56 protein-coding genes (2 of these 56 cut by a window edge) are annotated in these 55159 nt (G+C 67.6%); 25 read left to right on the plus strand and 31 right to left on the minus strand.

Going from position 1 to position 55159, the window contains the following annotated elements; translation table 11 throughout:
- Positions 1-152, plus strand: the 3' end of a protein-coding gene (locus AC5IG3_RS06540) for a hypothetical protein (protein ID WP_491905473.1). 202 nt of this gene lie to the left of the window's left edge; 152 of the gene's 354 nt are visible here — the last part of the coding sequence; the start codon falls outside the window, past its left edge; the stop codon is at positions 150-152.
- Positions 153-172: 20 nt separating this feature from the next.
- Here the strand turns inward: AC5IG3_RS06540 and rnhA are convergent, their stop codons facing one another.
- Entirely contained in the window at positions 173-601 is a 429-nt protein-coding gene (rnhA, locus tag AC5IG3_RS06545) for a ribonuclease HI (protein WP_491905474.1), read from the minus strand.
- Positions 602-730: 129 nt separating this feature from the next.
- Entirely contained in the window at positions 731-1552 is an 822-nt protein-coding gene (locus tag AC5IG3_RS06550) for a class I SAM-dependent methyltransferase (protein WP_491905475.1), read from the minus strand.
- Here AC5IG3_RS06550 and gloB point away from each other — a divergent pair.
- Both gloB and AC5IG3_RS06560 read left to right on the plus strand, forming a co-directional pair.
- Positions 1551-2336, plus strand: coding sequence for a hydroxyacylglutathione hydrolase (gloB, locus tag AC5IG3_RS06555; RefSeq protein WP_491905476.1), 786 nt, complete (start codon positions 1551-1553; stop codon positions 2334-2336). The two genes, AC5IG3_RS06550 and gloB, sit on opposite strands and share 2 nt — an antisense overlap.
- On the plus strand, positions 2333-4048 hold the full coding sequence (locus tag AC5IG3_RS06560) for a transglycosylase SLT domain-containing protein (RefSeq protein WP_491905477.1): 1716 nt from the start codon (positions 2333-2335) through the stop codon (positions 4046-4048). The genes gloB and AC5IG3_RS06560 overlap by 4 nt, the downstream gene beginning before the upstream one ends.
- Before the next feature lie 81 nt (positions 4049-4129).
- On the opposite strand, the gene recR is transcribed toward AC5IG3_RS06560, so the two are convergent.
- The 3 genes from recR to dnaX are packed head-to-tail and all read right to left on the minus strand — an operon-like array spanning position 4130 to position 7011.
- Positions 4130-4717, minus strand: coding sequence for a recombination mediator RecR (gene recR / locus AC5IG3_RS06565; protein ID WP_491905478.1), 588 nt, complete (start codon positions 4715-4717; stop codon positions 4130-4132).
- Between the two features lie 8 nt (positions 4718-4725).
- The gene (locus tag AC5IG3_RS06570; RefSeq protein WP_491905479.1) at positions 4726-5052 is read right to left on the minus strand and encodes a YbaB/EbfC family nucleoid-associated protein; all 327 of its coding nucleotides are present in this window, start codon (positions 5050-5052) and stop codon (positions 4726-4728) included.
- 39 nt (positions 5053-5091) lie between these two features.
- On the minus strand, positions 5092-7011 hold the full coding sequence (gene dnaX / locus AC5IG3_RS06575) for a DNA polymerase III subunit gamma/tau (protein ID WP_491905480.1): 1920 nt from the start codon (positions 7009-7011) through the stop codon (positions 5092-5094).
- Positions 7012-7046: 35 nt separating this feature from the next.
- Here dnaX and AC5IG3_RS06580 point away from each other — a divergent pair, with 35 nt between their 5' ends.
- The 4 genes from AC5IG3_RS06580 (at position 7047) to AC5IG3_RS06595 (ending at position 11010) form a co-directional block, all read left to right on the plus strand.
- Positions 7047-8207 (plus strand): AIR synthase-related protein, encoded by a 1161-nt coding sequence (locus tag AC5IG3_RS06580; RefSeq protein ID WP_491905481.1) that lies wholly within the window; start codon positions 7047-7049, stop codon positions 8205-8207.
- 30 nt (positions 8208-8237) lie between these two features.
- Complete coding sequence (gene aat, locus AC5IG3_RS06585) at positions 8238-9032, plus strand: leucyl/phenylalanyl-tRNA--protein transferase (RefSeq protein ID WP_491905482.1); 795 nt, start codon at positions 8238-8240, stop codon at positions 9030-9032.
- A 13-nt stretch (positions 9033-9045) separates the two neighbouring features.
- Positions 9046-9786 (plus strand): arginyltransferase, encoded by a 741-nt coding sequence (locus AC5IG3_RS06590; protein ID WP_491905483.1) that lies wholly within the window; start codon positions 9046-9048, stop codon positions 9784-9786.
- A gap of 270 nt (positions 9787-10056) precedes the next feature.
- On the plus strand, positions 10057-11010 hold the full coding sequence (locus AC5IG3_RS06595; protein WP_491905484.1) for a porin: 954 nt from the start codon (positions 10057-10059) through the stop codon (positions 11008-11010).
- 103 nt (positions 11011-11113) lie between these two features.
- Here the strand turns inward: AC5IG3_RS06595 and AC5IG3_RS06600 are convergent, their stop codons facing one another.
- Both AC5IG3_RS06600 and AC5IG3_RS06605 read right to left on the minus strand, forming a co-directional pair.
- Positions 11114-11752 carry a 3-oxoacid CoA-transferase subunit B gene (locus AC5IG3_RS06600; RefSeq protein WP_491905485.1) on the minus strand — a complete coding sequence of 213 codons (639 nt, stop codon included), beginning with the start codon at positions 11750-11752 and terminating at the stop codon, positions 11114-11116.
- A 22-nt stretch (positions 11753-11774) separates the two neighbouring features.
- Complete coding sequence (locus AC5IG3_RS06605) at positions 11775-12467, minus strand: CoA transferase subunit A (protein WP_491905486.1); 693 nt, start codon at positions 12465-12467, stop codon at positions 11775-11777.
- 104 nt (positions 12468-12571) lie between these two features.
- Here AC5IG3_RS06605 and AC5IG3_RS06610 point away from each other — a divergent pair, with 104 nt between their 5' ends.
- The 5 genes from AC5IG3_RS06610 (at position 12572) to AC5IG3_RS06630 (ending at position 16862) form a co-directional block, all read left to right on the plus strand.
- The gene (locus tag AC5IG3_RS06610; RefSeq protein ID WP_491905487.1) at positions 12572-12952 is read left to right on the plus strand and encodes a methylglyoxal synthase; all 381 of its coding nucleotides are present in this window, start codon (positions 12572-12574) and stop codon (positions 12950-12952) included.
- Positions 12953-13044: 92 nt separating this feature from the next.
- Entirely contained in the window at positions 13045-13551 is a 507-nt protein-coding gene (locus AC5IG3_RS06615; protein WP_491905488.1) for a hypothetical protein, read from the plus strand.
- Positions 13548-14093 carry a LuxR C-terminal-related transcriptional regulator gene (locus AC5IG3_RS06620; RefSeq protein WP_491905659.1) on the plus strand — a complete coding sequence of 182 codons (546 nt, stop codon included), beginning with the start codon at positions 13548-13550 and terminating at the stop codon, positions 14091-14093. The genes AC5IG3_RS06615 and AC5IG3_RS06620 overlap by 4 nt, the downstream gene beginning before the upstream one ends.
- An 88-nt stretch (positions 14094-14181) precedes the next feature.
- Positions 14182-14649 carry a (2Fe-2S)-binding protein gene (locus tag AC5IG3_RS06625; RefSeq protein WP_491905489.1) on the plus strand — a complete coding sequence of 156 codons (468 nt, stop codon included), beginning with the start codon at positions 14182-14184 and terminating at the stop codon, positions 14647-14649.
- A gap of 2 nt (positions 14650-14651) precedes the next feature.
- A complete protein-coding gene (locus AC5IG3_RS06630) occupies positions 14652-16862 on the plus strand; it encodes a xanthine dehydrogenase family protein molybdopterin-binding subunit (RefSeq protein ID WP_491905490.1) in 2211 nt (736 codons plus the stop codon).
- A gap of 22 nt (positions 16863-16884) precedes the next feature.
- Here the strand turns inward: AC5IG3_RS06630 and AC5IG3_RS06635 are convergent, their stop codons facing one another.
- The 5 genes from AC5IG3_RS06635 to AC5IG3_RS06655 all read right to left on the minus strand — a co-directional run bounded on the left by AC5IG3_RS06635 (position 16885) and on the right by AC5IG3_RS06655 (position 21902).
- On the minus strand, positions 16885-17790 hold the full coding sequence (locus tag AC5IG3_RS06635) for a c-type cytochrome domain-containing protein (RefSeq protein ID WP_491905491.1): 906 nt from the start codon (positions 17788-17790) through the stop codon (positions 16885-16887).
- Between the two features lie 16 nt (positions 17791-17806).
- Positions 17807-18808, minus strand: coding sequence for a 2-hydroxyacid dehydrogenase (locus AC5IG3_RS06640; protein WP_491905492.1), 1002 nt, complete (start codon positions 18806-18808; stop codon positions 17807-17809).
- A gap of 64 nt (positions 18809-18872) precedes the next feature.
- Positions 18873-20213, minus strand: a complete 1341-nt coding sequence (locus tag AC5IG3_RS06645; protein ID WP_491905493.1) for a sodium:proton antiporter — start codon at positions 20211-20213, stop codon at positions 18873-18875.
- 10 nt (positions 20214-20223) lie between these two features.
- Positions 20224-20943, minus strand: a complete 720-nt coding sequence (locus tag AC5IG3_RS06650) for a nitroreductase (protein ID WP_491905494.1) — start codon at positions 20941-20943, stop codon at positions 20224-20226.
- A gap of 8 nt (positions 20944-20951) precedes the next feature.
- A complete protein-coding gene (locus AC5IG3_RS06655) occupies positions 20952-21902 on the minus strand; it encodes a histone deacetylase family protein (protein ID WP_491905495.1) in 951 nt (316 codons plus the stop codon).
- Between the two features lie 229 nt (positions 21903-22131).
- On the opposite strand from AC5IG3_RS06655, the gene AC5IG3_RS06660 reads away from it, so the two are divergent.
- The gene (locus AC5IG3_RS06660) at positions 22132-22695 is read left to right on the plus strand and encodes a phasin family protein (protein ID WP_491905496.1); all 564 of its coding nucleotides are present in this window, start codon (positions 22132-22134) and stop codon (positions 22693-22695) included.
- Between the two features lie 167 nt (positions 22696-22862).
- Positions 22863-23450 (plus strand): hypothetical protein, encoded by a 588-nt coding sequence (locus AC5IG3_RS06665; RefSeq protein WP_491905497.1) that lies wholly within the window; start codon positions 22863-22865, stop codon positions 23448-23450.
- A gap of 12 nt (positions 23451-23462) precedes the next feature.
- Here AC5IG3_RS06665 and AC5IG3_RS06670 read toward each other — a convergent pair whose 3' ends face one another.
- The 4 genes from AC5IG3_RS06670 to AC5IG3_RS06685 all read right to left on the minus strand — a co-directional run bounded on the left by AC5IG3_RS06670 (position 23463) and on the right by AC5IG3_RS06685 (position 28096).
- Complete coding sequence (locus AC5IG3_RS06670) at positions 23463-24071, minus strand: ABC transporter ATP-binding protein (protein ID WP_491905498.1); 609 nt, start codon at positions 24069-24071, stop codon at positions 23463-23465.
- Positions 24072-24082: 11 nt separating this feature from the next.
- Positions 24083-24796 (minus strand): YebC/PmpR family DNA-binding transcriptional regulator, encoded by a 714-nt coding sequence (locus AC5IG3_RS06675; protein WP_491905499.1) that lies wholly within the window; start codon positions 24794-24796, stop codon positions 24083-24085.
- A gap of 88 nt (positions 24797-24884) precedes the next feature.
- The gene (locus AC5IG3_RS06680) at positions 24885-27125 is read right to left on the minus strand and encodes an NADP-dependent isocitrate dehydrogenase (RefSeq protein WP_491905500.1); all 2241 of its coding nucleotides are present in this window, start codon (positions 27123-27125) and stop codon (positions 24885-24887) included.
- Between the two features lie 158 nt (positions 27126-27283).
- Positions 27284-28096 (minus strand): AraC family transcriptional regulator, encoded by an 813-nt coding sequence (locus tag AC5IG3_RS06685; protein WP_491905501.1) that lies wholly within the window; start codon positions 28094-28096, stop codon positions 27284-27286.
- Positions 28097-28213: 117 nt separating this feature from the next.
- Between AC5IG3_RS06685 and AC5IG3_RS06690 the strand changes: the two genes are divergently transcribed.
- Both AC5IG3_RS06690 and yghU read left to right on the plus strand, forming a co-directional pair.
- Positions 28214-29185 carry a DMT family transporter gene (locus AC5IG3_RS06690; protein WP_491905502.1) on the plus strand — a complete coding sequence of 324 codons (972 nt, stop codon included), beginning with the start codon at positions 28214-28216 and terminating at the stop codon, positions 29183-29185.
- A 44-nt stretch (positions 29186-29229) separates the two neighbouring features.
- Entirely contained in the window at positions 29230-30099 is an 870-nt protein-coding gene (yghU, locus tag AC5IG3_RS06695; protein WP_491905503.1) for a glutathione-dependent disulfide-bond oxidoreductase, read from the plus strand.
- Between the two features lie 13 nt (positions 30100-30112).
- Here yghU and AC5IG3_RS06700 read toward each other — a convergent pair whose 3' ends face one another.
- From AC5IG3_RS06700 to AC5IG3_RS06715, 4 genes are all read right to left on the minus strand, one after another.
- A complete protein-coding gene (locus AC5IG3_RS06700; RefSeq protein ID WP_491905504.1) occupies positions 30113-30928 on the minus strand; it encodes an ATP-binding cassette domain-containing protein in 816 nt (271 codons plus the stop codon).
- On the minus strand, positions 30925-32010 hold the full coding sequence (locus AC5IG3_RS06705) for an ABC transporter permease (RefSeq protein ID WP_491905505.1): 1086 nt from the start codon (positions 32008-32010) through the stop codon (positions 30925-30927). The genes AC5IG3_RS06700 and AC5IG3_RS06705 overlap by 4 nt, the downstream gene beginning before the upstream one ends.
- A 134-nt stretch (positions 32011-32144) precedes the next feature.
- Positions 32145-33122, minus strand: coding sequence for a sugar ABC transporter substrate-binding protein (locus AC5IG3_RS06710; protein WP_491905506.1), 978 nt, complete (start codon positions 33120-33122; stop codon positions 32145-32147).
- Positions 33123-33193: 71 nt separating this feature from the next.
- A complete protein-coding gene (locus tag AC5IG3_RS06715) occupies positions 33194-34243 on the minus strand; it encodes a sterol desaturase family protein (protein WP_491905507.1) in 1050 nt (349 codons plus the stop codon).
- 63 nt (positions 34244-34306) lie between these two features.
- Between AC5IG3_RS06715 and AC5IG3_RS06720 the strand changes: the two genes are divergently transcribed.
- The 4 genes from AC5IG3_RS06720 to iolG are packed head-to-tail and all read left to right on the plus strand — an operon-like array spanning position 34307 to position 37297.
- Positions 34307-34594 carry a hypothetical protein gene (locus tag AC5IG3_RS06720; RefSeq protein WP_491905508.1) on the plus strand — a complete coding sequence of 96 codons (288 nt, stop codon included), beginning with the start codon at positions 34307-34309 and terminating at the stop codon, positions 34592-34594.
- A 19-nt stretch (positions 34595-34613) separates the two neighbouring features.
- The gene (locus AC5IG3_RS06725; protein WP_491905509.1) at positions 34614-35405 is read left to right on the plus strand and encodes a TIM barrel protein; all 792 of its coding nucleotides are present in this window, start codon (positions 34614-34616) and stop codon (positions 35403-35405) included.
- A 17-nt stretch (positions 35406-35422) separates the two neighbouring features.
- Positions 35423-36232 carry a 3-methyl-2-oxobutanoate hydroxymethyltransferase gene (locus AC5IG3_RS06730; protein WP_491905510.1) on the plus strand — a complete coding sequence of 270 codons (810 nt, stop codon included), beginning with the start codon at positions 35423-35425 and terminating at the stop codon, positions 36230-36232.
- 51 nt (positions 36233-36283) lie between these two features.
- Positions 36284-37297, plus strand: coding sequence for an inositol 2-dehydrogenase (iolG, locus tag AC5IG3_RS06735; RefSeq protein ID WP_491905511.1), 1014 nt, complete (start codon positions 36284-36286; stop codon positions 37295-37297).
- A 56-nt stretch (positions 37298-37353) separates the two neighbouring features.
- Here the strand turns inward: iolG and AC5IG3_RS06740 are convergent, their stop codons facing one another.
- Positions 37354-38373 carry a LacI family DNA-binding transcriptional regulator gene (locus AC5IG3_RS06740; RefSeq protein WP_491905512.1) on the minus strand — a complete coding sequence of 340 codons (1020 nt, stop codon included), beginning with the start codon at positions 38371-38373 and terminating at the stop codon, positions 37354-37356.
- 116 nt (positions 38374-38489) lie between these two features.
- Between AC5IG3_RS06740 and AC5IG3_RS06745 the strand changes: the two genes are divergently transcribed.
- The 4 genes from AC5IG3_RS06745 to AC5IG3_RS06760 are packed head-to-tail and all read left to right on the plus strand — an operon-like array spanning position 38490 to position 41227.
- Entirely contained in the window at positions 38490-39356 is an 867-nt protein-coding gene (locus tag AC5IG3_RS06745; protein WP_491905513.1) for a MurR/RpiR family transcriptional regulator, read from the plus strand.
- An 18-nt stretch (positions 39357-39374) separates the two neighbouring features.
- Entirely contained in the window at positions 39375-39683 is a 309-nt protein-coding gene (locus AC5IG3_RS06750; protein ID WP_491905514.1) for a MocE family 2Fe-2S type ferredoxin, read from the plus strand.
- A 24-nt stretch (positions 39684-39707) separates the two neighbouring features.
- Positions 39708-40556: a formyltetrahydrofolate deformylase gene (purU, locus tag AC5IG3_RS06755; RefSeq protein WP_491905515.1), complete on the plus strand. Its 849-nt coding sequence runs from the start codon at positions 39708-39710 to the stop codon at positions 40554-40556.
- Positions 40557-40573: 17 nt separating this feature from the next.
- A complete protein-coding gene (locus AC5IG3_RS06760; RefSeq protein WP_491905516.1) occupies positions 40574-41227 on the plus strand; it encodes an SGNH/GDSL hydrolase family protein in 654 nt (217 codons plus the stop codon).
- Positions 41228-41281: 54 nt separating this feature from the next.
- Here the strand turns inward: AC5IG3_RS06760 and AC5IG3_RS06765 are convergent, their stop codons facing one another.
- The 6 genes from AC5IG3_RS06765 to AC5IG3_RS06790 all read right to left on the minus strand — a co-directional run bounded on the left by AC5IG3_RS06765 (position 41282) and on the right by AC5IG3_RS06790 (position 48579).
- A complete protein-coding gene (locus tag AC5IG3_RS06765; protein ID WP_491905517.1) occupies positions 41282-42145 on the minus strand; it encodes a fumarylacetoacetate hydrolase family protein in 864 nt (287 codons plus the stop codon).
- A gap of 47 nt (positions 42146-42192) precedes the next feature.
- Entirely contained in the window at positions 42193-42948 is a 756-nt protein-coding gene (locus AC5IG3_RS06770) for an SDR family oxidoreductase (RefSeq protein ID WP_491905518.1), read from the minus strand.
- 41 nt (positions 42949-42989) lie between these two features.
- The gene (locus tag AC5IG3_RS06775; protein ID WP_491905519.1) at positions 42990-44399 is read right to left on the minus strand and encodes an FAD-binding oxidoreductase; all 1410 of its coding nucleotides are present in this window, start codon (positions 44397-44399) and stop codon (positions 42990-42992) included.
- A 2-nt stretch (positions 44400-44401) separates the two neighbouring features.
- Complete coding sequence (locus AC5IG3_RS06780; RefSeq protein WP_491905520.1) at positions 44402-45622, minus strand: fumarylacetoacetate hydrolase family protein; 1221 nt, start codon at positions 45620-45622, stop codon at positions 44402-44404.
- Between the two features lie 67 nt (positions 45623-45689).
- On the minus strand, positions 45690-47471 hold the full coding sequence (locus AC5IG3_RS06785; protein ID WP_491905521.1) for an IlvD/Edd family dehydratase: 1782 nt from the start codon (positions 47469-47471) through the stop codon (positions 45690-45692).
- Between the two features lie 97 nt (positions 47472-47568).
- Positions 47569-48579: a TRAP transporter substrate-binding protein gene (locus AC5IG3_RS06790; protein WP_491905522.1), complete on the minus strand. Its 1011-nt coding sequence runs from the start codon at positions 48577-48579 to the stop codon at positions 47569-47571.
- A 187-nt stretch (positions 48580-48766) separates the two neighbouring features.
- Here AC5IG3_RS06790 and AC5IG3_RS06795 point away from each other — a divergent pair, with 187 nt between their 5' ends.
- Positions 48767-49699: a LysR substrate-binding domain-containing protein gene (locus AC5IG3_RS06795; protein WP_491905660.1), complete on the plus strand. Its 933-nt coding sequence runs from the start codon at positions 48767-48769 to the stop codon at positions 49697-49699.
- A gap of 6 nt (positions 49700-49705) precedes the next feature.
- On the opposite strand, the gene AC5IG3_RS06800 is transcribed toward AC5IG3_RS06795, so the two are convergent.
- The 4 genes from AC5IG3_RS06800 to AC5IG3_RS06815 all read right to left on the minus strand — a co-directional run.
- Entirely contained in the window at positions 49706-51289 is a 1584-nt protein-coding gene (locus AC5IG3_RS06800; RefSeq protein ID WP_491905523.1) for an aldehyde dehydrogenase (NADP(+)), read from the minus strand.
- A 161-nt stretch (positions 51290-51450) separates the two neighbouring features.
- Positions 51451-52713, minus strand: coding sequence for a putative Na+/H+ antiporter (locus AC5IG3_RS06805; protein WP_491905524.1), 1263 nt, complete (start codon positions 52711-52713; stop codon positions 51451-51453).
- A 142-nt stretch (positions 52714-52855) separates the two neighbouring features.
- Positions 52856-53809, minus strand: a complete 954-nt coding sequence (locus tag AC5IG3_RS06810) for a Bug family tripartite tricarboxylate transporter substrate binding protein (protein ID WP_491905661.1) — start codon at positions 53807-53809, stop codon at positions 52856-52858.
- 100 nt (positions 53810-53909) lie between these two features.
- A protein-coding gene (locus tag AC5IG3_RS06815) for a glycerate kinase type-2 family protein (RefSeq protein ID WP_491905662.1) crosses the window boundary here: on the minus strand, positions 53910-55159 show its 3' portion. It continues 1 nt past the right edge of the window; only the last 1250 of its 1251 coding nucleotides appear in the window; its start codon straddles the right edge of the window (only 2 of its three bases are visible, at positions 55158-55159); it ends in the stop codon at positions 53910-53912.

The following is a 55159-nucleotide window of genomic DNA, read 5'->3' on the forward strand; positions in this document are numbered from 1 at the left end:
AGTTCGGCGTGCAGGTCGACGTGATGTCGGGCAAGTACTCGGTCACGCCGACCGAACTGCTGGAGATCAAGGGCCGCGCCGCGCGCCTGTTCTCGGGCGCCGGCACGGGCGAACCTGACGTGCCGCTGGTCACGCCGCGCAAGAAGCGCTGAAGAAGCGCTGAAGCGTTTTTTCAGGGATTGGCGCTGGTCACGCCCCGGTTGGCCAGCTCATCAGCCTTCTCATTGCCCGGGTCACCGGCGTGGCCCTTGACCCAGCGCCACTCGACCTGATGCAGTTGCGTCAGCGCATCCATGCGCTGCCACAGCTCGACGTTCTTGACCGGCTTGTTGTCGGCCGTCTTCCAGCCGCGCTTCTTCCAGCCGTGAATCCAGCTGGTGATGCCGTTCTTGACGTAGGCGCTGTCGGTGTAGAGCGTGATCTGGCAGCTGCGCTTCAGGCTGGCGAGCGCCTCGATCACCGCCATCATCTCCATGCGGTTGTTGGTGGTGTTGGATGCACCGCCCCACAGCTCCTTGGCATGCTCGCCACTGCGCAGCCAGGCGCCCCAGCCGCCCGGGCCAGGGTTGCCTTTGCAGGCGCCGTCGGTGTAGATCACCACGGTCGGCTTGACAATGAGATCTGCGGCCTGGGGTGCGGTTTGCGCAGCTGGGTTGGGGGTTGTCGCAGTAATAGCGTCCGTCGTCATGGCATTCGTTCCATTCCAGTTTCTTGGTTCTTGAAGACGGGGTCAGGCGTGCGGCTCGCGCTGCGCGATCACCGCAGGCGCCGTGCTCATGCGGCGGCGCTGCTGGCGCGCCGCGCCCAGCAGGCGCATGCCGCGCACGCGCTTGACGGCCACCATCATGTAAGTGGCGCCGAACACCGGCCACCAGCGCGCGCCCGCCGCATCGAGCCAGGCGCTGCGGTCCAGCCAGCTTGGGGTCGCAAACGGAGGACGGTAGCAGCCGAAGTGGCCGTATTCGACCTCGAAACCCAGCAGCCGCAACCAGTCGCGCAGGCGGCGCGGGCCGATCAGTTCAGCCGGCATCGGCAGCGCCGCGTGGCCCCAGCTCAGGCGCTCGGCCCAGTCACCCGCCTGCTTGCCCGCGCCCCACAGGCTGGTGGGGTTGAAGCCCAGCACCACCACGCGGCCTTCGCTGACCAGCACGCGCTCGACCTCGCGCAGCGTGTGGTGCGGGTCAGCCGCCAGCTCCAGCGTGTGCGGCAGCACGGCCAGGTCGATGCTGTTGGCGGGAAACGGCAGGGCCTCGAAGTCGGCCAGCACGCTCAGTGGCAAGGGCGGCGAGACCGGCGGCGCATCCGGCCCGCATGGCGCAGGCGTGAGCCGGGCCAGACTCGCGTCGGGCACGCGGTCATGGAGCAACCAGCGATGCGACATGCGGCTCGCCCGCAGCGCCTGCACCGCCGGCCAGCCCAGCTGCAGGGCGTGATAGCCGAAAAGATCCGCCACCGCCGCATCCAGCTGCGCCTGTTCCCAGGCCAGCAGGTAGCGGCCAGCGGGGGTCTGCAGGCGCTGGTCGATCCCTATAATCCCGCCGCTCAAGCTCATGCAACTACTCGCCCTACCCGCCTTCGCCGACAACTACATCTGGATGTTCCACGATGGGCGCCGTGCGCTCGTGGTCGATCCGGGGGATGCGGCACCCGTGCTTGCCGCGCTGGAGCGCCAGGCGCTGCAGTTGGCCGGGATTCTAGTGACCCACCACCACGCCGATCACGTCGGTGGCGTGGCCGATCTGCTGGCGCGACATCCGGCGCCGGTGTGGGGGCCTGCCGGTGAAGTGCTGCCCGTCGACGCCTGGCCCGAATTCCACCCGGTGGCGCAAGGCGACGTGGTCGAGTTGCTGGGCCTGCGCCTGCAGGTGCTCGACATTCCCGGCCACACCGCAGGCCATATCGCCTATTACACCGACGACGCTGCAGCCGGCGAGCCGCTGCTGTTCTGCGGCGACACGCTGTTTGCTGGCGGCTGCGGCCGGCTGTTCGAAGGCACGCCCGCGCAGATGCTGGCCTCGCTCACGCAACTGGCGGCGCTGCCGGCGCCGACACGGGTCTGTTGCGCGCATGAATACACGCTGTCGAACCTGCGTTTTGCACGGGCAGTGGAGCCCGACAACCTCGACCTGCAGCAGTTCGAGGCCCGCTGCATTGCGCTGCGGGCCCAAGACCTGCCGACCCTGCCCAGCCGCATCGGCCAGGAAAAGCTCATCAATCCCTTCTTGCGCAGCTACGAGCGCGCTGTGATCGACGCCGCCGTAGCGCGCGGTGCCGATCGCGCCGACCCGGTCGCGGTCTTTGCGGCCCTCAGAACCTGGAAAAACAACTTCCGATGAAGACACCTTTCACCCCGCGCCGCTGGACCCTGTCGGTCCTGAGCGCCGCTGCAGCGCTGGTCCTGTCCGGCTGTGCCGCCGTTCCTGCCGGTCCTTATGCCGAGACCCAGGTCCCCGAGACACTCACCCCGCCGCCGGTCGTGGCCGAAGCGGTACGCATCCCCGAAGGACCGCTGGCGCCTGTGCCTGGCCTGGAGCCACAGCCGGCCGTCAGTGCACTGCCTCAGGTTGCAGTTGACGCCGACGACATCATGCAGATCAGCCACGGTGAGGCGCTGCCCCGCTCGGCCGTGCTGGCCACCGCGCTGCCTGCAGCCATCCAGATCGAGGACGGCAAGGACGCGGCCGATGCGCCCACCGACCCGCTCGACCCCAGCCCGGTCGTGCAGCTCGATGCCGCCAAGGCACGCGACGACCTGTGGGCGCGCCTGCGCGGCGGCTTCCGCCTCAACGACCTGCAAAGCGACCTGGTGCGAGACAACGAGCGCTGGTACAGCGCGCGGCCCGAATACGTGCAGCGCATGACGGAGCGTGGCTCACGCTACCTCTATCACATCCTGCAGGAAGTCGAGCGGCGCGGCATGCCGACCGAACTGGCGCTGCTGCCCTTCATCGAGAGTGCCTACAACCCGCAGGCCATGTCCACTGCCAAGGCCTCGGGCATGTGGCAGTTCATTCCGTCGACCGGGCTGGACTACGACCTCAAGCAGAACATTTTCCGCGACGACCGGCGCGACGTGCTGGCCTCGACCCAGGCCGCGCTCGACTACCTGCAGCGCCTCAACAAGATGTTCGGCGACTGGCACCTGGCGCTGGCCGCCTACAACTGGGGCGAAGGCAATGTGCAGCGCGCCATCAACCGCAACCTCAAGGCCGGGCGTGCGACCGACTATGAAAGCCTCGGCATGCCCGCCGAGACGCGCAGCTATGTGCCCAAGCTGCAGGCGGTCAAGAACATCGTCGCCCAGCCGCGCGCCTACGGCCTGAGCCTGCCGGCACTGCAGAACCACCCCTACTTCCTGAGCGTGGCGCTGCGCCGCGACATCGACACCGCCCTGGCCGCCCGCATGGCCGGCATGACGCTCGACGAGTTCAAGACCCTCAACCCGCAGCTCAACAAGCCGGTGATCCTGGCGGCCGGCACGCCGCAACTGCTGCTGCCGTACGACAACGCCGACCGCTTCAAGGCCAGCCTGGACGGCTATCGCGGCCCACTCGCCACCTGGACGGCCTGGGTCGTGCCGCGCACCATGCATCCGGCCGAAGCCGCCAAGCTCGCCGCCATGGACGAGGGCGCGCTGCGCGAGATCAACCGCATTCCGGCGCGCATGCTGGTCAAGGCCGGCTCGACCCTGCTGGTGCCCCGCAGCGAGCAGCGCACCACCGACGTATCCGAGCACGTGGCCGACAACGCCCAGATGGCCCTGGCCCCCGACGTGCCGCCACTGCGCAAGGTGGCCGTCAAGACCCGCAAGGGCGACACGCTGGCCAGCGTGGCCAAGCGCTACCGCGTCAGCGCCGCGCAGCTGGCGCAGTGGAACCGCATCACGACCAGCTCCAAGCTGAGCGCGGGCCAGTCTCTGGTGATGTATCAGGCGCCCAAGGCCAAGGCGGCCGTCGCGGCCAGGACTTCGGCAGCCAAGGCCAGCGGCAAGGCCCGCGCCGTCAAGCCAGCGGGCGAGCGCCGCGTCAAGCTGGCAAGCGCCCGCTAAAAACCGCTGCCAAGCTCTTGAAACGCAAACGGCGCTGTGGGTTCACAGCGCCGTTTTTCAATTCCGGAACATGCTCGGTGTTCAGCGCCGGTCGTACAGCGCATGGGCGATGGTGCCCAGGTCGACGTATTCCAGCTCGCTGCCCACCGGCACGCCGCGCGCCAGTCGCGTGACGCGCACGCCGCCGGGCTTGAGCGCCTCGCTGATGACGTGGGCGGTGAGTTCACCCTCGGCGGTGAAGTTGGTCGCGATGATCAGCTCCTGCACCCGCCCGTCTTTCACGCGCTCCAGCAGCGCCGGCAGGCCGATCTGCCCGGCACCCACCCCATCGAGCGGGTTGAGCTTGCCCATCAGCACGAAATACAGGCCGCGGTAGCTGCCGCTGCGCTCAAGCGCCGCCTGATCGGCGGGCGACTCGACCACGCACAGCAGGCGGGCGTCGCGCGCCGTGTCCAGGCAGGTGCGGCACACCGGCTGCTCGGTGTAGGTGTGGCAACGCTCGCAGGGCTTCAGGCGCTGCAAGGCACCATCAAACGCCAGCGCCAGGCGCTGCGCGCCTTCGCGGTCGTGCTGCAGCAGGTGATAGGCCATGCGCTGGGCCGACTTCACGCCCACGCCGGGCAGATGGCGCAGCGCCTCGATCAACTCGGTCAGCGCGTCGCCTGTCACGGTCGTCTTCAGAACGGGAACTTCATGCCCGGGGGCATGGGCATGCCGGCGGTGAGCTTGCCCATCTTTTCCTGGCTCAGCGCTTCGGCGCGACGCACGGCATCGTTGACGGCGGCAGCCACCAGGTCTTCGAGCATGTCCTTGTCGTCGGCCAGCAGGCTGGGGTCGATGGTGATGCGCTTGACGTCGTGCTTGCAGGTCATCACGACCTTGACCAGACCGGCGCCGGACTGGCCTTCGACCTCGATCAGCGCCAGCTCGTCCTGCGCCTTCTTCATGTTGTCCTGCATCGCCTGGGCTTGTTTCATCAAGCCGGCGAGTTGTCCTTTGAGCATGGTTTTTCCTTGAAGTGAATGGGATGAATGTGATTGAGTTCAGCGCGGCCGGATCGAGCCCGGCACGATGCGCGAGCCGGGAAAGTGCGCCAGAAGCTGCAGGATCTGCGGGTCGCCCTGCATCAGCGCCTCGGCCTCGCGCTGCACGCGCAGGCGGGTGGCGGCATCGCGGCGGGCGGCGCTGTCGCTGACGGCGCCGGCTTCGATCTCCAGGCGCTGCGGCTGGCCGAGCAACTCGGTCAGCGCGGTCTGCAGACGCTCGCGGTGGCTGCTCTGACGCAACGATTCGCGCTCGACGCGCAGTTGCCAGCGCCCCGCAGCGTCATCGAAGTCGACGCATTGCGCCTGCCAGGCCAACTCACGCACCAGGCCGGTGACGGCGCCGCGCTCGAACAACTGCTGGCAGACGACGCCCCAGCGGTCTTGCGGCACGGCGTCGCCTGGGATGGAAACGGATGCGGGTGTGGGAATGACGATTTCGGCAGCGGCCACGACAGCCGCCGCCGCAACCGCCACGACCGGCGGTGCAACTGGCGCGATGGCCGGTGCAACGACAGGCGCGAGCGCAGGCATCTCCCAGCTCTCCAGCAGCTCTTCCCAGGGCGGGACGGAACTGCCGCCGGATTCAGGCTCGGAGGCGATCTGCGCCATGGGCGCAGGGACGGCTACAGACGCAGGAACAGGAACAGGAACAGGTGCCGGTACGGGAGCGGGCTCAGCCACAGCACGCGGTGCCATGGCTGGTGCAGGACGCGCTGGCGTCACGCTGCTGACTGCCGCCGTCGGGCGCAGCAGGTCACGGCGCGGCGGCGTGGCCGCAGGGGTCGGCTCGCGGCGCTCAGGCGCAGGCTTCGGCGCAGATCCCGGCGAAAACGCCAGCAGGCGCAGCAGCACCATCACCAGGCCGCTGTATTCGTCGGGCGCCAATGCCAACTCGGCGCGGCCGTGCAGCGCAATGCTGTAGAGCAGTTGCAACTCGTCGGGCGCGAGCAGCGGCGTCAGGCGTTGCAACTGCGGTGTGTCGGGGTCGGCCGGGTCAGCGGACTCGGGCACGACCTGCAGCACCGCCATCTGCTGCGCCAGCGTGGCAAGTTCTTCCAGCGCGCCCACAGCCGACAGGCCCAGGCCGCGCAGATCGTCGACACAGCGCACCAGTGCCGCGCCGTCCTGCGCGGCCACGGCCTCGACCATGCGCACGACGTGGCTGCGGTCGACCGCGCCCAGCATCTGGCGCACCTGGGCTTCATCGAGCTGGCCGCCGGCGTAGGCGATGGCCTGGTCGGTGAGCGACAAGGCATCGCGCATCGAGCCGTGCGCAGCCCGCGAGATCAGCCGCAGCGCGCCCGGCTCGGCCGGCACCTGCTCGGCGGCCAGCACCTGGCCGAGGTGCTCGAACACCGTCTCGGCCGCCATCGGGCGCAGGTTGAACTGCAGGCAACGGCTCAGCACCGTGACCGGCACCTTCTGCGGGTCGGTGGTGGCGAGCACGAATTTCAGGTACTCGGGCGGCTCCTCGAGCGTCTTGAGCATCGCGTTGAAGGCGGTGCTGGAGAGCATGTGCACTTCATCGATCATGTAGACCTTGAAGCGGCCCATCACCGGCTTGTAGACCGCTTGGTCAAGCAGCTGGCTGATCTCGTCGACGCCGCGGTTGGAGGCCGCGTCGAGCTCGACGTAGTCGACATAGCGGCCGGCATCGATGTCGCGGCAGGCATCGCACACGCCGCAGGGCTGGGCGGTGATGCCGCCGTGGCCGTCGACACCGGTGCAGTTCAGGCTCTTGGCCAGGATGCGCGACACGGTGGTCTTGCCGACTCCGCGCGTGCCGGTGAACAGGTAGGCGTGGTGCAGGCGCTGCTGCGTCAGCGCATTGCTCAGGGCCTGCACGACGTGCTCCTGCCCCACCATTTCAGTGAAGCTGCGGGGGCGGTATTTGCGGGCCAGGACAACGTATGACATGGGGCGGGATTCTAGGGTGCCGGATAATCGCGCCCATGAATTCAGCCCCCACCGCAGCCTCCACCGCTACGCAGCCCTCCGGCGCTGCCCATCCGACCGGCACCCTCAGCTATGACCAGGCCGGCGTCAACTACGACCTGATCGATCCGCTCAAGATCAGTGCCCAACGCGCGGCGGCCTCCACCGCCACCCACCTGAGCCACCATGGCTTCACCGAAGTCGCCGCCTCGCGCGGCGAATCGGCGTACGTGGTGGACGTCGGCCCGTTCTACATCGCCTCCATCGTCGAATGCCTGGGCACCAAGACCCTGGTGGCCGACGAGATGGCCACGCTGACGGGCAAGAGCTACTACGACGGCATCGCCCAGGACACCATCGCCATGGCGATCAACGACCTGATCACCGTCGGCGCCACGCCGCTGGTGGTGCAGGCCTACTGGGCCGCCGGCGGCTCTGACTGGTTCGGCGACAAGTTGCGCGCACAAGCCCTGGTCGAAGGCTGGAAGCGCGCCTGCGAGATCTGCTCGGTCGCCTGGGGCGGCGGTGAAACGCCCGCGCTGGCCGGCATCGTCGAAGGCGGCCGCATCGACCTGGCCGCGTCCTGCACCGGCCTGATCAACCCGAAGGAGCGTCTGAGCGTGGGCGACAAGCTCGGCGCGGGCGACGCGATCGTGCTGCTGGCGTCGAGCGGCATCCACGCCAACGGCCTGAGCCTGGCGCGCAAGCTGGTCGAGCGCCTGCCGCAAGGCTACCTGACCGAAATCCGCCCGGGCCTGAGCTACGGCGAGGCGCTGCTGGCGCCCACCACGCTGTACTCGCCCGTGACCGAGGCGCTGTGGAGGGCCGGCATTGCGCCGCACTACTGCGCCAACATCACCGGCCACGGCTGGCGCAAGCTGCTGCGCCACCCGGCCGAACTGACCTATCGCATCCACAGCGTGCCGCCGGTGACGCCGGTGCTGAGCTTCATCCAGCACCACGCCCAGCAGGACGACCGCGAGGCCTACAGCACCTTCAACATGGGCGCGGGCTTTGCGATTTTCGTGCCGGCCGAGCAGGCCGAGCAGGTGGTCGAGCTGTCGCGCTCGGTCGGCGTGCCGGCCTGGGTGGCGGGTGAAGTCGAAGCCGGCCCCAAGCGTCTGCTGATCGAGCCGCTGGGCATCGAATACGGCGCCGACGACCTGCAACTGCGCTGATCGGCTCAGGCCAGCCGGGAGAGCATTTCCATGATTCCCTGGCTGCCTGAGGACGAGACTGACGCCGCGCCGGGCGACACCGCCCTGGCGCCCTTCCCGCCCACCGCCCAAGCCCTCGGCCCCGAGACCGACGCTGCCGGCCTGCTCTGCGCCGGTGGCACCCTGAGCGTGGCGCGGCTGCGGCTGGCCTACGCCCAGGGCATCTTCCCGTGGTTCAGCCCCGGCCAGCCGGTGCTGTGGTGGACCACCAACCCGCGCATGGTGCTCAAGACGGCGGACTTCAAGCTGCACCGCTCGCTGCGCAAGACGCTGCAGCACTTCATCGCCACCCCGGGCTGCGAGGTGCGCATCGACAGCGCCTTCGACCGTGTCATCGCCCACTGCAGCGGCGTGGCGCGCCCCGGCCAGGACGGCACCTGGATCGTGCCGGAGGTGGCGCAGGCCTACTGCGCCTGGCACCGCACAGGACAGGTGCATTCGTTCGAGACCTGGATCGACGGCGAGTTGGTCGGTGGCCTCTACGGCGTCAACCTGGGCCGCATGTTCTTCGGCGAGTCGATGTTCGCGCTGCGGCCCGATGCGTCCAAGATCGCGCTGGCGGCGCTGGTGGCGTTCTGCCGTGCCCACGACATGCCGTGGATCGACTGCCAGCAGCAGACTGCCCACCTGGCCACGCTGGGCGCCGCGCCAGTGGCCCGTGCGGCGTTCGAGGCGCATCTGCAAAACCACGTCAACCGCCAGGCGCCGCAAGGCTGGTTTTATGATCCTGCGGTCTGGGTGCAACTGGATTTGCGCCTGCCGCCCGCCGTGATGTCCACCCCGTGAACCCTTTCAGCGCGTGACCCATCCCAAGGATCTTCCGCTGGCGCAGTTGCAGTTTTATGCCACCGCGCCCTACCCCTGCAGTTACCTGGACGGCAAGGTCGCGCGCTCGCAGGTGGCCACACCCTCGCACCTGATCAATTCGGACACCTATTCCGCCCTGGTCGCCGCCGGCTTCCGGCGGAGCGGCATGTTCACCTACCGGCCGTATTGCGACGGCTGCCAGTGCTGCATTCCGCTGCGCGTGCCGGTGGCGACCTTCGCGCCCAAGCGCAGCCAGCGTCGCGCCTGGGCCAGCCACCAGCACCTGCAATCGCGCGTGATGCGCATGGGCTTCGTGCCCGAGCACTACGCGCTCTACCTGCGCTACCAGACCGAGCGCCACGCCGGCGGCGGCATGGACCAGGACTCGGTCGACCAGTACACCCAGTTCCTGCTGCAGAGCCGGGTCAACTCCCGGCTGGTGGAGTTCACCGACCCGACCGAGCCCGACCCGGCGCGCGCGCTCAAGATGGTGTCCATCATCGACGTGCTCAACGACGGTCTCTCGGCGGTCTACACCTTCTACGCGCCCGACGAGGGCGCAAGCTACGGCACCTACAACGTGCTGTGGCAGATCGAGCAGACCCGCGAACTCGGTCTGCCCTACGTCTACCTCGGCTACTGGATCGAAGCCAGCCCCAAGATGGCCTACAAGGACCAGTTCCGCCCGCACGAGAAGCTCGTGGCGGGCCAGTGGCAAGGTCAGGCCACCTGAAGCCCCTTCGCCGGTAGGGTGAGCCAAACTTGGCGCCGCACAATCCCAAATAATCCAAAATGGTGCATGACATTAATAGTGCGCACCTGATTGGTTATATATCTGGAATTTATGCACCAATAACAATGATTGGTTGCATATTAACAACATCGAATGTAAACGTATCAAGGGTATTCATTGATCGACTTGACCCGTCGGGCGTGATGGCGCGACCATAGATACATCGCCTCCAGCGATATTCGGTCACAAAATACACCCAGAAAGGTCATCATGCTCGCATCCCTTACCCGTCAACCCAAAATGTTACTTGGTGCTGCAGCCCTGTTATTGGCGGGCGCAGCGCACGCCGAAATGACGATTTATGGTCTGATCGACCTGAGCTACGGCAAGAATGAAGTGCTCGGCAAAGGCGTCAAGGCCGATTTCCATTCCGGTGGTGACGACGGCAGCTCGCAGGGCAATTCGACCACCAAAATCGGCTTCAAAGGCACGACGGAAGTGGCGCCTGGCCTGAAGGCCAACTTCAAGCTCGAAACCGGCGGCATCACCAGCAGCGGCGATATTCCCGGACCGTTCTTCAATCGCCAGGCTTGGGCAGGTCTGTCAGGTGGTTTCGGTGAAGTGCGCCTGGGCAAGCAGGATTCCGTGGCGTTTCAAACCCAGATTGGTTTTGATTTCAACGGCGGCGCCAACGCAGCCTCCGCTTTTTATAACTCGGGTATTGCGGCTTGGCTGCCCGGTCGTCAGGAGCGTTCGCTGCAATATATCGCGCCTGAAATGGGCGGCCTGAAAATCCAGGTCGGTGCACAGCCCGCAGGTAATGTGGTCGATGCCAAGACCAATGGTTCGATCGGCGCGACCTACACGGTAGGCAAACTGTCGCTGGGCGTTGCGGCCGAAAGCAAGCGTACCGCCACATCGAAGAGTTTCGCGTCATTGGCCACCAGTTATGACTTCGGCCTCGCCAAGGTCATGGCCAGCTACGCTGACGGCGGCGCGCCGGCCAGCGGTGGCACGGGCAAGGGTTTCGGTGTCGGCGCAGCCGCACCGGTGGCGGGCTTCACCGTCGGCGTCAATTACGGCGAAAACTCGGACACCAAGGTCAAGGCGGCTGAACTCTTCATCAACCGTGAAGTGTTCAAGAACACCTTCGTCTACTTCGATGCGGGACGTGTCACCGGCAAGCTCAACATCTATGCCCTGGGCGCGATCTACGCGTTCTAAACCATGCATTGCCCGTCGCGCCTGGCAAGAGCAGGTGCGACGGGTCAGCAAAAAGCCGCCTCAAATGAGGCGGCTTTTCTATTGGCTTTGAGCCTGCAGCTTTTCAGATCAGCGGCACACCCGTTTTTTCAGCGATTTCCTCGCGCGACACGCCCGGTGCCAACTCCACCAGCTTCAGGCCCTCAGGCGTCACGTCCATCACGCCCAGGTCGGTAATGATGCGGTTGACCACGCCCACACCCGTCAGCGGCAAGGTGCAGCCAGGCAGGATCTTCAGGTCGGTCGAGCCGTCTTTCTTCCTGGCGACGTGCTCCATCAGCACGATGACGCGCTCGACGCCCGCCACCAGATCCATCGCGCCGCCCATGCCCTTGACCATCTTGCCGGGAATCATCCAGTTGGCCAGGTCGCCCTGGGCGCTGACCTGCATCGCACCCAGGATGCTCAGGTTGATCTTGCCGCCGCGGATCATCGCGAAGCTGTCGTGGCTGCCGAAGATGCTGCTGCCGGGAATGGTGGTCACGGTCTGCTTGCCGGCGTTGATCAGGTCGGCGTCCACCTCGTCTTCGGTGGGAAACGGGCCGATGCCGAGCATGCCGTTCTCGCTCTGCAGCCAGACCTCGATGTCGTCGCGCACGTGGTTGGCCACCAGCGTGGGCAGGCCGATGCCGAGGTTGACGTAGTAGCCGTCCTTCAGTTCGGCCGCCGCCTTGGCGGCCATCTGGTCGTGTGTCCAGGCCATGGTGTTGTTCTCCGCTTCAGGCTTAAAGGGTGGTGCGCTTTTCGATGCGCTTCTCGGGCGTCGCGTTCACCACGATGCGGTGAACGTAGATGCCGGGCAGGTGCACCGAATCGGGGTCGAAGGTGCCGGTCTCGACCAGCTCTTCCACCTCGACCACCGTGACCTTGCCGGCCATGGCGACCGCCGGGTTGAAGTTGCGTGCCGTGCGGCGAAACAGCAGGTTGCCGCTCTTGTCAGCCTTCCAGGCCTTGACCAGCGACACGGCGGGCTTGAGCGAGCGCTCCATCAGGTAGACGTGGCCGTCAAATTCGCGCGTTTCCTTGCCCTCGGCCACCAGCGTGCCCACACCGGTGCGGGTGTAGAAGGCTGGAATGCCGGCGCCACCGGCACGCAACTTCTCGGCCAGCGTGCCCTGGGGCGTGAACTCCAGCTCCAGTTCGCCCGCCAGGTACTGGCGCTCGAACTCCTTGTTCTCGCCGACGTAGCTGGAAATCATCTTCTTGATCTGGCGCGACTCAAGCAACTGGCCGAGGCCGAAACCATCAACGCCCGCGTTGTTGCTGATGACCGTGAGGCCCTTGACGCCGCTGTCGCGCAGCGCGGCAATCAGCGCCTCGGGGATGCCGCACAGGCCGAAGCCGCCCACGGCGAGCAACTGATCGTGGGCGACGATGCCGTCCAGCGCCGCTGCAGCGCTGGGATAAACCTTGTTCATGCGTGGTCTCCGCGTGTTTGAGAACAGCGCAGAGCGTACTACGTAAGGCCTTACGTAGTGCATACGTAGAATTGACTAAGTCAACCCTCTTTCGCACCTCGCCCATGAAGCTCGCATTGATCGCCCATGACCGCAAAAAGGACGCCATGGTGGCGCTGGCCCGTGAATTTGCTGCAGGCCTGGCGCAATGCACGCTCATGGCCACGGGCACGACGGGAGGACGCCTGCAGGCGGAAGTGGGGCTAACCGTAGAGCGGCTGCTGAGCGGCCCGCTGGGCGGTGACCTGCAGATCGGAGCGCGGCTGTCGGTGGGTGCGGTCGACGCGGTGGTCTTCCTGCGCGACCCCATGTCGTCGCAACCGCATGAGCCGGACATCAACGCGCTGGTGCGGGCCTGCGACGTACACAACGTGCCCTGCGCCACCAACGTGGCAAGCGCGCGGATTTTGCTGAGCGCACTGCTCTCCCGCTCCGACGCCGAATAAACCGCGGGCATGGGCGGGTCCATGGGCACCCTCGGTCAACCCATCATGCCGGCGCTTCGTTGGAGCAAGGGTTCCCACTTCGCCCTTGAGACATGCCCACCGAAACGCGCACCCATCGCCCTGCCATTGAACGGATGGATCGTGCGCCCTCCAATGCGGGCCTCGGACGTCGGCCCTGGCATCGGCTGCTGGGCATTGCCGTTCTCAGTGCCTCATTGGGCCTGACCGCATGCGGCGGTGGCAGCGCCGATGTGGCGTTTCAGATCGGCGTCGTCATTGCCGGGCAATCTTCGGCCTCTTTGCGGATCGACCCGGGCATGGCGCAGTCCATGTCGGTTTATGCCGGCGAGCGCTTCGAGCTTGATGCGGGGGAGCCCGTGACGTGGACGATGCAGGTTGGCGGGTCGCGCATCGAGACCTCGGGCGCCACCGTGTCTTACGCGGGCCTCGCGATTCGACCCACGACGGTGAACGGCTCCCGGGTGGTGGTGGACACGGCCTCGGCCTACCCGTTTGCCGGTCCGCTGCCCGTGACATTCAGGGCCACGTCAACCTACGACGCCGCGCTGGTGGCCACCGTGAACGTGTGGGTCTATTGAAAACGCTCGACTACCGCATCGCCTTCGACCTGGCCCCCATCGGGCTGGTGCTGTCGCGCAACCGTCTGATGGTCGACTGCAACCAGCAGCTGCTGGCCATGTTCGGCGCGACGCGCGAACAGCTGGTCGGCCACAGTTTCGAGGCGCTTTACCCGAGCGCAGCCGAGTTCGAGCGCACCGGCGCGCGCATCGTCGCCAGCCTGGACGCCAGCGGGCGCTACGCGGACGAGCGCGTCATGCGCCGCTTCGACGGCGAGCTGTTCTGGTGCCACGTCTCGGGCCGGGCGCTCGACCCAGCGCAGCCGCACGCAGCCGGCATCTGGGCGTTCGAGGACCTGTCGGCGCTGCGGCAACTCAAGGCCGACCTGACGCCGCGCGAGCGCGAAATTGCCGCGCTGCTGATCGAAGGGCTGACCAGCAAGCTCATCGGCCGCCGGCTGGACATCAGCCCGCGCACGGTCGACGTCTACCGCGCCCGGCTGATGCGCAAGTACGAAGCCGCCACCACGCCCGAGCTGGTGCACAAGCTGTTGAGCGCCTGAGGGCGCTGAGGGCAGTCTCACCCTCCGGTTTGACGCTGGCAGGCCTGCGCGCTAAGGTGCGCTGCATTCAGCCTTACGGAGACGCCCCATGATCACCCTCAAAGTCAACGGCCAGACGCGCAAGGTCGACGCCGACCCGGACATGCCCCTGCTCTGGGCGCTGCGCGAAAACCTGCAGCTGACGGGCACCAAGTTCGGCTGCGGCATGGCGCTGTGCGGCGCCTGCACCGTGCATCTGGACGGCGTGGCAGTGCGTTCGTGCTCGACGCCGATCTCGGCCGCAGCGGGCAAGAGCGTCACGACGATCGAAGGCGTGGGCGCCAGCAGCACGGGCAAAGCCGTGCAGGCCGCCTGGCTGCAGCAGGACGTGCCGCAGTGCGGCTACTGCCAGTCCGGCCAGATCATGAGCGCCTGCGCGCTGCTGGCGCAGAACAAGGCGCCCAGCGACACCGACATCGACGCAGCCATGAGCGGCAACCTCTGCCGCTGCGGCACCTACAACCAGATCCGCGCGGCCATCAAGGACGCGGCGGTCGAACTGCATCGGAAGGGCTGATCATGAATGCATCCCACAACGACACCGACAGCGACGGCCACGACACACCAGTCAGCCACCCGACCCGCCGCGGCCTGCTCGGCGGCGGTGCCGCGCTGGTGCTGGGCTTCGCCCTGCCCGCCACCGGCTTGGCCGCCAACCGCAAGAAGGCGCTCAAAACGGCCGCCCGCGCCGGGGTCGTCACCGCCGTGGCGCAGTTCCAGCCCAGCGCCTGGCTGCGCATCACGCCCGACAACCGCGTCACCGTGGTCTGCGGCTCGGCCGAGATGGGCCAGGGCGTGCTGACCGCCATCCCGATGCTGGTGGCTGAAGAACTGGACGCCGACTGGGCGCAGGTGCGCGTCGAGCAGGCGCCGGCTGACAAGGCCTACAACAATCCGCTGTTCGGCATGCAGGCCACCGGCGGCAGCACCACGGTGCGCGCGCACTGGGAGCCGGTGCGCAAGGCCGGCGCCGCCGCCCGCGCCATGCTGGTGGCTGCCGCCGCCGAGCAGTGGAAGGTATCCGCCGACCAGTGCCGCACCGAAGCCGGCCACGTCATCAGCGCCAGCGGCAAGAAGCTGAGCTACGGCGCCCTCGCCCTCGCCGCAGCCAAGCTGCCGGTTCCAGAGAATCCGCCGCTCAAGGCGGCCAAGGACTTCAAGATCCTCGGCCAGCCCAAGCGCCGCCTGGACACGCCCGCCAAGCTCAACGGCAGCGCCAAGTACGGCATCGACGTGGTCGTGCCCGGCATGCTGGTGGCCGTGATGGCGCGTGCGCCGCAGCCCGGCGCCAAGGTGCGCACGCTCGACGACAGCGCTGCCAAGGCGGTGCGCGGCGTCAAGCAGGTCATCAGCATTCCGCACGGCGTGGCGGTGCTGGCCGAGGGCTACTGGGCGGCCAGGAAAGGCCGCGACGCGCTCAAGATCGACTGGGACCTGGGCGCGCTGGCGGACCTGTCAACCGAGAAGATCACGGCCCAGCTGACCGAAGGCGCCAGGGCGGGCGGCTCGGTCGCAATCGCCAAGGGCGACAGCCGCCCGGCGTCGGCCACGCGGGTCGTCGAGGCCACGTACAGCGTGCCCTATCTGGCGCACGCCACCATGGAGCCGCTCAACTGCACCGCCTGGGTGCGCGGCGAGGACGTCGACATCTGGGCCGGCACGCAGAGCCAGGGCCCGGTGCAGGGCATCCTGGGCCAGGTGGCGCAGGTGCAGCCGGCGCGCGTCAAGGTCCACACCATGATGCTGGGCGGCGGCTTCGGCCGGCGCTTTGCGTCGGACTTCGTCATCGACGCCACGCTGCTGTCCAAGCTGAGCGGCAAGCCGGTCAAGCTGATCTACAGCCGCGAAGACGACATGATGGCCGGCTTCTACCGCCCGGCTGCCGTGGCGCATTTCAGCGGTGCGCTTGATGCGCAGGGCGCGCTGAAGTCGCTGACCGCTGGCGTATCGTCGCCGTCGATCATGGCGGCCTCGGGCTTCATGAAGATTCCGGACAACGGCGTCGACGCTTTCGCGATGGAAGGCGTGGCCGACCAGCCGTATGACATCGAGCACCTCAAGCTCGAATACGGCCGCCGCGAGCCCGGCCCGCAGGTCTGGTTCTGGCGCTCGGTCGGCCACTCGCAGAACATCTTCTTCATCGAGGGTTTCATCGACGAGCTGGCAGCCGCCGCCGGCAAGGACCCGTACGAGTTCCGCCGCGCCCTGCTCGACAAGCAGCCGCGCTACAAGGCTGTGCTCGAAGCCGCCGCGCAGCAAGCCGGCTGGGGCCAGCCGCTGCCGGCGGGCGTGTTCCGGGGCATCGCGGTGGCGCAGAGCTTCGGCAGCTACGTGGCCGAAGTGGCCGAGGTGTCAGTGGCCGCCGACGGTACGCCCAAGGTGCACCGCGTGGTCGCGGCGGTCGACTGCGGCATGACGGTCAATCCGGAGATCATCCGCCGCCAGATCGAAGGCGGCATCGTCTTCGGCCTGAGCGCGGCGCTCTACGGCAAGCTGGACTTCAAGGACGGGCGGCTGGAGCAGTCCAACTTCCACAACTACCCCGTCCTGCGCCTGACCGAAATGCCCCAGGTCGAAGTCCACATCCTGCCCAGCAGCGAAAAACCCGGCGGCATCGGCGAACCCGGCACCCCGCCGGCCGCGCCCGCCGTGGTCAACGCCATCTTTGCCGCCACGGGCAAGCGGCTGCGTCAGTTGCCGATCGATACGGCGTTGCTGAAGCAGGCCTGAGCCGCCGACGTCAACGCAGGCATCAACGCCGGCGCACCCGCTCGGCGTCGATCTGGCCGTCGGGACCCAGCGTGCCGCGCAGCTCGACGCCCTCGCCCGGGCACGGCAGGCGGTCGCGGCGGCCACCTTCTGGCAGGGGCAGGCCGTCGAGCGTGCCATCGGAGGCCAGCACGCCGCGCAAGCGGATACGAGCACCTGCGGGCACCGGCGCAGGTTGACCGGCGCTGTTGCGGGCGCCTGCAGCAATCCAGTCGCTGATGAGGCCGATGTCCGCATCGCTGAGCCAGGGCGGGCCGTCGAACGGCATGCGTGGCCGGGCATGGCCGCGCACGCGCCGGAGCAGTTCACTGGCCAGCGGCTGGCCGGGCACGATGCGGACCCGGTCGCTGGCGGACAGGGCGCCCTGGTAGCTGTTGAGCAGATAACCCTCAGGCGCCGGCCCCATCTGGCCTTGCGGGCTGTGGCATTTGGCGCAGCGGGTGGCCAGGATGGGGGCGACATGCGCCCAGGTGGGCGCCTCGCCCGGCTGCGGCCGGGACAGCAAGGGCGCGCTCGAAGGCGGGGCAGCAGAGGCCGTCCCCGCCGGCAGACCCGCCGTGATCCAGCGTTCGAACAGCGCGGTTTCGGCGTCGCTCAGGTAAGGCGGGCCGGTGAGCGGCATGCGGGGCTGACTCTGTCCTTTGAGGCGCCTGACCAGTTCGCTGCCCGCTGCGTCGCCCTTGACCACGACCGGCCCGCGCGCACTGCCCTTGAGCAGGCCGGGCAGGCTGTCGAGTTGCAGCCCTGCCGCCGCAGAAGCGCCGGCGTGGCAGAGCACGCATCGCGCCTGCAGGATGGGTTGCAGTTCGGCGTAGCTGGCTGCGCTGACGGTGGTGACCATCAGCAGGAGCGCGGCCGCAGCGATGAAGCGGGTCCCGATCGACGTCATGTGCACCTTCCCAAACTCATCCGGCGCTCAGCACTTGCGGATTCAACGCCGTCGGCGGCACACCGCCCGTGAAGCGCGCGATCAGGTTGTCGGCTGCCAGGTTGGCCATCGCCACGCGCGTGGGGCGGCTGGCGCTGCCGATGTGGGGGGTGAGCACGACGTTGGGCACGGTCAGCAGGTCGGGGTGCACGGCCGGCTCGCCCTCGAACACGTCCAGTCCGGCAGCGGCGATGACGTTGTTGCGCAGCGCCAGCGCCAGCGCGGCGTCGTCGACGATACCGCCCCGGGCGATGTTGACAAGCGTGGCAGTGGGCTTCATCTGCGCCAGTTCGGCCGCGCCGATCAGGTGGTGCGAGGCGGCGCTGTAGGGCAGCACGATGACGAGGTGGTCGACCGTGCGCAGCAGGTCCGGCAGCGAGAGCCACTGCGCGCCCAGCGGCGCCTCAACCTCGGGCGCCAGGCGCGAGCGGTTGTGGTACGCCACCTTCATGCCGAAACCCAGCGCACCGCGCCGCGCCACCGCCTGGCCGATGCGGCCCATGCCGAGGATGCCGAGCGTGCTGCCGAAAACGTCCTGGCCGCAGAACTGGTCGACGCTCCACCGGGTCCATTCGCCCCGGCGCAGCGCGTGTTCGCTCTCGGCCAGGCGGCGGGCGGCGGCCATCATGAGCGCAAAGCCCAGGTCGGCGGTGGTTTCGGTCAGCACATCGGGCGCATTGCTGGCCAGCACGCCGGCAGCGGTGCAGGCAGGCACGTCGATGTTGTTGTAGCCGACCGCCATGCTGCAGACGGCCTTGAGCTGCGGGCAAGCGGTCAGCAGGCGCGCATCGATGCGCTCGCCGGTGGTGACGAAGACGGCATCGAAGCCCTGCAGGTGGGCGATCAGCTCGTCCTGGCTCCAGGGGGTGTCGCTGTCGTTGTGCGCCACCTCGAAGTGCTCGGCCAGCCGGGCGATGACTTCCGGGAAAACCTGACGGGTGACGAGCAGGCGCGGGCGGGGCGTGGCGGGTGAGTTCATGGCGGGCAGCAGGTCGTTGTGTGGGGTGAACGGCAAGGGGACGGCAAAGAAACGGCAGAAAAGCTCAGCGTAGCCAGATCAGGCTGATGAGCGCGAACAGCGGCAGCAGGATGGCAGAACTCCAGGCCATGTAGGCGAAGAAGCTGGGCATCTTCACACCCCGGTCTTCGGCGATGGCCTTGACCATCAGGTTGGGCGCGTTGCCGATGTAGCTGTTGGCGCCCATGAAGACCGAGCCGGCCGAGATCGCCGCCAACACGGTCGCCTGCGTGGTCATCAGCACCTGCGGGTCGCCACCGGCCAGGTTGAAGAACACCAGATAGGTCGGCGCGTTGTCCAGGAAGGACGACAGCAGGCCGGTGGCCCAGAAGTACATGGCGGGCAGCGGCTGGCCGTCGGCCCCGGTGACCAGCGCCACCACCGGCGCAAACGCCCCCTGCGCGCCGGCCTGCAGCATGGCCAGCACGGGGACGATGGTGATGAAGATGGCCGCAAACAACCGGGCCACCTCCTGCATCGGCGCCCAGTTGAACTGGTTGGCCTCGCGCACTGCACGCGGCGTGAGCCAGAGCGACAGCGCCACCACCGCCAGCAGGCCGGCGTCGCGCACCAGCGCAGCCAGGCCGAGGTGCACGCCGGCCACGCTCCAGTGGGCGTCGGGCTTCCAGATGCCGCTCAACAGCACCAGGCCGATCACCACCAGCAGCAGCGTCAGGTTGACGGCTCCACCCTCCAGGCCGATGCGCGGCGTATCCGGCGTGGGGTCGACGGGCTGCACGCCTTCACGGCGGTAATACCAGGTGTCGATCAGCCAGAAGACGACCAGCAGCGCGCCGATCAGGAACAGCGTCTCGGGCAGGATGTTGCGCAGCGTCCAGAAAAAATCGACGCCCTTCAGGAAGCCCAGGAACAGCGGCGGATCGCCCAGCGGCGTGAGCGAGCCGCCCGCGTTGCTGACGATGAAGATGAAGAACACCAGCACGTGCGCGGCGTGGCGGCGGTTGTCGTTGGCGCGGATCAGCGGGCGCACCAGCAGCATCGACGCGCCGGTGGTGCCCATCACGCTGGCCAGCAGCGCACCCACCGCCATCAGGCCTGCGTTGAAGCCGGGGCTGCCGTGGAAGTTGCCGCGGATGTAGATGCCGCCGGCCACGGTGTAGAGCGCCGTCAGCAACACGATGAAGGGCACGTAGTCAGCCACCAGCGCGTGCGCCACGCTGCCGGCGGCGATGGCCGGCCCCTGCAGCCACGCCAGCGGCAACAGCAGCGCCAGCGTCCAGAGCGCGACGATCTTGCCGTAATGGTGATGCCACAGCCGCGTCAGCAGCAGCGGGCACAGCGCAATCGACAGCAGCACACCCGCAAACGGCAGGCCCCACCAGGCGGAAAGCGTGGCGCCGTTCATGAATGCGCCTTCATGAATGGAAATGGGTGAACTCAACCACCGGCGCGCGTTCGGTCTGCAGCTGGTTGGCGATGGCTGCCGGATCGGCGTGGCCCAGCGCCATGCCGCAGACCACCGCCTGCTCGGGCGGCAACGACAGGTGCGCGGCAATCAGTCGATGGAACTTGTTGAAGGCGGCCTGCGGGCAGGTGTCCAGCCCCCGGCCGCGCGCGGCCACCATCACGCTCTGCATGAACATGCCGTAGTCGAGCCACGAGCCTTGCGACAGCGTGCGGTCGATGGTGAAGATCAAGCCCACCGGCGCATCGAAGAACTGGTAGTTGCGGCCGTGCTGGTGGTGCATGCCGGCCTTGTCGTCACGGGTGAGGCCGAGCAGGCTGTACAGGTCCCAGCCCACCTTGCGGCGGCGCGCCAGGTAGGGGTCGGTCCACTGCGCGGGGTAGTAGTCATAGTCCTCCTGATGCTGGGCGGCGATGACCGGGTCGTCGTGCGCGGCCTGCAACTGGGCGCACAGGCCGTCGCGGCTGGCACCGGTCAGCACATGCACCTGCCAGGGCTGCGTGTTGGTGCCCGAGGGCGAGCGGGCAGCCACGGCCAGGATCGCCTCGATCACCTCACGCGGCACCGGCGTCGGCAGAAAGGCGCGCACCGAGCGGCGCGAGGTGATGGCGTGATCGACGCTTGCGCTGTCCATCAACGTGCCGGCTTCAGGGGGAGTCATCAAATTCATGGCGTGGATTATTCCTGCTGTGGGTGCGGCCCATGCTGCCAGTGTTGCCACGAGGCGAGCGCCTCGCGGTAGGTCTGCAACTGCAGCGCGACGGTGTCCTCGATCACATGGCCGTAGCCGCCGCCCATGGTCAGCACGATGGGAATGCGGCGCTCGCGGGCGGCGGCAAAAACGCGCCGGTCACGCTCGGCCATGCCCGCAGCGGTGAGCTTGAGGCGGCCGAGCCGGTCGCCCTCGAAGGCATCCACCCCCGCCTGATAGAGGATCAGCCCGGGCGGCTGATCGCCGTGGTGGCGCCAGAGCTGCGCAAGCGCATCGTCGAGCGCCTGCAGGTAGGGCGCGTCGGTGCAGCCGTCGGGCAGGTCGACATCCAGGTCGCCCGCCACCTTGCGAAACGGGAAGTTCTTGGCGCCATGCAGCGACAGGGTGTAGACGGTCGGGTCGTCGGCAAAGATCGCCGCCGTGCCGTTGCCCTGGTGCACGTCCAGATCGATCACCGCCACCCGCAGCAGGCTGCGGCGCTGGCGGCCCCACTCGGCCTGCATCAGGCGCGCAGCCACCGCCAGATCGTTGAAGACGCAGTAGCCACCGCCCTGCCCCGCACTGGCGTGGTGGGTGCCACCGGCCAGGTTGGCGGCCACGCCTTCGCGCAGGGCGTCACGTGCGGCGGTCACCGTGGCGCCGACCGAGCGCCGGGCACGCTCGGCCATGGCGGGCGACCAGGGGAAGCCGATCTCGCGCTGCTGTGCGGCACTCAACAAGCCTTCCAGCACCGCGTGGATGTAGGTGGGCGTATGCGCCAGCGCAAGCTCCCCCTCGCTCGCGGGCTGCGCTTGCGCAAGGCGCACCTGCGGCAATGCAGCGACGATGCCATCGCGCAGCATGCGGTATTTGTGCATGGGGAAGCGATGCCCGGGCGGCAGCGGCAGGACGAAGTGATCAGCGTAATAGGCGCGCATGGCGCGGCATTCTCGCGAAAGTGCCCAGCTCGCATCCCGAATCACAAATTTAGAGGATCAACCCTAATAATTGCTGCAATGCAACATTGGACTTGAAATTGACACGCAGGCAGCCCATACTTCATTCCATGTTGCAGTGCAGCAAAACTGCCCGGCACCGAATTCAGTACCCCATCAGGACTGAATTTCCGCTTCAACGCTTTCGCATCAACCCACTGGAGTTCACACCATGACGACCAACACCCCTGAGCAATTCGCCGCAGCCAACAAGGCCAATCTGGAGGCTTTCATCGAGCTGTCGCAGAAGTCGTTCGAAGGCGTCGAGAGGCTGGTTGAGCTCAACCTGCAAGCCGCCCGCGCGCTGTTCAGCGAGTCGACCGACGCCGCCAAGGCCCTGCTGGCCGTCAAGGACGCGCAAGAATTCGTCAGCCTGCAGTCGACCCTGCTGCAGCCGGGCGCCGATAAGGCATCGGCCTACGCTCGCCAGGTCTACGAAATCGCTTCGGGCACCCAGGCTGAAGTCACCAAGCTGATCGAAGCCCAAGTGTCGGCTGCGCAGCAAAAAGTGGTCTCGCTGGTGGACGGCGCCGTCAAGAACGCCCCGGCCGGCAGCGAAGGCGCCGTCGCCATGGTGAAGTCGGCCATGACCGCCGCCAACAGCGCGCTGGAAACCATGCAGAAGTCGGCCAAGCAAGCCGCCGTGGCTGCAGAAGCCAACTTCGAAGCCATGAGCCAGACAGCCACCAAGGCCGCTGCTGCCGTGGCGCCGAAGACGGCCCGCCGCGCCGCCTGATCGACCGCGATTCAACGCGGGGCCGTGGCCCTCTCGGTTGCAGCCTCCGCGTCACAAGTTGTCTCCTCGGTACCGCGCGCAAGCTAGCTTCCAGGTACCTTTCAACCGACTGGGTCTCCCAGTCGGTTTTTTTTCGTCGTGACGCGGGGACGGCCTATGCTCAAGCCATGAACGAGAAAATCACCCAGATCCTGGCGCAGATGGCTGCACTGGAAGACGATTTGCGCACCGCCGTCCACGATCAGGAAAGCCGGATGTTCTTCCAGATCAAGGGCCGGCGGGTGGAGTTCGAGCGCTCGGTCAAGACCGCGCACCGCCAGCTCAAGAACAACTTCTTCCGCTGGCTGGTCACCAACCGGCCGCAGAACCTGATCACCGGGCCGATCATCTACGGCATGGTGATCCCGATGATGCTGATCGACCTGTGCGTGACGCTCTACCAGTGGACCTGCTTCCCGATCTACGGCATCACGCGGGTGAGGCGCGGCGACTACATCGTGTTCGACCGGCACTACCTCGGCTACCTGAACTTCATCGAGAAGTTCCACTGCACCTACTGCGAGTACGGCAACGGGCTGATGGCTTACATGACCGAGATCCTGGCGCGCACCGAGCAGTACTTCTGCCCCATCAAGCACGCCCACAAGGTGCTGGGCACCCACGCGCGCTACAACCGTTTCCTGGATTACGGCGACGCGACAGACTACGAGGCCAAGCTCGAAGAATTCCGCGTCGCGCTCGGCAAGCTCAAGTGAAGCCGCGCCGACTCACAGCGTGATCGTGCCCGCCAGCGCCAGCCGGCCTTCCAGTCCATAGGCGCTCGCCAGCAGCCAGGCCTGATCCGCTTCTGCCAGCGCCTGCGCCAGCCAGGCCACGGACGGCCCGTCCAGCCCGGCCGTCGGCTCGTCCAGCAGCGTCAAGGCGCAGCCCGCACTCAGCGCCACCGCCAGCGCGGCCTTGCGGCGCGAGCCGGTCGACAACGCGTACATCGGCTTGGCCAGGTGCGGTGCCAGGCCAAAACCTGCCACATGCCGCTGCCACGCCGACTTGTCCAACGCAGGATGCAGCGCATGCTGTGCGGCCATCAATCCGCCCGGCGTCAGCTCGTCCCAGGCCACATCACGCGGGTCGATCCAGCAGACCTGGCGGCGCCAGGCGGCCGAGTCGGTCTCCAGGGGCTGGCCCGCCAGCGTGAACTGGCCGCGGCCACGCAGCTCACCCGCCAGCAAACGCAGCAAGGTGGACTTGCCGCAGCTCGGCTCGCCGTCCAGCCACGTGATACCAGCAGGCACAGCAGCCGACCAGTCGGTGAACAGCGGCGCCTGATCGGCGTAGGCGAAATGCAGGTTGTGGACCTGCAGGATCGGCGCGGCCATCAACGCGGGCGTCAGCCGGCCAGGCCCGCGAACACGTTCTGCACGTCTTCGTTCGCATCGAGCGCGGCCAGGAAGACTTCGACCTCTTCCAGCTGTTCGGCGTTCAGGCTCGCCGGGTTGACCGGGTTCCTGGGCTTGTAGCCCAGCTTGGCCGACAGCACCGTGAAGCCTTGCGCCGGCAGCGCGCGGCTGACCAGATCTAGGTCGGTGGGGTCGGTCAGGAACATCGTGGTGCCGTCTTCGTCGCCAGGCTCGAAGTCCTGCGCGCCGGCTTCGATGGCGGCCATTTCGGGGTCGGCGCCCGCTGCGGCGGCTTCGGCCTCGATCAGGCCGACGTGGTCAAAGTCCCACGCCACCGAACCGGACGTGCCCAGCTGGCCCTTGCGGAACAGCACGCGCATGTCAGAGGCAGCGCGGTTGACGTTGTCGGTCAGGCACTCGACCATGACGGGCACGCGGTGCGGCGCAAAGCCTTCGTAGATGACGTGCTCGAAGTTGACGGCCTCGCCGGTCAGCCCCGCGCCCTTCTTGATCGCCCGCTCCAGGGTTTCCTTGGGCATGGAGACCTTGCGTGCCTGCTCGACCACCAGCCGCAGGCGGGCGTTGGCCGCAGGGTCGGCGCCGTGGCGCGCGGCAATCATGATGTCCTTGGACAGCTTGCCGAACAGCCGGCCCTTGGCATTGGCGGCCACATCCTTGTGCTTTGCTTTCCACTGCGCGCCCATGGCGGAGTTCCTTTTGTATTTTTTCTGAACACAACTGAACGGGGCGCAGACCCGGCATGGATCTGCGCCCCGTCCAGATTCACGGCCATCAGCGTTGCGCTGCGGCCTCCAGCGCGGCGTTGAACGTGGCGCTCGGGCGCATGATGGCGCTCACCTTGACCGGGTCGGCCAGGTAGTAGCCGCCAATATCGGCAGGCGCGCCCTGCACGGCCTTCAGCTCGTCGGTGATCTTCTGCTCGTTCTCGGTCAGGGTCTTGGCCAGGGGCGCAAAGTGGGTCGCCAGCTCAGCGTCCTCGGTCTGCGCCGCCAGTTCCTGGGCCCAGTACATGGCCAGGTAGAACTGGCTGCCCCGGTTGTCGAGCTGGCCGGTCTTGGGCGACGGGCCCTTGTTGTTGTCAAGCAGCTTGCCGGTGGCCGCATCCAGCGTGCGGGCCAGGATCTTGGCCTTGCTGCTGCCGGTCTTGATGCCAAGGTCTTCCATGCTGACGGCCAGCGCCAGGAACTCGCCGAGCGAATCCCAGCGCAGGTGGTTTTCCTCGACCAGCTGCTGCACGTGCTTGGGCGCCGAACCACCGGCACCGGTTTCGTACATGCCGCCACCGGCCATCAAGGGCACGACCGACAGCATCTTGGCGCTGGTGCCGAGTTCCATGATCGGGAACAGGTCGGTCAGGTAGTCGCGCAGGATGTTGCCGGTGGCGCTGATGGTGTCCTGGCCGCGGATCACGCGCTCCAGGGTGTAACGCATGGCGCGCACCTGGCTCATGATCTGGATGTCCAGGCCGACCGTGTTGTGCTCGTGCAGGTACATCTTGACCTTGGTGATCAGCTGCGCCTCGTGCGGACGGTAGGCGTCGAGCCAGAACACCACCGGCATGCCGGAGTTGCGGGCGCGAGTGACGGCCAGCTTGACCCAGTCGCGGATGGCGGCGTCCTTGACCTGGCACATGCGCCAGATGTCGCCCTGCTCCACGTTCTGGCTCAGCAGCACTTCGCCGGTCTTGAGGTCGGTGATGTTGGCCACGCCGTCTTCGGCGATTTCGAAAGTCTTGTCGTGCGAGCCGTATTCCTCGGCCTGCTGGGCCATCAGGCCGACGTTGGGCACCGTGCCCATGGTCTTCGGGTCGAAGGCGCCGTGCCACTTGCAGAAGTTGATCATCTCCTGGTAGATGCGGGCGAAGGTCGACTCCGGCATCACGGCCTTGACGTCCTTCAGGCGGCCGTCGGCGCCCCACATCTTGCCGCCGTTGCGGATCATGGCGGGCATGGACGCATCGACGATCACGTCGTTGGGCGAGTGGAAGTTGGTGATGCCCTTGGCCGAATCGACCATCGCCAGCTCGGGGCGGTGCTCGTGGCAGGCGTGCAGGTCGCGCTTGATCTCGTCCTGCTTGCTTTGCGGCAGCGTGGCGATCTTGTCGTACAGGTTCGCCATGCCGTTGTTGACGTTCACGCCAAGCTCTTCGAACAGCTTGGCGTGCTTCTCGAACGCGTCCTTGTAGAAGATCTTGACGCAGTGGCCAAACACGATCGGGTGCGAGACCTTCATCATCGTCGCCTTGACGTGCAGCGAGAACATCACGCCGGTCTTGTAGGCGTCGTCGATTTCACGCTCGTAGAAGGCCAGCAGTTCCTTCTTGCTCATGTACATGCTGTCGATGACCTCGCGATCCAGCAGCGACACCTTGGGCTTGAGGATGATGGTCTTGCCGCTCTTGGTGATGAGCTCCATCTTGACGTCGCGCGCCTTGTCGAGCGTGATCGACTTTTCGCCGTGATAGAAGTCGCCGGCGTGCATGTGCGAGACGTGCGAGCGCGACGCCTGGCTCCACTCGGCCATGCTGTGCGGGTTCTTGCGGGCGTATTCCTTGACGGCGCGCGGCGCACGGCGGTCGGAATTGCCTTCGCGCAGCACCGGGTTGACGGCGCTGCCCATGCACTTGTTGTAGCGCAGGCGGATGGCCTTCTCTTCGTCGGTCTTGGGCTGCTCGGGGAAGTCCGGCAGCGCATAGCCCTTGGACTGCAGTTCGCGGATGGCCGTGACCAGCTGGTTCTGCGAGGCGCTGATGTTGGGCAGCTTGATGATGTTGGTATCGGGCAACAGCGTCAGGCGACCGAGTTCGGCCAAGTTGTCCGGCACCCGCTGCTCTTCGCTCAGGTATTCGGGGAATTCACCCAGCACACGAGCAGCCACCGAAATATCGCTCTCGACCACATCGATGCCGGCCGGTGCGGTGAAGGTGCGGATGATCGGCAGGAACGAGTAAGTCGCCAGCAGGGGCGCTTCATCCGTCAGGGTGTAGATGATCTTGGATTTATCAGCAGTCATGGTGTCGCCCATCTCATGATGGAGTGAAGGAAATGAAATTACTGTATTCGATGTTGAGCCGGCTTCTTGCAACGGCAAGCACAACACGAAGTTTGCCTGATGCCCGATCAAGTATGTGGTGATCAGCTGACACCAGGCGAACACGAGGCCCGGCGTGCTCAACCCGGCTTCGCCGGCCCGCGTGGGCGCGCATGCTCCGCCGGCGTGACCCCTGTCAGCCGGCGAAACATCGCGATGAAGGCCGACGCGCTGGCGTAGCCCAGGTCCAGGGCAATCGTCTCCACCTTTTCGCCGCCCTCCAGGCGCGGCAGCGCCTTCACCACCCGCAGGCGCTGGCGCCACTCTGCGAACGACATGCCCAGATCGCGCTGGCAGCGGCGGCTGAGGGTGCGTTCGGTGCTGTGAACGTCCGCCGCCAGGTCGGCCAGCGAGCGCTCATCGCCGGGGTTCTGCTCCAACGCCTGCAGCACCACGCGCAGCAGCGGATCGTCCGATCGCGGCAAGTAGCTGCCGACGCTGCGGGCGTGGCTCAGCTGGTCGACCAGCACCTGCAGCAGTCGCTGCTCGGGCGCACTCTGCGGCAGGCCTGGCGGCTGCTGGCGCAAGTGTTCCAGCAGCGCGCGCGCCAGCGGGCTGACGGTCAGCGCACAACTCGTCTGCGGCAGGGCCGCGCACAGTTCGGCCGCCACGTACAGGGAGCTGTGCACGGCTTGCTGGCGGTTCAGGCCGCGATGCTCCACGTCCGGTGGCAGCCAGATGCCGTACTGCGGCGGCGCCAAGTAGTGCTGCCCGGCCAGCTTCACCTCCATGACGCCGCTGAACGAATAGACGAACTCGCCCCAGGCGTGGCGGTGGGTCGGGTAGCTGGCCTGTGACGGCATCTGCGCGGCCCGGAAGACGATGGGCGCGGGCAAGGCGTCGTGGTAGGGCGGCTGGTGCAGCGTGTTCGTCTCTGAAGGGTCTGAAGGCATGGGAGCAGCAGCGCGGGCGTTGTCCGGTTGGCAGCATCGATTGTCTGATATTCGCTATCTCGATGAAAGACGCCAATCCGACAATGCACCGGTATCAACGAACCGAAGCTGGATGGCATGGACACCCGAACCGCACTCGACGGCCGCGCCATCGGCACCATGGTGCTGCTGTGCCTGATCTGGAGCCTGCAGCAGATCTCGCTGAAGGCCGTCGCGGGCGACGTCAGCCCGATGCTGATGGTCTGCGTGCGTTCGGGCGTGGCCGCGCTGCTGGTGGCGGCGCTGATGCGCTGGCGCGGCGAAGGCCTGCAACTGCACGCGGGCCGGTGGCGGCCGGGTCTGGTGGTGGGTGCCCTGTTCGCGCTGGAGTACGTGCTGGTGGCGGAGGGCCTGCGCTTCACGCACGCCTCGCATGTGGTGGTATTTCTCTACACCGCGCCTCTGTTTGCCGCGCTGGGGCTGCACTGGAAGCTGCCGGCCGAGCGGCTGCACTGGCTGCAGTGGGCGGGCATCGGCGTGGCGTTCGGGGGCATCGCCCTGGCCTTTCTTGGCCGGGGCGCGGGCACCGCCAATCTCGCGAACGAACACGTCCTGCTGGGCGACCTGCTGTCGCTGCTGGCAGGAGCCGCATGGGGCGCGACGACCGTGACCATCCGCTGCACCGGCCTGAGCGCGGCGCCGGCGACGGAAACGCTGCTCTACCAGCTCGCCGGGGCTTTCGCACTGCTGATCCCGGCGGCGCTGGTCACGGGCCAGGTGCACTTCCAGGCCACACCGGCTGCGTGGGCGCACCTGGCGTTCCAGAGCGTGATCGTGTCCTTCGCCAGCTTCCTGGTCTGGTGCTGGTTGCTGCGCCGCTACCTGGCCTCTCGGCTGGGCGTGCTCTCGTTCATGACGCCGGTGTTCGGCATCGTGCTGGGCATCTGGCTGCTGGATGAGCCGCTGGAGCCGGGCTTCGTCGTCGGCAGCGGCCTGGTGCTGGTTGGCATCCTGCTGGTCAGCGGCGCGGGCTGGCTGCGCCAAATGATGAACCAGAATCACCCAGGCCCCACCCAGCCGGCCAAAGCCCGGGGCGGGCGACCGGTTTGAACCCGGCGCTTACGATGCAACACCGCCCCTCGGAGACCGCCCTCATGACCGATTCATCGACCTACGCCCCACCCGCCGTCTGGACCTGGAACAAGGCCAACGGCGGCCAGTTCGCCAACATCAACCGGCCGATTGCCGGCGCCACGCACGACAAGGAACTGCCCGTGGGCAAGCACCCGCTGCAGCTCTACTCGCTGGCCACGCCCAACGGTGTCAAGGTCACGGTGATGCTCGAAGAGCTGCTCGCGCTCGGCCACACCGGCGCCGAGTACGACGCCTGGCTGATCCGCATCAACCAGGGCGACCAGTTCGGCAGCGGCTTTGTCGCCGCCAACCCCAACAGCAAGATTCCGGTGCTGGTCGACCACAGCGGGCCCGAGCCGATCCGGGTGTTCGAGTCCGGCGCCATCCTGATGCACCTGGCCGAAACCTTCGGCGCCTTCCTGCCCACCGAGCGCGCGGCACGCGCCGAATGCCTGTCGTGGCTGTTCTGGCAGATGGGCAGCGCGCCCTACCTGGGCGGCGGCTTCGGCCACTTCTACGCCTATGCGCCGAGCAAGTTCGAGTACGCCATCGACCGCTTCACGATGGAGACCAAGCGCCAGCTCGACGTGCTCGACCGCCGCCTGGCCGAGAGCGCCTACCTGGGCGGCGCGGACTACACGGTCGCCGACATCGCCGTCTGGCCCTGGTATGGCCAGCTGGTGCGCGGCGCGCTCTACAACGCCGCCGAGTTCCTGCAGGTGCAGGAATACACCCACGTGCAGCGCTGGGCCGAGTCGATTGCACAGCGCCCGGCCGTCCAGCGCGGGCGCATCGTCAACCGTTCCTTCGGCGAGCTGTCGGAGCAGTTGCACGAGCGCCACGACGCCACCGACTTCGACCTGCGCACGCAGGACAAACTGGCCGGCTGAACCCGCCCCGCCGTCAAGCCACCTGCGGCGGGTGCCCTTCATGCGTGGCCATATAGCCCTCGATCTCGGCCTCCAGCTCGGCCATCGCCTCGCCACCGGCCATCAGGTCGGTGATCTCTTCGCGGGTCTTCTCGCCCTTGCGGAAATCGGCCGCCTTGGCGCCGCGGATCAGCACCGCGAAATGGTCGCCCACGGTCATCGCGTGCGTGACGTTGTGGGTGATGAAGATCACCGCGATGCCCTTGTTGCGCGCTTGCAGGATGATGCGCAGCACGTGCGCCGCCTCCTTGACGCCGAGCGCGGCGGTGGGCTCGTCGAGGATCAGCACGCTGGCGCCGAAGTGCACTGCGCGGGCAATCGCCAGCGCCTGGCGCTCGCCGCCTGAGAGACCGCCGACCAGGCGGTTGCCGTCGTCGATGCGGGTGATGCCGAGCTGGCGCATCTCGCGCACGGCAATTTCGTTGGCCTTCTTGCGGTCGAAGACCTCGAACGGCCCCCAGCGTCTGGTCGGCTCGGCGCCGACGAAGAAGCTGCGGCCAATGCTCATCAGCGGAAACGTGCCGCCGAACTGGTGCACCGTGGCGATGCCGTTGTCGCTGGCGTCGCGCGGGTTGTCGAAGGACACCGGCTGACCCTTCATGCGCATCTCGCCGGTGGTCGGCTTGTGCACGCCCGAGAGGATGCGGATCAGCGTCGACTTGCCGGCGCCGTTGTCGCCCAGCAGGCAGAGGATCTCGCCGGCCTTGACCTCCAGGGAGATGTCATGCAGGACATTGACCGGGCCAAAAGACTTGTTGATGGCGGTGAGCTTGAGCAGCGGCGTGGTCATTTGGCAGCCTTCCCGTTGGTTTTCTGTTTCGCGCGAGGCGCGGCGTGTGACAAGGCCATGGAGCGGAACGTGTTGTTCAGCAGCACAGCCGCCAGCAGCAGCACGCCGATGATCAGGCTGGCCCAGTTCGCATCAAAGCCGGTGTAATAAATGCCCTGGTTGACGATGGAGAAGGTCAGCGTCCCCAGCACGATGCCCACCACCGAGCCGTAGCCGCCGGTCAGGATCACGCCGCCGATCACCACCGCGATGATCGAGTTGAAGATGAACGACTGCCCGGCCGACACCTGGGCGCTGTTGTAGAGAATCGCCTGGCACATGCCCACGAAGGCCGCGCACAGCCCGCTGCCCATGAACAGGGCGACGTTGAGCCGGTCGGTCGGGATGCCCGCATTGCGGGCGCTGACCTTGTCGCCACCCAGCGCCAGGATCCAGTTGCCGTACTTGGTACGGCTGAGGATGAAGCCGACCAGCAGCGACGCACCGATCCACCACAGCAGGATGACCTGGTATTTGCCGTCGATGAAGTCGCCGAAAATCGCCTTGGTGAGCGGATCGCTCTGGAGCGGCACGCTGGTGCTGCCCGCCACGATCACCGACAGGCCGAGCGTCAGGCCCGCCACCGCGAACAGCGTGGCCAGCGTCACGACGAAGGACGGCAAGTCGGTGCGGATCACCAGATAGCCGTTGAGAAACCCCACCGCCAGACCCAGGCACAGGGCCGCCGCGATGCCCACGGGCATCGGCAGGCCGAAGTGGCCGGAGACGATGGCCACCGTCATCGAGCTGGCCGGAATGACGCTGCCGACCGACAGGTCCAGGTGGCCGGCAATCATCAGCAGGCCGACCGGCAGCGCGATGATGCCCAGCTCGGCGGCGATGTTGAGCCAGCTGGCCGCGCCGCTGGTGGAGAGGAACGTCTCGCCGCCAAAGATCGAGAAGAAGATGAAGACCGAGACAAGGCCGATGAGCGAGCCGGTCTCGGGCCGTCGCAGCAGGCTGCTCAGCGAGGTCTTGGGCGTGCCGCCCCTCGCTTCGGTCGCGGCCCCGGGGACCGGGGCGGTGGTGGTGTTCGAGTTCATGGGTTCAGGCGTGTGGTCACGGCAGTAGATCGAAAATTTTGTCCGCCACCGCGGTGGCGACCGAGTGATGAAGCAGGTCCGGCCCGAAGGTCCACCCGGGCCGGACCGGCCCTCAACTTGGATCCGCGTGAAGCTCAGCGAGCGCCCGCTGCCGCGCCCGCCACGGTGGCAGCCACGTTGGAGGCGTCGACGATGCCGGGGCCCGTCAGGATCGGGGCCGTCGGCACCTTCAGGCCGTACTTGACGTAGCTGTTCAGCATCGACACCGCCAGGTAGCCCTGCAGGTAGGGCTGCTGGTCGATGCAGAACAGCTGCGTGCCGTCCTGGATGCGCTTCAGGTTGGTCGGGTCGATGTCGAAAGTACCGAGCTTGACCTGCTTGACCAGGCCGGCTTGCTGGATGCCGGTGGCGGCGCTGGTGGCGTCACCGGCGCTGATGGTGATCACGCCGTCGATGGTCTTGTCCTTCTGCAGCGCGGCCTTGATGGCCTGCGCCACTGCCGTCGGGTTGCCGAAGGCCGAGGACGGCAGCGGCAGTTGCGTGCCCTTGCCACCGGCCTTGGCGATGCCGTCGGCCACACCCTTGCAGCGCGATTCCTGGTTGGTCGAGCCCGGCTGCGTGTTCACGCAGATGACATTCTTGGAGCCGCTCTTGCCGAAGTACTCGCCGCCGCCCATGCCGGCCACGTACTCCTCGCTGCCGACGTAGTTCATCGCGCCCAGACGCTTGGCGGCTTCCATGCCACCGGCGTTGTAGATGATCAGCGGCACGCCCGCAGCGACCACTTCCTTGAAGGCCGCATCCATCGCCTCGGGCACCCAGTCGGGGCCGACGATGGCGTCGGGCTTCTGGCTCAGCGCAGTGCGGATCAGCTTGGCCGCGTCGGGGCCGAGGTTGTCATAGGTCTGCGGGCCGAGCCAGGTGACGGTGCCACCGCCTGCCTTGACGACCAGCGCGGCGTCATCAGCCCCCTTCTTGACGCGCGACCAGAACGGGTCGTCCGCCTTGCCGCCGATCACGAAGATCTTGGGGCCGGCGGCCATGGCGGCGGTGGAGGCGGCGATCGCGGCGGTGAGGGCCAGGATCTTGAGCGTGTTCTTGATTGATTTCATGGTTGTCTCCTCAGGGGTCTTGCCGTCGATCGATCGACAGGCGGGTGGGTGTTTTATGCAGCGGTGGTGGTTCAGGGCGTGGACGGTGGCGCGTTCTCCTTCTCTTTCTCTCTCTCTTTGTGTGCATTCATGCGTTCGAGCTTCTTCGCATAGCGGGCCTGCATCTGACGGTCGCCGTCCTTGCTGCCGTCGTGCCAGGTGCCCAGCCACAGGTCGAGCGGCACCAGGCCGTCGCCGCCGAAGTTCACGTCGAAGTACTTGTGGTGCAGGTAGTGCGTGTAGGCGTGGCTCTCCATCGCCCGGTCCTGGCCGAGCTCCATCTTCTCGAAGCCGATGTGGCCGTTGATCGCCCCGAAGCCGGCCGCGTGCAGCTGGAACAGCGCCACGATCGGGTTGGACGGAATCACCAGGTGCCACAGCGCCACCGCGTGGTACAGGAACCCCTCCACCGGATGCATGCTCAGCGACGACCACGGGCTCGGGTTGACCGAGTTGTGGTGGATGGCGTGCACCCACTTGTAGACGCGCGGCGAGTGCATCGCCCGGTGGATGACGTAGAAGTGCACCTCATGAATGGCCGGCGACAGCAGCAGCAGCGCGGTCAGGTAGACCGGGTGCTCGTCCCAGGTCAGCCAGGAGCCGATGCCGTTGGCGTAGCACCAGAGAAAAATCACCTGCACCAGCGTCCACAGCGGGATCGAGATCAGGAAGCTGCGCAGGAAGTTGTCCAGGTTCTGGCTCTTGAACCAGAACACGTCCGAGGGCTGCTCGGCCGGGAACTTGTGGTGGTACTTGAAGCGCCCGCCTTGTGCCTTGCGCACATACAGGCGCCACTCGAATGCGCCGTACCAGGCCAGGTTGGCGACCCAGTTGACCGCCAGCAGCCAGACCGGCCAGGTCCAGGTGAGCACCTTCATCGTCTCGACATCGGGCACCACGAAGAACCACCACAGCAGCGCCGTGGCCAGGTGGAACAGGTTCCAGGGCCAAACGTAGCCAGGCAGCCATTTCAGGACTTTGAGGAGTTGCGGGGGCCGGGCCCAGAACGGCGGAATCTCGCGCCGCCCGTTGGGCGCCCAGTCTCCGCGCTTGTTTCGGACTCCGTAGAGCAGGTCATCCATGGCGATCGAGCTTCCTTTGAGGCATTTCAGTGGGTTGCATGCTTTTGCATTGCAACCGAGTGCATGCAACTTTATGCGCACATTGGAAATTTTGTTCTGAGTAATTACCCGAAAGAAAGACAGCTTCCAGGCATTGATATGCACAGGCTCTGCCTTGTCTTTAAAGGCAGTGACAGCTTTGGATCCAGCACTTCTCGTGAACCGACAGACAGCACCTCCCTGCTGGAATTCATCGTTTACCCGAACTTCAAGGACATAAAGAGAAAATTCTTTCTGAATTACTTGCACCCGGATGCAACGCTTTCTACACTCGCCTCCGATCCAAGCGTTGGTGCATGCCGCCCGACCTGACGAACTGAAGGACACCCCTGTGAACTCACCCTTTGTGCTGGCCGCCTGCGCCGAAATGCTCTGGTCCGACCGTCCCATGTCCTGGCGCCTCGCCCGCCTGACCGAGATGGGCTTCGAGGCCGGCATCTGGAACTGGCCGAACCACGACCTGGCGATGCTGGAGAAGTCCGCTGCCGCCGGCACGCGCTTCTCATCGATGACCGGCTACCTGCGCGGCCGCCTGGCCGACGACGCAGGTGCCGACGAACTGCTGGCCACCGCCGCAGAAGCCATCGCCGTGGGCAAGCGCCTGAACGTGGCGCGGCTCAACCTGCACGGCACCGGCCTGGGCGACCGCGGTCTGCCCGTCACCCCCTGCGAGACCGTCACCGGCGCGATGTGGCTGAAGGCGCGCGACACGCTCAACCGCATCGCCGACCTGGCCGAGAGGCACGGCGTGACCTTCATGATCGAGAACCTCAACCTGCCGGTCGATCACCCCGGCGTGCCGTTCGCGCTGGCCAAGGACACGCTGGCGCTGGTGTCGAGCATCAATCGCCCCGGGCTCAAGCTCAACCTCGACCTCTATCACGCGCAGATCGGCGAGGGCAACCTGATCGAGCTGTGCCGAGCCTGCCAGCCGTGGATCGGCGAGGTGCAGGTCGCCGACGTGCCCGGCCGCATGGAGCCTGGCACCGGCGAGGTCAACTACGCCGGCGTCGCCCGCGCACTCAAGAGCATGGGCTACCGCGGCACGGTCTGCATGGAGGCGTTTGCCTCCGGTGAGCCGGAAGCCGCGCTGGAAGCCTTCCGCGCCGCGTTCACCGTCTGAGCGCCAGGAGTCCGAACATGACCTCACGCACCAAGCGCCCGACCGTCGCCGACATGCGCGCCCTCAAGGGCGTGCGCCAGATCTCGATGCTCTACGTCACCACGCCCGAGGAGGCCGCCGCGGCCGATGCGGCCGGGGTCGACATGCTGTCGATCGAGGGCCGTTTCTTCACCGCCGAGATGCGCGCCGCCGCCGGCCGCTGCTTCGTCCAGGTCGGCCTGCCCTACGGCCCGTTCGGCAAGCTGATCACGGCGGAAGACTACCTGCGCGAGGCCTTCCACTACATGGCGCTGGGCGGCGACTGCTTCTACTGCGCCGCCAGCCTCGACATCCAGAAACGCCTGTGCGACGAGGCGGTGCCGGTGGTCGCCCACGTCGGCCTGATCCCGTCGCAGGCCACCTGGACCGGCGGTTTCAAGGCGGTCGGCAAGACCGCGCCCAGCGCGCTGGCGGTGTGGCAGCACGTGCGGCGGCTCGAAGCCATCGGCGTCTTCGGCGCCGAGCTGGAAGTGGTGCCCGACCGGGTCGGCGCCGAGATCTCGCGCCGCACCAGCATGCTGATGCTGGGCATGGGCGCGGGCCCGGGCGCCGATGCGCAATACCTGTTCGCGGAAGACGTGCTGGGCCACACCCGTGGCCACAAGCCGCGCCACGCCAAGACCTACCGCGACTTCGCGGCCGAGTACGAGCGCCTGCAGGGCGAGCGCATCGCGGCCTTCAAGGAGTTCGTCGCCGACGTCAACACCGGCGTCTACCCGGCACCGGAACACGTCGTGCCGATCGCGGACGCCGAGTTCGAGCAGTTCCTGGCCCGTCTGCCGGCCTGACCTCCTTCCTTGTTTCCTCTTTCCTATTCAACCCCCACCGGAGAACAACCCATGATCAAAGTCGGATTGCTCGGCGCAGGCCGCATCGGCAATGTGCACGCCAAGAGCATCGCCGCCAACGCGGACAGCCAGCTCGTCGCCGTGTCGGACGTCAACCAGGCCGCCGCTGAAACGCTGGCCGCCGCCTATGGCGCGCAGGCGCGCACGTCGCTGGACATCATCAACGACCCGGCCATCGACGCGGTGCTGATCGCCACCTCCACCGACACCCACGCCGGCCTGATCGAAGCGGCAGCGGCTGCCGGCAAGGCCGTACTGTGCGAGAAGCCGGTCGACCTGAGCCTGGAGCGCGCGCTGGCCTGCCAGGCGGCGGTCGCCCAGTCGGGCAAGCCGGTGATGATCGGCTTCAACCGCCGCTTCGACCCGAACTTCGCCGCCGTCAAGCGGGCGCTCGATGTCGGCGAGATCGGCAAGGGCGAGCTGCTGGCGATCACCTCGTTCGACCCGTCGCCCCCGCCGGTCAGCTACATCCAGGTCTCGGGCGGTCTGTTCCGCGACATGGCGATCCATGACTTCGACATGGCCTGCTGGATCTTCGGCGCCGCGCCGGTCGAGGTCTCGGCGATCGGCTCCAGCATCGTCGACCCGGCCATCGGTGCCGCCGGCGATGTGGACACCGCCGTGATCACGCTGCGCTTTGCCGACGGCCGCATCGCCGTCATCAAGAACAGTCGCCGCGCCGTCTACGGCTACGACCAGCGCCTGGAACTGCTGGGCGCCACCGGCCTGCTGCAGGCCGGCAACGTGCTGGAGAACACGGTCAACAAGATCACCACCGCCGGTGCCACCAGCGCCAAGCCGGAGTACTTCTTCCTGGAGCGCTACATGGCGGCCTACGCAGCAGAGTGGCGCGCCTTCATCGACGCGATCAAGGCCGGCACCCCCTACCCGGTGACGCTGCAGGACGGCGTCAACGCGCTGGCCGTGGCCGAAGCCGCGACGCTGTCGTGCAAGACCGGCAAGACGGTGCGCCTGCAGGACGGCCGTCCGGTCGTCGCCGGGTAAGCCGGAGCCGCCGCATGCCCGGCCCGCAGGTCCGCGCCGTCGCCATGCCCAGCCACTCAGGCCAGACGGCGGTGCGACGAGCGCAGCACCAGCGTGCCGGGCGCCAGCAGCGATCCCGCGTCGACGGCGTCCGGGTCGATGATGCGCCGGATCGCCTCGGCCACCAGGTAGTCGACCGGCTGGCGGAAGGTGGTCAGGTCGTACGAGGGGGCGCTGGCCATCTCGATGTCGTCGAAGCCGACGACGCCGATGCGGTGCTGGGCACCGGTCATCGTCAGCGCATCCAGCGCGCCGAGGGCCAGGATGTCGCTCTCGCAGAACAGCGCCTCGATGCGCTGCTCGCGCGGCGTCGCCCCCAGGTACTTCAGCAGCGCCTGCATGCCTTGCTCACGGCTGTAATGCTCGGTGTGCAGCACGCAGGCCAACGGCACGCCGCACTGCTGCAGCCGATCGCGGAAACCGTCGAGCCGGCGCAGTTCGGTGCGCGCAGACGCCGGCCCAGCCATGTGGCCGATGCGGCGATAGCCCTGGGCGAGGAAGAGGTCGGCGATCTCCGCACCCGCTGCATAGCCGTCGGTGGTGACGTACGGGATGTTCGCCAGCGAGCTGTTGCGGCTGACCACCACCAGCGGAATGCGGCGGATCTTCTGGGCCAGCTCGATCAGCTCCTGATTCAGCGAGGTGCCCATGAACATGATGCCGTCGACCTGGAACTGGTCGGCCAGCCGCAGCGCCGCGGCGGGACCGTATTCGGGACTGAGGTTGAGCAGCAGCGAGCTGAAGCCCTTGGCCTGCAGCTGCCGGGTCGCTTCACTGAGCAGGTAGAGCTGGTTGGGGTTGCCCAGCTCGTCGACCACCAGCGCCACCAGCCGCGTGCTGCGGGTCGACAGGCTGCGCGCCAGCAGGTTGGGCGAGTAGCCCATCTCGGCGGCCACCTGCAGCACCCGTTCGCGCACGTCGGGGGCGATGGACGCGCCATCGGTGAAGGCGCGGGAGACCGTCCACTTGGACACGCCGACACGCTCGGCCACATCCGTGGCGGTGATTTTCTTGGTGGTCGATTTGTCTCGGGCCATCGGCATCGATTCGGTTCGGTTGGCTTCGGTTCAACAGCCGGCCACTGTAGTCGCTGACGCTGGTTTTCCGTCGTTTTCATGGCCCACCCTGCCCTTGCGAAAAAGGAACCCACCGAATGCCGACGCTTGCATCACCTCCTTTTGATGGCGGCATCACGGCCGGCCTCTGGGCGCGCGGCGCGGGCTCGAGCCCACGCCTGCTGCTCGAACTCCAGCGCGACCTGCCCACCCTCAGCCCCAAGCTGCGCAGCGTGGCGCGCTTCTGCATCCAGCATGCGTCGACCCTGCATCACCACCGCATCCAGGACGTGGCCCTGGCGTGCGGCACGATTCCGGCCTCGGTCGTGCGGCTGGCCCAGCGCTTTGGCCTGAAAGGTTTTCAGGAGCTGAAGCTGGCATTCCTGGACGGCGTGGAGCACGGTGCGGACGATCTGTCAGAGCCCCAGCTGCAGCCGGAATGCTCTGCCGCGCTGCAGGACATCGAGGACTCGGCGCTCGGCCTGGCCAGCTTGAAAGGGCTGGTGCTGCGGCCGGAGTTCCTGCATGCGGTGCAGTCCCTGCGGTCGGCGCGCCACATCCGCTTCGACTGGGCCGGCGAGGTCGACCGCACGATCGCCACGCATCTGCAGGCGCGCATGCGGGCGGCCGGCTGCCATCAGGTCGACACGACGATGTTGGAGGCCACGAGCCACACGCCGCCGCCCGGCGCGTGGCTGGTGCAGATCGCAGTGTGGGACGACATGGCACCGGGCGTCCGCGCGCCGGACACACACGCACCGACCGCAACGCACTTCGGCCCCCGCGTCCTCAAACTGGTGCGCGGCCGCATGAACCGCTTTGCCACGCGCACCCCGGAGGGCGTGGCGGTCCGGGTCGGCACGGACGCGCGACGGATGCTCAACGCCCTGGCCCTGTGCGAGGCGCTGGCCACCGCCGTGAAACCGGGCAGCCGCCGCCTGAAATCAGATCCCTTCAATCCCTGAACCCACCAAGGAAACCTCATGTCCCAATGGATCCCGACCGTTGATTTCGACAGCATCGACGACGAAGACGTCGTGCGTTTCGACCACGCCGGCAAGACCTTTGCCATCTACCGCGTCGAAGACCAGGCCTACGCCAGCGACGGCCTGTGCACCCACGAGAAAGTGCACCTGTGCGACGGCCTGGTGAGCGACCACGTCATCGAGTGCCCCAAGCACAACGGCCGCTTCGACATCCGCGACGGCCGCCCGCTGGGCGCGCCGGTGTGCGTGGCCCTGAAGACCTACCCCGCCAGGATCGAAGGCGGCCAGGTGCTGATCGAGATCTGAGCGAAACCCGAGCCGAGAACCCCGATGCACACCTCCTTCATCCTGACCCTGTCCTGCCCCGACAAACCGGGCATCGTGCATGCCGTCTCCGGCCTGCTGCTGCAACACGGCGCCAACATCGAGGAAGCGGCCCAGCACCAGGACACACGCACGGCGCAGTTCTTCATGCGCGTGCAGTTCCGCTGCGCCAGCGCCGTGCAGGACGACTTGAGCGCCGCGCTCGCCGCGCTGGCCAGCGACTGGTCCATGACCACCGGCCTCTACCCGCAGCACAAGCCCGTGCCCACCGTCATCATGGTGAGCCAGCACGGCCACTGCCTCAACGACCTGCTGTTCCGCTGGAAGTCGGGCCTGCTGCCCATCGAGCCCAGGGCCATCATCTCCAACCACCGCGATTTCTACAAACTGGCGGCCAGCCACGACGTGCCCTTCCACCACGTGCCCATCAGCGCGGCGACCAAGCCCGAGGCCGAAGCGCGGCAGCTGGAAATCATTGCCAAGGAAGGCGCGGAGCTGGTGATCCTGGCGCGCTACATGCAAGTGCTGTCGGACCCGATGTGCCGGGCGCTCGCCGGCCGGGCGATCAACATCCACCACAGCTTCCTGCCCAGCTTCAAGGGCGCCCGGCCGTATTACCAGGCGCATGACCGTGGCGTGAAGCTGATCGGCGCAACCGCGCACTACGTGACGGCGCATCTGGACGAAGGCCCGATCATCGAGCAGGACGTCGCCCGGGTCGACCACAGCCGCACGCCCGAGGACCTCACCGCCACGGGCCGCGACACCGAGAGCCAGGTGCTGGCCCGCGCCGTGAAGTGGCACACCGAGCGCCGCGTGCTGCTCAACGGGCACAGTACGGTGGTCTTCAACTGACCGAGCCCGAGGCCGCCATGAAATCCGTCCTGTGTTTTGGTGACTCCAACACCTTCGGCACCGCACCCATGCCCGCACTGGGCCAGGAGTTGCGCTGGCCTTTCGAGCAACGCTGGCCCGGTGTGTTGCAGGGCGAACTTCAAGGCGCGCCCGGATCAGACTGGCGGGTGGTCGAGGAAGGCCTGCCCGGCCGCACCATCGGCCGCGACGACCCGGTCGAAGGCGCCGACCGCAACGCGCTGCGCTACCTGCCGGCGTGCCTGCAATCGCATCGACCGCTGGACGCGGTCGTCTTCATGCTCGGCACCAACGACCTCAAGGCGCGCTTCCATCTGAGCGCCGAGGCCATCGCCCACGGCGTGCACGGCCTGATCGACGCCGTGCTCGTCAACAGCCGGCCCGAGGCGCCTGCGCCGCGCATGCTGGTGATCAGCCCGGCGCCGGTGCTGGAGCGCGGCTGCCTGGCCGGCTTCTTCACCGGCGCCGAGTCCAAGGCGCCGCAGATGGCCCAGGCCATGGCGGCGGTCTGCCGCAGCCGTGGGGTCGATTTTCTGGACGCGAGCGGGCACATCCAGGTCAGCCCGATGGATGGCGTGCATCTGGATGTTGAGGCCCACCTCGCGCTGGGCCACTGGGTGGCCCGCTGGGTGCTCGGGACTGCGTCGCACTGAACAGCCCCATGACCTCGCCAACAGTCGCGGGGGGCAGGCACGGCACGCCTTGACTCAACCGTCGATCAGCGCCGGATCCCAGGCGTACACGGTCTGCTGCTGGTCGCCCAGCTTCTCGATGCCCAGCGTGATGACGTCGCCGGCCTTGAGGAACTCGGGGGTGGGCTTCTGGCCCATGCCCACGCCCGGCGGCGTGCCGGTGGTGATCACGTCGCCCGGCTCCAGCGTCATGAAGCGGCTCAGGTAGCTGACGATCTGGGCCACCGTGAAGATCATGGTGCGGGTGCTGCCGGTCTGCTTGCGCACGCCGTTGACGTCCAGCCACATCGACAGGTTCTGCGGGTCGCCCACCTCGTCGGCGCTGACCAGCCAGGGGCCGATCGGGCCGAAGGTGTCGCAGCCCTTGCCCTTGTCCCAGGTGCCGCCGCGCTCGAGCTGGTATTCGCGCTCGGACACGTCGTTGATGGTGCAGTAGCCGGCCACGTGAGCGAGCGCGTCGGCCTCGCTGACGTAACGTGCCCGGCTGCCGATCACCACGCCGAGTTCGACCTCCCAGTCGGACTTGACCGAGCCCTGCGGCAGCACCACCGGGTGGTTGCAGCCGACGGCGCTGTCGACCGTCTTGGTGAAGACGATCGGCTCCTTGGGGATCGGCATGTTCGCTTCCGCCGCGTGGTCGGCGTAGTTCAGGCCGATGGCGATGAACTTGCGCATGCCGGTCCAGGGCACCGCGAGGCGCCCTTGGGGGACGACGGGCAGCGTGCCGGCGTCGATGCTGGCCAGCGCGGCCAGGCCGGCGGGCGAGAGGGTGGCCGGGCCGATGTCGACCAGCAGCGCGCTGAGGTCGCGCAGCGTGCCGTCGGTGTGCAGCAGGGCGGGCTTTTCCTGGCCCTTGGGGCCGTGGCGGAGGAGCTTCATGGGGAGGTTCCTGAAAGGCGTTGGGTCGGTGGAAGTGTCGAGGACGTTCAGATCGCCCAGCCGCCGTCGATCAGCTGGGTCGTGCCGGTGGTGAAGGCCGATTCGTCGCTGGCCAGGTACAGCGCCAGCGCGGCGATCTCCTCGGGCCGGCCCAGCCGGCCCATGGGCTGGCGGGCGTTGAAGGCGGCCTGCACCGCCTCCAGGCTCTGGCCGCTGGCCTCGGCCTGGGCGGCCATGCGCTGGGCCAGCGAGGGCGAGGCCACGGTGCCCGGGCAGATCGCGTTGCAGCGGATGCCGCGGGTCACGTAGTCGGCCGCCACGGATTTGGTCAGCCCCACCACGGCGGCCTTGGTGGCCATGTAGATGAAGCGGTTGGGCGCGCCCTTGAGCGCGCCGACGATCGAGGCCACGTTGATGATCGAGCCGCCGCCCTGGGCCAGCATGCCCGGCAGGAAGGCCCGGATCAGGCGGTACTGCGAGCGCACGTTGAGGTTGAAGGCGAAGTCCCACTCGGCCTCGGTGCTCTCCAGGATGGAGCCGGCGTGCACGTAGCCCGCGCCGTTGAACAGCACCTGGATGCTGCCCACCTCGGCGGCCAGGCGGGCGATGGCGTCGCCGTCGGTCACGTCCAGCACGTGGGTGCTGCAGCCGGTCTCGGCCTGCAGCGAGGCCAGGGCCTCGGCGTTCACGTCGGTGGCGATGACGCGGGCCCCCTCGGTGGCAAAGGCGACGGCGGTGGCGCGGCCGATGCCCTGGCCCGCGGCGGTGAGAAAGGCGGTCTTGCCCGCCAGGCGTCGTGACATGGAATGGTCTCCTGGGTGATCCGGATCGGGGGCAAGGCCGCTCAGAGCACCTTGCCGGGGTTGAGCAGGCCCTGCGGGTCGATGGCGTTCTTCAGCAGCCGCATCAGCGCGATCTCCTCGGGCGAGCGGGCGTGGCCCAGCCATTCGCGCTTGAGCGTGCCGATGCCGTGTTCGGCCGAGACGGTGCCACCGAACTCGCGCACCAGGCCGTAGACGATGGCGTTCACGCCGTCCTTGGGCTGCTTGGGCGCGCCCGGCAGGTGGGCGATGATGTGCAGGTTGCCATCGCCGATGTGGCCGTAATAGAAGCTGTCGATGCCCGGAAAGGCCTCGGCCAACGCGGCGCGGCAGCGGATCACATAGTCCTCCATGCGCGCCACCGGCAGGCCGACGTCGTAGGCCAGGTGGCCGGGCCACAGCGGGTAGAACTCGCCGCTGGCGTCACGCAGCGCCCAGAAGGCCTTGGCGTCCGCCAGCGACTGCGCGATGGCCGCATTGGGCACCACGCCGTCTTCCAGCAACCGGCCCAGCCAGGCCTCGAAGCGCGGCGTGTCCTGCGCCTCGTCGGTGCCCAGGGCTTCCACCAGCACGTAGGCGCCGTAGGGTGTGGCGTCGTCGGCCAGCGGATTGCGGGCGCGTGGCGCATGGGTGTTGGCAAACTGCCAGAATTCCGGCCACATGACCTCGAAGGCTGACAGCAGCGGGCCCAGGTTCCGGCGGGCCGAGTTCAGCAGCGCCAGCACGTCGTCGTAGCCGTTGACCGCGCACAGCGCCACCAGGGTCGAGGCCGGCTTGGGGTACAGGCGCAGCACCACGCGGGTGATGATGCCCAGCGTGCCCTCGCTGCCGATGAACAGGTGCTTGAGGTCGAAGCCCGCGTTGTTCTTGATCATCTTGTTGAGGCTGGTGACCACGCTGCCGTCGGGCAGCACCACCTCGATGCCCAGCACCATCTCGCGCGCCATGCCGTAGCGGATCACGCGGTTGCCGCCGGCGTTGGTGGCCAGGTTGCCGCCGATGGCACACGAGCCACGTGCGCCCAGGTCGAGCGGGCAGAAGAAGCCAGCGTCCGACGCAGCCTGCTGCACCGTCTCCAGCGGCGTGCCGGCGCGCACCGTCAGCGTGGCGGCGGCGGGGTCGATCTCCTCGATGCCCACCAGGCGCTCCAGCGACAGCGCCACCTGGCCGGGCGCCGCCCGTGCGCCACCACACAGCCCGGTCAGGCCGCCCTGCGGCACCACCGCGACGCCGTGGGCGTGGCAGATGCGCAGGGCCGCGGCCACGCCGGCGGTGTCGGCCGGGCGCACCACCACCAGCGGCACGCTGGCCGGCAGGCCGCTGGCGTCGTTGTGGTTGCGCACCGGCAGGTCGGCACCCGCCAGCACGGCCTGCGGGCCGAGTTCGGCCAGCAGGGCCTCGATGACCGCCGAGGACGGAAGGGTCGAGCCCATGCTCAGAGCGCCGAACCGTTCAGCAGCCCGCGTGCGGCCAGGTTGGCGATGAAGGCGCGCAGGCCGAAGCGCCAGGGCGGCGCGGTCTCGCTGTGGGTGACGCGGTTGTGCAGAGCGCCCAGCCAGGCGCTCTGGATCGTGACCACATCGCCGAGCTTGTGGGTGAAGCCGCCGCCAGGCTGGTCGCGGTCTTCGATCGGCGCGAACAGCGTGCCCAGGAACAGCATGAAGCCGTCCGGGTACTGGTGCGCGGCCAGGGTCTGCGCCACCAGGTCGGCCGGGTCGCGGCTGATGCTGGCCATGGTGTTGATGCCACGCAGCTCGAAGCCGTCCACGCCCGCCACGCGCAGGTTCACGGTCTCGCGGCGCACCTCGTCGAGGCTGAAGCCGGCGTCGAACAGGCGGATGAACGGGCCGATCGCGCAAGATGCGTTGTTGTCCTTGGCCTTGCCCAGCAGCAGCGCGCTGCGGCCTTCGATGTCACGCAGATTGACGTCGTTGCCGAGCGTGGCGCCGACGATGTCGCCGCGGCTGTTGACCGCCAGCACCACCTCCGGCTCGGGGTTGTTCCAGGCCGAATCGGCGCGGATGCCGATGTCCTCGCCGCAGCCCACCGAGGCCAGCACCGGCGCCTTGGTGAAGACCTCGGCGTCCGGGCCGATGCCCACCTCCAGGTACTGCGACCACAGGCCCTTCTGCTGCAGCAGGGCTTTGAGCGCCATCGCCTGCGGCGAGCCGGGGCGGATGTCGGCCAGGCTGGCGCCGATCAGCTCGGTCACCTGCGCACGCAAGCCCTGGGCGCGGCTGGCGTCACCGCGCGCCTGCTCCTCGATCACGCGCTCGATCAGGCTGGCGGCAAAGGTCACGCCGGCCGCCTTCACCACCTGCAGGTCGCACGGCGCCAGCAGCCAGGGCAGCGCCTCGTCGCGGCTGCCGGGCAGGCTGTTGGCCAGCAGTTTGTCGACGCTGCACAGGCGCTGGCCCGGTGCCGCACGCGCGGCCTGGTCGGGCTGGGCGGTATCGAGCAGCGTGCTCATGGTCGGGTAGTGCGCGCTCAGGTCGAACACGCCTTCAGGCCGCAAGGCCACCACAGCCGGCCCGGTGCCGACTATCCAGACCCGGCCGACCAAGGTGCCGGCCAGGCCGTCATCGGGCAGGATCTGGCCGGGTGTCAGGCCACTGGCCGACGAGGCCGCTGCTGCTGCCGTTGCTACGTGACTCATGAGATGTCTTCCTTCGAGGTTTCGAACGGCTGGCCATGCAGCGGCTCCGCCCGGGGCGGAGCGAGGCTCAGTGGTTGTGACGTGGCGTCGTTTCCGAGATGCGCCGGTAGTCGAGCGCGAAATCCAGCGTGGCGCCGTCGACCAGCTGGCCGGTCTTCTCGCGGTACAGCGCTTCCCAGGGCGAATGGGTCTTGGGGATCGGAGGCGCGGGCAGCTCGCGGCGGCGGCGTTCGATCTCCTCGGCCGCCACCAGTGCGTCGCAGCGGCCGGCGTTGAGGTCGATGCGGATCAGGTCGCCGCTCTGCAGCCAGCTCAGGCCCCCGCCCACCGCGCTCTCGGGCGAGCAGTTGAGGATCGACGGACTGTCCGCGGTGCCGGACTGGCGGCCGTCGCCCAGCGTCGGCAGCGTCATGATGCCGCGCTGGATCAGCGCATCGGGCGGCTGCATGTTGACCACCTCGGCCGAGCCCGGCCAGCCGATCGGGCCGGCGCCGCGCATCACCAGGATGCAGTCCTCGTCGATGTCCAGGGCCGGATCGTTGATGCGGTGGTGGTAGTCGTCGGCGCCCTCGAACACCACGGCGCGGCCCTCGAAGATGCCCTCGGCGCCCGGCCGGTTCAGGTAGCGCTCGCGGAAACGCTCGGAGATCACCGACGTCTTCATGATGCCGAAGTCGAACAGGTTGCCGCTCAGCACCAGGAAGCCGGCCTTCTGCATCAGCGGCGCGTCGAACCGGTAGATCACCTCGCGGTCGCGGGTCTCGCGGCCTTGCAGGTTCTCGGCCATGCTGCGGCCGGTGACGCTGAGGCACTCGCCGTGCAGGCGGCCGGCCTGCTGCAGCTCCCACATCAGCGCCGGCACGCCGCCGGCACGGAAGAAACGTTCGCCCAGGAATTGGCCAGCCGGCTGCATGTTGAGCAGCAGCGGCAGGTCGTAGGCGTGCTCGGTCCAGTCCTGCGGATTCAGCTCGACCCCGGCGTGGCGGGCCATCGCCATGATGTGCACCTGCGCGTTGCTGGAGCCGCCCGCGCAGCTGATCACCGACAGCGCGTTGAGAAAGCTCTCGCGCGTCAGGATGCGCGACGGGCGCAGATCCTCGTAGGCCATCTCGACGATGCGCCGGCCGGTCTCGTAGGCCATCTGGCCGCGCTCGCGGTAGGGCGCGGGGATCGCGGCGCAGCCGGGCAGAGACAGCCCCAGCGCCTCGGCCACCGCGTTCATGGTCGATGCCGTGCCCATGGTGTTGCAGTGGCCCGCCGAGGGCGCGCTGCTGCAGGCGCGCTGCAGGAATTCTTCTTCGTCGATCTCGCCGGCGGCCAACTGGCGGCGGCTGCGCCAGATCACGGTGCCCGAGCCGACCAGCTCGCCGTCGTGCCAGCCGTCGAGCATCGGCCCGCCCGACAGCACGATGGCCGGGATGTCGACGGTCGACGCCGCCATCACGCCGGCCGGCGTGGTCTTGTCGCAGCCGGTGGTCAGCACCACGGCATCGATCGGGTAGCCGTACAGGATCTCGACCAGGCCGAGGTAGGCCAGGTTGCGGTCGAGCGCCGCAGTCGGGCGGCGGCAGTTCTCGAAGATCGGGTGGACCGGGAACTCCATCGGGATGCCACCCGCATCGCGGATGCCGTCACGCACGCGTTTGGCCAGGTCCAGGTGGATGCGGTTGCAGGGCGACAGGTCGCTGCCGGTCTGCGCGATGCCGATGATGGGCCGGCCCGAGCGCAGCTCCTCGGGCGTCAACCCGTAGTTCATGAAACGTTCGAGGTAGAGCGCGGTCATGTCCGAGCGGGCGGGGTCGGCGAACCACTCGCGCGAGCGGAAGGGTCGGGCGGGTTTCTTGTCCATGTCGTCGGGCCGTCGGGCAGAGGTAAGAGCAGCGGGGTGGGAACAGCGGTATCAGGCGGGCACGTGCGGCACGGGGCCGCCCTGCCCGCCCTCGACCTTACTTGGCGGTGCCGCGCACCTTGGCCAGCTCGCTCATCAGCTCGGCCGTGGTGTCCTCGCCGAACTCCTTGCCGAACTTGGCCACGACCGGCTGCAGCTTGGCGCGCATCTTGGCCTGCTCGGCGGCGGGCAACTCGGTGACCTGCATGCCGACCTTCTTGAGCTCACCCAGCGCCTTGTCGCCGAAGGCGCGGATGGTCTTGCGTTCGAACAGCGTGGCCTCGCGCGCAGCCTCCTGCACGATCTTCTGCTCCTGTGCCGACAGGCTGTCCCAGGTCTTCTTGGACATCAGCAGCGCCCAGGCGCTGTACATGTGGCGCGACAGCACCAGGTGCTTCTGCACCTCGTAGAACTTGCTGGCCAGGATGGTGGCGGGCGGGTTCTCCTGGCCGTCCACGGCGGCCTGCTCCATCGCCGAATACAGTTCGGTGAAGGGCATCGGGGTGGCGTTGGCACCCAGCGCGCTGAAGGTATCCAGGAACAGCGGGTTCTGGATCACGCGCAGCTTGAGGCCGGCCAGGTCGTCGGCCTTGGTGATCGGGCGACGCGAGTTGGTGACGTGGCGGAAGCCGTTTTCCCAGTAGCCCAGGCCGACCAGGCCCTTCTCGGGCAACTTGGCCAGCAGCTTCTGACCCAGCGGGCCGTCGAGCACGGCATCGGCTTCGAGTTCGCTGTTGAAGGTCAGCGGCAGGTTGATCACGCCAAAGGGCTTGACGATCGACACCAGCGTGGAGGTGTCAGGCACCGTCATCTCCAGCGTGCCGCCACGCAGCGCCGAGGTCATGGTCAGGTCGTTGCCCAGCGTGCCGCTGGCAAACAGCTTGGCGGTCATCTTGCCGCCGCTCTTGGCCGAAAGCAGTTCGGCGAAATGCTTGACGGACTGGCCCTGGGGGTGGTCTTCGCTCAGGCCGATGCCGACCTTGAAGACGTGTTCCTTGATTTGTGCCGAGACCGAACCGGTGAACGCAGCCAGAACCGCAGCGGCAACGACGAGGGATTTCAACTTCATGAATGTCTCCAATGGAATGACTTTGTCGCGATGGATGGCCCATCGGCGCCTTGCTCGCCCTCTCCAGGACCTTCTCGACGCAGGATGAAGGTTAGGCCTGGGGCCCACCGGGGTCCACTCAATCTTTTGCTAGCATCGATTCCAAACACTTATGACTTCAGACACTTTTCCGGGTAAACCCTTGTCCATGACGCAGGCCTGCGGGCGGCTGCGCTTCCGGCACCTGCAGTTCCTGGACATCCTCGGCCAGACCCGCAATCTGCGGGTCACCGCCGAGCAGATGCACATCACGCAGCCGGCAGCCACCAAGATCCTGATGGACATCGAGGAGATCCTGGGGTCGCGCCTGTTCGATCGCCTGTCGCGCGGCATGCGGCCCAACGAACTGGGGCTGTTCACGCTGCGCTATGCCGGCGTGGCGCTGGCGGGCCATCACAAGTTCGTGGATGAATTCAATGCGCTCAAGCAGGGGGGCCATGGTCACCTGGCCATCGGCGCAATCACGGGTTCGGCCGCGCACCTACTGACGGCCTCGGTGGTGGAGATCCAGCGCCTGCGTCCGCTGCTGGTGCTCAAGATCCTGGAGCAGAGCAGCGACCAGCTCGTGGTCTGGCTGGCCGAACGCAAGATCGACCTGATGATCGGACGCTTCACGGACGAATCGCAGCGCTCCCAATTCAACTATGAACGGCTCTCCAGCGAACAGCTGCAGGTGGTGGCCGGGCTGCATCACCCCTTGCGGGGCGCACCGGACCTGGAGCTGACCCAGCTGTCCCGCTGGCCGTGGATCCTCTACCCGGCCTCGACGGCAGTGCGCAAGGTGTCTGACGACATCTTCGGCAGCACCGGCCTGGCGCTCACGTCGGGGGTGGTCGAGACACCCTCTTTCCTGTTCGCGCTGGAGCTGATGCAGATCACCGACATGCTGTCGCTGCAGCCGGCGGCCCTGGTGGACAAGTACGTCAACAAGGGCCTGCTGACCCGGATTCCCGTCGAGTTGCCGGACCGCATGCCGGACTACGGCCTGATCACGCGCCTGGGCGAGCCGCCGACACCTGCCGCGCAGGCCTTCATGGACGTGCTGCGGGCCAAGGCGGACGGCGCTGTCGCCACCGGCTGAGCGGGTTCAGCTCAGGCGGTCGCGCGTCTTCACGCCGTCCACCAGGCGGTCGATGCCCAGCGGATTGGCGTTCTTGAGCGCGTCGGGCAGCAAGGCATCGGGAAAGTTCTGGAAGCAGACCGGGCGCAGGAAACGATCGATCGCCAGGCTGCCCACCGAGGTGCCGCGGGCGTCGGAGGTGGCCGGATAGGGGCCGCCGTGAACCATCGCATCGCAGACCTCCACGCCCGTCGGGTAGCCGTTGAGCAGCAGGCGCCCGACCTTTTCTTCCAGCAGCGCCAGGAGGTCGGTGGACGCCAGCAGGTCGGCCGGCTCGCCGATCAGCGTGGCCGTCAACTGACCGCGCAGACCGTGCAAGGCGCGCATCAGTTCAGCCCGATCCGCCACCTCGACCACCACCGTCACCGGGCCGAAAATCTCCTCCTGCAGCAAGGCGTCGCCCGTCAGCAGCAGGCTCGCGTCGGCCTTGAACAGCTGGGACTGCGCCTGGCGCCCGCTCTGCTCGCGGCCCGCCAGTCGCGTCACGCCCGGGTGTGCCAGCAGGGCTTCCAGGCCATGGCAGTAGCTGTCCAGAGTGCCGGTATTGAGCAAAGTCTGCGGAGCCACGTCGGCGATGCGCTGACACAGTTGCTCGACAAAGGCATCGAACTCGGCCGAGCGGATACCGATCACCAGGCCCGGGTTGGTACAGAACTGCCCGGCCCCCAGCACCACCGATGCCGCCAGTTCTGCGGCCACCTGGTCGCCACGTGCCTGCAGCGCCCCGGGCAACAGCACCACCGGGTTGATGCTGCTCATTTCGGCAAACACCGGGATCGGCTGCGGGCGCGCCGCCGCCATGTCGCACAGGGCGCGACCGCCCCGCAGCGAGCCGGTGAAGCCGACCGCCTGGATCGCCGGGTGCTTGACCAGCCACTCGCCCACGCCGCTGCCATAAACCATGTTGAACACACCGGCAGGCATGCCGGTGCGCACGGCGGCACGCAGGATGGCATCGGCCACGGCTTCGGCCGTCGCCATGTGGCCGCTGTGCGCCTTGAACACGACCGGGCAACCGGCCGCCAGGGCGGCTGCGGTATCACCACCCGCCGTGGAAAACGCCAGCGGGAAATTGCTGGCTCCGAACACCGCCACCGGGCCCACGCCGATGCGGCACTGGCGGATGTCCACGCGCGGCAGCGGCGTGCGCTGCGGCTGCGCGCGGTCGATGCGGGCACCCAGAAAATCACCGCGCCGCAGCACCTTGGCGAACAGGCGCATCTGGCCGCTGGTGCGGCCGCGCTCGCCCTGGATGCGCGCGGCCGGCAAGGCGGTCTCGCGGCAGACGGTCGCGACGAAGGCGTCGTCCAGCACATCCAGCTCGTCGGCAATGGCGTCAAAAAACTGGGCCCGACGCTCCACCGGCAGGCTGCGGTAGGCCGGGAATGCGGCCGCGGCGGCGTGGGCGGCGGCATCCACTTCCGCTGCCGTGGCTTGCACGAAGTGCTGAGGCAGCGCCTCGCCGGTGGTGGCGTCCAGGCTGCGCAGGATGACGGTGCCGGCTGCGCTGCGTCCGCCACCAATGTAGTTATGGCCAGTGTTGTCAGACATGTTGATCTCTAGGGTCCCTGGCAGGGGGCGGAAATGCCCCGCCAGACGAGCGGAAGACGCCCTTGTTCCGCACTGATTCTAGGAAGACAGCCACCGTCCTCCCAATGACAAATTCGGGCTGATCGATAACCAATCGTTATCGAGATCGGCCTTCTCGCCGCTCAAAGCAGCAGCAAGGCCATCGCCGCGATGGCCGTGGGCGCCAGTGCGCCCAGGAACAGACCCCCTGCCCCCACGGACTCGTCTGCAAAGCCCTTGCGCAGCAGCGCCACGCCGGCCGGGTTGGGGGCATTGGCAATCACCGTCAGACCGCCACCGGCAACTGCACCGGCCACCAGCATGTATTTGGCGGGCTCGGAAATGTCGGCGATCAACGAGCCCAGGTAGGTCAGCGCCGCGTTGTCCGTCAATGCGGTGAGCGCGAGTGCGCCAAAAAACAGGGCCACAGGCTCCAGCCCCGACACCAGCGGCTGCAGCCACCAGCGCTGCAAGCCGCCCAGAACCACCAGGCCGGCCAAAAAGAAGGCGACCAGCAGCGCCTCCTTGATGAGCAGCGGGTTCTGGTGCCGCTCGTAGGCTTGCGAGAAGCCCAGGAACAACAGGAACAGCGCCAGAAATGCCACGGGATGGTGGGCCAACACCACCACGCCTGCCAGCAGCGCAAGGTGCACGACAGTGATCGACAGTGGCACCTTGCGCCGCAGGTCACCGCCCTGTTCAAGCGGTGCCGCCGGGCGAAGATGGGCGCGCAACAGCCAGGTGGCGATCGTGGCGTTCAACAGCACGGCCCAGGCGGCTTTCCAGCCGAAGTGGCTGAGCATGAAGGCGCTGTCCCATTGCCAGGTGGTGGCCACCATGAGCACCGGCGGCGCGGCATAGGAGGTGAGCGTGCCGCCGATCGATACATTCACGAAGAGCACACCCAGCGCGAAATACTTCAATCGCTCCGGCATGTCAGGCCGGAACACCAGCGGTGCCAGCAGCAGCGAGGCAATGGTCATGGCCGCCGGCTCAGTCACCAGCGAACCCATCAGCGGCACGGCCGCCAGCCCTAACCAGGCCGTCATCAGATGCGCAGCCTTCGGCATCCACTGCGCTACCCCGTTGACCAGGCCGAACACGGCAATCAGCACCGGTCGCGAACCCGCGATCACCATCACCACGAAAACAAACAGGGGTTCGGTGTAATTTCGGGATTCGGCATAGCTCAGCGCCTCAGCGCTGCCCACTGTCAAAGCCATGATCAAGACCAGCACGATGGCCCAGAAGCCGAACACCACCTCCACTTCACCCAGCAGATGGAACACGCCCGCGTGCTGCGGGTAGCGGTGCGACAACCGCTCGAACTGCTTGGCTGCAAAGGTATGCACCAAAGCCACGGCGAATAGCGTGGTGGCAATGGTCTGGATGAGGTCAGGTGTCATGGGTGATCCGGTCAACAGCAATACCACGAGGCGGCCCGACCTACGTGAACGACCTGATGCGCAATTTTCCGCGCAGCACCCATTGCTTCCAGTCTAACTGGGGGCAGGCGTACCGGTTCAGCGCCGGATCAACACGGGCCCGTCACTCGATCGTCACCTTGGCGTCCTTGACCAGCCTGGCGAACTTCTCGGTCTCGCTCTTGATCTGCTGGGCCATCTGCTCGGCGCTGTTGCCGATGGGCTCGGCCCCGATCTCGTCCATGCGCTTGCGGAACTCCGGCGACTGGATGATCTTGACCATCTCGGTGTTGAGTCGCGCCACCAGATCCTTGGGCGTGGCCGCCGGCGCCAGCACGCCGAACCAGGTGCCGATGTTGAAGCCCTTCAGGCCAGCCTCGTCGAGCGTGGGCACATCCGGCAAGGCCGCAGAGCGCCTGGCGGTGGTGACGGCCAGGGCGCGCAGCTTGCCGGCCTTGATATGGGGCAGAACCGGAGTGATCGTGTCGAAGGACATGGTGATCTGGTTGCCCAGCAGGTCGCTGGCCAGCGGGCCGCTGCCCTTGTACGGGACATGGACCAGCTCGACGCCGGCAATGTTCTCGAACTGGGTGCCGATCAGGTGCTGCGCCGTGCCGTTGCCGTTGGAGCCGTAGGTCGACTGCCCCGGCTTGGCCTTGGCCAGCGCCACCAGTTCGGCCACGTTCTTCGCTGGCGTGGCGGCATTGACGACCAGCACGTTGGGCACCAGCGCCACCGTGGTGATCGGCGCGAAATCCTTCTGGAAGTCGTAGGCCAGCTTCTTGTAGACCGCCGGCGCGATGGTGTGGTGCACCGCGCCCATCAGCAGCGTGTAGCCGTCGGGCTTGGACTTGGCGACGTAGTCGGCGCCGAGCGTGGCACCGGCGCCGGGCTTGTTCTCCACGACCACCGGCTGGCCCAGGCTCTGCTGCAGCTTCTCGCCGAGCGCGCGGGCCAGCACGTCGGTGGTGCCACCGGCCGGGAAGGGCACGATCAGGCTGATCGGCTTGCTCGGCCAGGCCTGCGCCATGGCGCTGCCGCCTGAGACGGCCAGGGTCAGTGCGATGGCCTGGACCATGCGGCGGCGGGTGAGGGTGTGGATGTCTTTCATGCTTGTCTCCTGATGGCACTGAGTGCGCTGTGTGAATGGAACTCCGGGATGCCGAAATGGACCCGAATCAACGGTGAGACGGCTGGGTTGCCGCGATGACGATGGCTCTGAAGTCGTTCACGTTGGTCAGCGTCGGGCCGGTGATCACCGAGTCGCCGAGCGCCTCGAAGAAGCCGTGGCCGTCGTTGTGATCGAGGCACTCCCGCGGGCGCAGGCCCAGCGCCCAGGCGCGTTCGAGGGTGTCGGGCGCCAGCAGCGCGCCGGCGATCTCCTCCTGGCCGTCGACGCCGTCGGTGTCGCCCGCCAGCGCGTGGATGCCGGGCGCGCCGTCGAGCGCCACGGCCAGCGCCAGCAGGAATTCGACGTTGCGTCCGCCCCGGCCCTGGCCGCGCAGCGTGACCGTGGTTTCGCCGCCGGACAGCAGCACGCACGGGCCTTCGAAGGGCTGGCCGCGGCGCGCCACCTGCCGCGCGATGCCGGCCAGCGTCTTGGCGACGTCGCGGGCTTCGCCTTCGATCGCGTCGCCGAGGATGTGCACGCGGTAGCCGGCCTCGCGCGCCACGGCGGCGGCGGCTTCGAGCGCCATCTGCGGTGTGGCAACGAAGCGGGTCTCGATCTCGGGCAGGCGCGGGTTGCCGGGCTTGATCGATTCGCCCTCGCCGCTGTCGAGAATCTCGCGCACACGTGGCGGCACCTCGATCGCGTAGCGGCGCAGGATGGCGAGCGCATCGGCACAGGTGCTCGGGTCCGGCACGGTCGGGCCGGAGGCGATGTCGATGGCGTCGTCGCCCGGCACGTCCGACAGCAGCAGGTTGACGATCCGCGCCGGCTGGCAGGCGGCGGCCAGGCGTCCGCCCTTGATGGCCGACAGATGCCGGCGCACGCAGTTCATCTCGCTGATGCTGGCGCCGCTGGCGAGCAGCGCGCGGCTGAGCGCCTGCTTGTCGGCCAGCGTCAGGCCGGTCAGCGCGAGCGGCAGCAGCGACGAGCCGCCACCCGAGATCAGGCACAGCACGAGGTCGTCGGCGGTGAGGCCCTGCACGAGTTGCAGCAGCCGCTCGGCCGCAGCCTCGCCGGCGGCGTCGGGCACCGGGTGCGCGGCCTCGATGATCTCGATGCGCTCGCAGGGCACGGCGTAGCCGTAGCGGGTGACGACCAGGCCCGAGAGCGGCCCCGGCCAGTGCTGTTCGACCGCACGCGCCATCGCCGCCGAGGCCTTGCCGGCGCCAATCACGACCAGCCGGCCCTTGGGTGCGGCCGGCAGGTGTTGCGGCACGCACAGCGCGGGCTGCGCGGCTGCGATCGCCGCGTCGAACA

Origin of the sequence: Leptothrix sp. (in: b-proteobacteria) (assembly GCF_965250675.1) — a bacterium.
Taxonomy (GTDB): Bacteria; Pseudomonadota; Gammaproteobacteria; order Burkholderiales; family Burkholderiaceae_C; genus Sphaerotilus.

Coding starts and splice junctions, on each gene's coding strand:
- iolG (WP_491905511.1), top strand. CDS start 36,284: ATGATCAAAGTCGGATTGCTCGGCGCAGGCCGCATCGGCAATGTGCAC.
- AC5IG3_RS06760 (WP_491905516.1), top strand. CDS start 40,574: ATGAAATCCGTCCTGTGTTTTGGTGACTCCAACACCTTCGGCACCGCA.
- AC5IG3_RS06765 (WP_491905517.1), bottom strand. CDS start 42,145: ATGAAGCTCCTCCGCCACGGCCCCAAGGGCCAGGAAAAGCCCGCCCTG.
- AC5IG3_RS06605 (WP_491905486.1), bottom strand. CDS start 12,467: ATGAACAAGGTTTATCCCAGCGCTGCAGCGGCGCTGGACGGCATCGTC.
- AC5IG3_RS06595 (WP_491905484.1), top strand. CDS start 10,057: ATGCTCGCATCCCTTACCCGTCAACCCAAAATGTTACTTGGTGCTGCA.
- AC5IG3_RS06750 (WP_491905514.1), top strand. CDS start 39,375: ATGTCCCAATGGATCCCGACCGTTGATTTCGACAGCATCGACGACGAA.
- AC5IG3_RS06790 (WP_491905522.1), bottom strand. CDS start 48,579: ATGAAGTTGAAATCCCTCGTCGTTGCCGCTGCGGTTCTGGCTGCGTTC.
- yghU (WP_491905503.1), top strand. CDS start 29,230: ATGACCGATTCATCGACCTACGCCCCACCCGCCGTCTGGACCTGGAAC.
- gloB (WP_491905476.1), top strand. CDS start 1,551: ATGCAACTACTCGCCCTACCCGCCTTCGCCGACAACTACATCTGGATG.
- AC5IG3_RS06730 (WP_491905510.1), top strand. CDS start 35,423: ATGACCTCACGCACCAAGCGCCCGACCGTCGCCGACATGCGCGCCCTC.
- AC5IG3_RS06740 (WP_491905512.1), bottom strand. CDS start 38,373: ATGGCCCGAGACAAATCGACCACCAAGAAAATCACCGCCACGGATGTG.
- AC5IG3_RS06705 (WP_491905505.1), bottom strand. CDS start 32,010: ATGAACTCGAACACCACCACCGCCCCGGTCCCCGGGGCCGCGACCGAA.
- AC5IG3_RS06650 (WP_491905494.1), bottom strand. CDS start 20,943: ATGAATTTGATGACTCCCCCTGAAGCCGGCACGTTGATGGACAGCGCA.
- AC5IG3_RS06745 (WP_491905513.1), top strand. CDS start 38,490: ATGCCGACGCTTGCATCACCTCCTTTTGATGGCGGCATCACGGCCGGC.
- AC5IG3_RS06775 (WP_491905519.1), bottom strand. CDS start 44,399: ATGGGCTCGACCCTTCCGTCCTCGGCGGTCATCGAGGCCCTGCTGGCC.
- AC5IG3_RS06680 (WP_491905500.1), bottom strand. CDS start 27,125: ATGACTGCTGATAAATCCAAGATCATCTACACCCTGACGGATGAAGCG.
- AC5IG3_RS06710 (WP_491905506.1), bottom strand. CDS start 33,122: ATGAAATCAATCAAGAACACGCTCAAGATCCTGGCCCTCACCGCCGCG.
- AC5IG3_RS06600 (WP_491905485.1), bottom strand. CDS start 11,752: ATGGCCTGGACACACGACCAGATGGCCGCCAAGGCGGCGGCCGAACTG.
- aat (WP_491905482.1), top strand. CDS start 8,238: ATGATTCCCTGGCTGCCTGAGGACGAGACTGACGCCGCGCCGGGCGAC.
- AC5IG3_RS06645 (WP_491905493.1), bottom strand. CDS start 20,213: ATGAACGGCGCCACGCTTTCCGCCTGGTGGGGCCTGCCGTTTGCGGGT.
- AC5IG3_RS06720 (WP_491905508.1), top strand. CDS start 34,307: ATGCAACTTTATGCGCACATTGGAAATTTTGTTCTGAGTAATTACCCG.
- AC5IG3_RS06550 (WP_491905475.1), bottom strand. CDS start 1,552: ATGAGCTTGAGCGGCGGGATTATAGGGATCGACCAGCGCCTGCAGACC.
- AC5IG3_RS06785 (WP_491905521.1), bottom strand. CDS start 47,471: ATGGACAAGAAACCCGCCCGACCCTTCCGCTCGCGCGAGTGGTTCGCC.
- AC5IG3_RS06675 (WP_491905499.1), bottom strand. CDS start 24,796: ATGGGCGCGCAGTGGAAAGCAAAGCACAAGGATGTGGCCGCCAATGCC.
- AC5IG3_RS06615 (WP_491905488.1), top strand. CDS start 13,045: ATGCCCACCGAAACGCGCACCCATCGCCCTGCCATTGAACGGATGGAT.
- AC5IG3_RS06690 (WP_491905502.1), top strand. CDS start 28,214: ATGGACACCCGAACCGCACTCGACGGCCGCGCCATCGGCACCATGGTG.
- AC5IG3_RS06770 (WP_491905518.1), bottom strand. CDS start 42,948: ATGTCACGACGCCTGGCGGGCAAGACCGCCTTTCTCACCGCCGCGGGC.
- AC5IG3_RS06795 (WP_491905660.1), top strand. CDS start 48,767: ATGACGCAGGCCTGCGGGCGGCTGCGCTTCCGGCACCTGCAGTTCCTG.
- AC5IG3_RS06560 (WP_491905477.1), top strand. CDS start 2,333: ATGAAGACACCTTTCACCCCGCGCCGCTGGACCCTGTCGGTCCTGAGC.
- AC5IG3_RS06810 (WP_491905661.1), bottom strand. CDS start 53,809: ATGGTCCAGGCCATCGCACTGACCCTGGCCGTCTCAGGCGGCAGCGCC.
- AC5IG3_RS06630 (WP_491905490.1), top strand. CDS start 14,652: ATGAATGCATCCCACAACGACACCGACAGCGACGGCCACGACACACCA.
- AC5IG3_RS06780 (WP_491905520.1), bottom strand. CDS start 45,622: ATGAGTCACGTAGCAACGGCAGCAGCAGCGGCCTCGTCGGCCAGTGGC.
- AC5IG3_RS06635 (WP_491905491.1), bottom strand. CDS start 17,790: ATGACGTCGATCGGGACCCGCTTCATCGCTGCGGCCGCGCTCCTGCTG.
- AC5IG3_RS06640 (WP_491905492.1), bottom strand. CDS start 18,808: ATGAACTCACCCGCCACGCCCCGCCCGCGCCTGCTCGTCACCCGTCAG.
- AC5IG3_RS06715 (WP_491905507.1), bottom strand. CDS start 34,243: ATGGATGACCTGCTCTACGGAGTCCGAAACAAGCGCGGAGACTGGGCG.
- AC5IG3_RS06800 (WP_491905523.1), bottom strand. CDS start 51,289: ATGTCTGACAACACTGGCCATAACTACATTGGTGGCGGACGCAGCGCA.
- AC5IG3_RS06655 (WP_491905495.1), bottom strand. CDS start 21,902: ATGCGCGCCTATTACGCTGATCACTTCGTCCTGCCGCTGCCGCCCGGG.
- AC5IG3_RS06685 (WP_491905501.1), bottom strand. CDS start 28,096: ATGCCTTCAGACCCTTCAGAGACGAACACGCTGCACCAGCCGCCCTAC.
- AC5IG3_RS06570 (WP_491905479.1), bottom strand. CDS start 5,052: ATGCTCAAAGGACAACTCGCCGGCTTGATGAAACAAGCCCAGGCGATG.
- dnaX (WP_491905480.1), bottom strand. CDS start 7,011: ATGTCATACGTTGTCCTGGCCCGCAAATACCGCCCCCGCAGCTTCACT.
- AC5IG3_RS06610 (WP_491905487.1), top strand. CDS start 12,572: ATGAAGCTCGCATTGATCGCCCATGACCGCAAAAAGGACGCCATGGTG.
- AC5IG3_RS06700 (WP_491905504.1), bottom strand. CDS start 30,928: ATGACCACGCCGCTGCTCAAGCTCACCGCCATCAACAAGTCTTTTGGC.
- AC5IG3_RS06660 (WP_491905496.1), top strand. CDS start 22,132: ATGACGACCAACACCCCTGAGCAATTCGCCGCAGCCAACAAGGCCAAT.
- AC5IG3_RS06580 (WP_491905481.1), top strand. CDS start 7,047: ATGAATTCAGCCCCCACCGCAGCCTCCACCGCTACGCAGCCCTCCGGC.
- purU (WP_491905515.1), top strand. CDS start 39,708: ATGCACACCTCCTTCATCCTGACCCTGTCCTGCCCCGACAAACCGGGC.
- AC5IG3_RS06665 (WP_491905497.1), top strand. CDS start 22,863: ATGAACGAGAAAATCACCCAGATCCTGGCGCAGATGGCTGCACTGGAA.
- AC5IG3_RS06625 (WP_491905489.1), top strand. CDS start 14,182: ATGATCACCCTCAAAGTCAACGGCCAGACGCGCAAGGTCGACGCCGAC.
- AC5IG3_RS06805 (WP_491905524.1), bottom strand. CDS start 52,713: ATGACACCTGACCTCATCCAGACCATTGCCACCACGCTATTCGCCGTG.
- AC5IG3_RS06670 (WP_491905498.1), bottom strand. CDS start 24,071: ATGGCCGCGCCGATCCTGCAGGTCCACAACCTGCATTTCGCCTACGCC.